The sequence below is a fragment of the Microcoleus sp. AR_TQ3_B6 genome, from assembly GCF_036702785.1.
In the GTDB taxonomy this organism is placed as follows: domain Bacteria; phylum Cyanobacteriota; class Cyanobacteriia; order Cyanobacteriales; family Microcoleaceae; genus Microcoleus.
Window position 1 is genome coordinate 1 of sequence record NZ_JAUBVJ010000064.1, and the last position, 46,309, is coordinate 46,309.

General features: G+C 46.0%; 38 protein-coding genes and 2 pseudogenes. 23 read left to right on the forward strand and 17 right to left on the reverse strand.

Features of this window, described 5'->3' with window-relative positions; translation table 11 throughout:
• The first annotated feature begins 66 nt into the window (after window positions 1-66).
• Together QUB56_RS25420 and QUB56_RS25425 are read left to right on the forward strand one after the other, a co-directional pair.
• On the forward strand, window positions 67-423 hold the full coding sequence (locus QUB56_RS25420; protein WP_332958975.1) for a hypothetical protein: 357 nt from the start codon (window positions 67-69) through the stop codon (window positions 421-423).
• The gene (locus QUB56_RS25425; protein WP_332958977.1) at window positions 396-1,154 is read left to right on the forward strand and encodes a hypothetical protein; all 759 of its coding nucleotides are present in this window, start codon (window positions 396-398) and stop codon (window positions 1,152-1,154) included. The genes QUB56_RS25420 and QUB56_RS25425 overlap by 28 nt, the downstream gene beginning before the upstream one ends.
• 194 nt (window positions 1,155-1,348) lie before the next feature.
• Here the strand turns inward: QUB56_RS25425 and QUB56_RS25430 are convergent, their stop codons facing one another.
• Window positions 1,349-1,537 carry a hypothetical protein gene (locus tag QUB56_RS25430; protein WP_332958978.1) on the reverse strand — a complete coding sequence of 63 codons (189 nt, stop codon included), beginning with the start codon at window positions 1,535-1,537 and terminating at the stop codon, window positions 1,349-1,351.
• Window positions 1,538-1,599: 62 nt separating this feature from the next.
• Here QUB56_RS25430 and QUB56_RS25435 point away from each other — a divergent pair, with 62 nt between their 5' ends.
• From QUB56_RS25435 to QUB56_RS25445, 3 genes are all read left to right on the forward strand, one after another.
• A complete protein-coding gene (locus QUB56_RS25435; protein WP_332958979.1) occupies window positions 1,600-1,824 on the forward strand; it encodes a hypothetical protein in 225 nt (74 codons plus the stop codon).
• 423 nt (window positions 1,825-2,247) lie between these two features.
• Window positions 2,248-5,373: a phosphoenolpyruvate carboxylase gene (gene ppc / locus QUB56_RS25440; RefSeq protein WP_332958980.1), complete on the forward strand. Its 3,126-nt coding sequence runs from the start codon at window positions 2,248-2,250 to the stop codon at window positions 5,371-5,373.
• 255 nt (window positions 5,374-5,628) lie between these two features.
• Window positions 5,629-6,828 (forward strand): phosphodiester glycosidase family protein, encoded by a 1,200-nt coding sequence (locus tag QUB56_RS25445; RefSeq protein ID WP_332958981.1) that lies wholly within the window; start codon window positions 5,629-5,631, stop codon window positions 6,826-6,828.
• A 144-nt stretch (window positions 6,829-6,972) separates the two neighbouring features.
• Here the strand turns inward: QUB56_RS25445 and QUB56_RS25450 are convergent, their stop codons facing one another.
• Both QUB56_RS25450 and QUB56_RS25455 read right to left on the reverse strand, forming a co-directional pair.
• Entirely contained in the window at window positions 6,973-7,530 is a 558-nt protein-coding gene (locus QUB56_RS25450) for an HPP family protein (RefSeq protein ID WP_332958983.1), read from the reverse strand.
• A gap of 432 nt (window positions 7,531-7,962) precedes the next feature.
• Window positions 7,963-8,118: pseudogene (locus tag QUB56_RS25455) on the reverse strand (IS1 family transposase); the annotation flags it as partial.
• 294 nt (window positions 8,119-8,412) lie between these two features.
• On the opposite strand from QUB56_RS25455, the gene QUB56_RS25460 reads away from it, so the two are divergent.
• Together QUB56_RS25460 and QUB56_RS25465 are read left to right on the forward strand one after the other, a co-directional pair.
• On the forward strand, window positions 8,413-8,607 hold the full coding sequence (locus QUB56_RS25460) for a hypothetical protein (protein ID WP_332958984.1): 195 nt from the start codon (window positions 8,413-8,415) through the stop codon (window positions 8,605-8,607).
• 264 nt (window positions 8,608-8,871) lie between these two features.
• Window positions 8,872-9,222 (forward strand): hypothetical protein, encoded by a 351-nt coding sequence (locus QUB56_RS25465; RefSeq protein WP_332958986.1) that lies wholly within the window; start codon window positions 8,872-8,874, stop codon window positions 9,220-9,222.
• A gap of 76 nt (window positions 9,223-9,298) precedes the next feature.
• Here QUB56_RS25465 and QUB56_RS25470 read toward each other — a convergent pair whose 3' ends face one another.
• The 6 genes from QUB56_RS25470 to QUB56_RS25495 all read right to left on the reverse strand — a co-directional run bounded on the left by QUB56_RS25470 (window position 9,299) and on the right by QUB56_RS25495 (window position 15,648).
• Complete coding sequence (locus tag QUB56_RS25470; RefSeq protein WP_332958988.1) at window positions 9,299-9,865, reverse strand: diheme cytochrome C; 567 nt, start codon at window positions 9,863-9,865, stop codon at window positions 9,299-9,301.
• 74 nt (window positions 9,866-9,939) lie between these two features.
• Complete coding sequence (locus QUB56_RS25475; RefSeq protein WP_332958989.1) at window positions 9,940-10,848, reverse strand: MBL fold metallo-hydrolase; 909 nt, start codon at window positions 10,846-10,848, stop codon at window positions 9,940-9,942.
• A 519-nt stretch (window positions 10,849-11,367) separates the two neighbouring features.
• A complete protein-coding gene (locus QUB56_RS25480) occupies window positions 11,368-11,880 on the reverse strand; it encodes an inorganic diphosphatase (RefSeq protein WP_332958990.1) in 513 nt (170 codons plus the stop codon).
• A gap of 252 nt (window positions 11,881-12,132) precedes the next feature.
• Complete coding sequence (locus QUB56_RS25485; protein ID WP_332958991.1) at window positions 12,133-13,533, reverse strand: serine/threonine-protein kinase; 1,401 nt, start codon at window positions 13,531-13,533, stop codon at window positions 12,133-12,135.
• Window positions 13,534-13,640: 107 nt separating this feature from the next.
• The gene (locus QUB56_RS25490) at window positions 13,641-14,939 is read right to left on the reverse strand and encodes a serine/threonine-protein kinase (protein ID WP_332958992.1); all 1,299 of its coding nucleotides are present in this window, start codon (window positions 14,937-14,939) and stop codon (window positions 13,641-13,643) included.
• A 160-nt stretch (window positions 14,940-15,099) separates the two neighbouring features.
• Complete coding sequence (locus QUB56_RS25495) at window positions 15,100-15,648, reverse strand: inorganic pyrophosphatase (protein ID WP_332958993.1); 549 nt, start codon at window positions 15,646-15,648, stop codon at window positions 15,100-15,102.
• A 306-nt stretch (window positions 15,649-15,954) separates the two neighbouring features.
• Between QUB56_RS25495 and QUB56_RS25500 the strand changes: the two genes are divergently transcribed.
• Entirely contained in the window at window positions 15,955-16,116 is a 162-nt protein-coding gene (locus tag QUB56_RS25500) for a hypothetical protein (RefSeq protein ID WP_332958995.1), read from the forward strand.
• On the opposite strand, the gene QUB56_RS25505 is transcribed toward QUB56_RS25500, so the two are convergent.
• The 3 genes from QUB56_RS25505 to recN form a co-directional block, all read right to left on the reverse strand.
• On the reverse strand, window positions 16,103-19,279 hold the full coding sequence (locus QUB56_RS25505) for a GAF domain-containing protein (protein ID WP_332958996.1): 3,177 nt from the start codon (window positions 19,277-19,279) through the stop codon (window positions 16,103-16,105). The genes QUB56_RS25500 and QUB56_RS25505 overlap by 14 nt on opposite strands.
• Window positions 19,280-19,767: 488 nt before the next feature.
• A complete protein-coding gene (locus QUB56_RS25510; RefSeq protein WP_332958998.1) occupies window positions 19,768-19,956 on the reverse strand; it encodes a hypothetical protein in 189 nt (62 codons plus the stop codon).
• Between the two features lie 128 nt (window positions 19,957-20,084).
• Entirely contained in the window at window positions 20,085-21,839 is a 1,755-nt protein-coding gene (gene recN, locus QUB56_RS25515) for a DNA repair protein RecN (RefSeq protein ID WP_332958999.1), read from the reverse strand.
• A 288-nt stretch (window positions 21,840-22,127) separates the two neighbouring features.
• Here recN and QUB56_RS25520 point away from each other — a divergent pair, with 288 nt between their 5' ends.
• Window positions 22,128-23,459 (forward strand): TAXI family TRAP transporter solute-binding subunit, encoded by a 1,332-nt coding sequence (locus tag QUB56_RS25520; protein WP_332959000.1) that lies wholly within the window; start codon window positions 22,128-22,130, stop codon window positions 23,457-23,459.
• Between the two features lie 345 nt (window positions 23,460-23,804).
• Here QUB56_RS25520 and ruvB read toward each other — a convergent pair whose 3' ends face one another.
• Entirely contained in the window at window positions 23,805-24,893 is a 1,089-nt protein-coding gene (gene ruvB, locus QUB56_RS25525) for a Holliday junction branch migration DNA helicase RuvB (RefSeq protein ID WP_332959001.1), read from the reverse strand.
• Between the two features lie 71 nt (window positions 24,894-24,964).
• On the opposite strand from ruvB, the gene QUB56_RS25530 reads away from it, so the two are divergent.
• From QUB56_RS25530 to QUB56_RS25565, 8 genes are all read left to right on the forward strand, one after another.
• Window positions 24,965-25,504, forward strand: coding sequence for a hypothetical protein (locus QUB56_RS25530; RefSeq protein WP_332959002.1), 540 nt, complete (start codon window positions 24,965-24,967; stop codon window positions 25,502-25,504).
• Window positions 25,505-25,651: 147 nt separating this feature from the next.
• Window positions 25,652-26,500, forward strand: coding sequence for an ABC transporter permease (locus QUB56_RS25535; protein WP_332959004.1), 849 nt, complete (start codon window positions 25,652-25,654; stop codon window positions 26,498-26,500).
• A 179-nt stretch (window positions 26,501-26,679) separates the two neighbouring features.
• On the forward strand, window positions 26,680-28,092 hold the full coding sequence (locus QUB56_RS25540; protein WP_332959006.1) for an ABC transporter ATP-binding protein: 1,413 nt from the start codon (window positions 26,680-26,682) through the stop codon (window positions 28,090-28,092).
• 15 nt (window positions 28,093-28,107) lie between these two features.
• A complete protein-coding gene (locus tag QUB56_RS25545) occupies window positions 28,108-29,628 on the forward strand; it encodes a methyltransferase (RefSeq protein WP_332959007.1) in 1,521 nt (506 codons plus the stop codon).
• A 46-nt stretch (window positions 29,629-29,674) separates the two neighbouring features.
• Window positions 29,675-35,035: a glycosyltransferase gene (locus QUB56_RS25550; protein ID WP_332959008.1), complete on the forward strand. Its 5,361-nt coding sequence runs from the start codon at window positions 29,675-29,677 to the stop codon at window positions 35,033-35,035.
• The gene (locus tag QUB56_RS25555; protein ID WP_332959009.1) at window positions 34,992-36,128 is read left to right on the forward strand and encodes a class I SAM-dependent methyltransferase; all 1,137 of its coding nucleotides are present in this window, start codon (window positions 34,992-34,994) and stop codon (window positions 36,126-36,128) included. The genes QUB56_RS25550 and QUB56_RS25555 overlap by 44 nt, the downstream gene beginning before the upstream one ends.
• 27 nt (window positions 36,129-36,155) lie before the next feature.
• On the forward strand, window positions 36,156-37,808 hold the full coding sequence (locus tag QUB56_RS25560; protein WP_332959010.1) for a class I SAM-dependent methyltransferase: 1,653 nt from the start codon (window positions 36,156-36,158) through the stop codon (window positions 37,806-37,808).
• Window positions 37,809-37,903: 95 nt separating this feature from the next.
• A complete protein-coding gene (locus tag QUB56_RS25565; RefSeq protein ID WP_332959011.1) occupies window positions 37,904-39,184 on the forward strand; it encodes a glycosyltransferase family 4 protein in 1,281 nt (426 codons plus the stop codon).
• Window positions 39,185-39,387: 203 nt separating this feature from the next.
• Here QUB56_RS25565 and QUB56_RS25570 read toward each other — a convergent pair whose 3' ends face one another.
• From QUB56_RS25570 to rppA, 3 genes are all read right to left on the reverse strand, one after another.
• Complete coding sequence (locus QUB56_RS25570; RefSeq protein ID WP_332959012.1) at window positions 39,388-39,942, reverse strand: DUF3124 domain-containing protein; 555 nt, start codon at window positions 39,940-39,942, stop codon at window positions 39,388-39,390.
• 144 nt (window positions 39,943-40,086) lie between these two features.
• Complete coding sequence (locus tag QUB56_RS25575; RefSeq protein WP_332959013.1) at window positions 40,087-41,367, reverse strand: HAMP domain-containing sensor histidine kinase; 1,281 nt, start codon at window positions 41,365-41,367, stop codon at window positions 40,087-40,089.
• An 18-nt stretch (window positions 41,368-41,385) separates the two neighbouring features.
• On the reverse strand, window positions 41,386-42,063 hold the full coding sequence (gene rppA, locus QUB56_RS25580) for a two-component system response regulator RppA (RefSeq protein WP_332959014.1): 678 nt from the start codon (window positions 42,061-42,063) through the stop codon (window positions 41,386-41,388).
• 72 nt (window positions 42,064-42,135) lie between these two features.
• Here rppA and QUB56_RS25585 point away from each other — a divergent pair.
• Window positions 42,136-42,459 (forward strand): annotated as a pseudogene (locus tag QUB56_RS25585) (YnfA family protein).
• 164 nt (window positions 42,460-42,623) lie between these two features.
• Window positions 42,624-43,010 (forward strand): hypothetical protein, encoded by a 387-nt coding sequence (locus QUB56_RS25590; RefSeq protein WP_332959015.1) that lies wholly within the window; start codon window positions 42,624-42,626, stop codon window positions 43,008-43,010.
• Between the two features lie 256 nt (window positions 43,011-43,266).
• Here QUB56_RS25590 and QUB56_RS25595 read toward each other — a convergent pair whose 3' ends face one another.
• Window positions 43,267-43,671: a BON domain-containing protein gene (locus tag QUB56_RS25595; protein WP_332959016.1), complete on the reverse strand. Its 405-nt coding sequence runs from the start codon at window positions 43,669-43,671 to the stop codon at window positions 43,267-43,269.
• 725 nt (window positions 43,672-44,396) lie between these two features.
• Between QUB56_RS25595 and QUB56_RS25600 the strand changes: the two genes are divergently transcribed.
• The 4 genes from QUB56_RS25600 to QUB56_RS25615 all read left to right on the forward strand — a co-directional run bounded on the left by QUB56_RS25600 (window position 44,397) and on the right by QUB56_RS25615 (window position 46,285).
• Window positions 44,397-44,993 carry a cation transporting ATPase C-terminal domain-containing protein gene (locus tag QUB56_RS25600; RefSeq protein WP_332959018.1) on the forward strand — a complete coding sequence of 199 codons (597 nt, stop codon included), beginning with the start codon at window positions 44,397-44,399 and terminating at the stop codon, window positions 44,991-44,993.
• An 81-nt stretch (window positions 44,994-45,074) separates the two neighbouring features.
• Entirely contained in the window at window positions 45,075-45,602 is a 528-nt protein-coding gene (locus QUB56_RS25605; RefSeq protein ID WP_332959020.1) for a hypothetical protein, read from the forward strand.
• 219 nt (window positions 45,603-45,821) lie between these two features.
• Window positions 45,822-45,959 (forward strand): hypothetical protein, encoded by a 138-nt coding sequence (locus tag QUB56_RS25610; RefSeq protein WP_332959022.1) that lies wholly within the window; start codon window positions 45,822-45,824, stop codon window positions 45,957-45,959.
• Window positions 45,956-46,285 carry a hypothetical protein gene (locus tag QUB56_RS25615; RefSeq protein ID WP_332959023.1) on the forward strand — a complete coding sequence of 110 codons (330 nt, stop codon included), beginning with the start codon at window positions 45,956-45,958 and terminating at the stop codon, window positions 46,283-46,285. The genes QUB56_RS25610 and QUB56_RS25615 overlap by 4 nt, the downstream gene beginning before the upstream one ends.
• The last annotated feature ends 24 nt before the right edge of the window (window positions 46,286-46,309 follow it).

Genomic DNA, 46,309 nt, shown 5'->3' on the forward strand with positions numbered 1-46,309 from the left:
TTCTTGATAGTTGACCTTCATAAAATATCCCTTATTTTTCTGGCATTGTAGCACTTATTTGGCAAAATGGTATTACCTAACGACCCACGTACTCAGGTGGTGACTTTCAAAGAAGTTAATCCAAACGTTATCGAGGTGTCAGATATATTTGCACGCGATTTTCCCCGTCGTATGGGTGGTAATATGATTGCAGATGCCTTACGAACTCAGGGAATAAATAGACCATCAACCATCAAATTGACGAATGTAACTCACGCTCCCACCAAAGAAGCTATTGAGCAGGGCATTTCTGGTGAAAATACGATATTGGGTGACACTTTGAAAGATGCAGCCAGAGAATTGGGTTCTACACCTACGAGTTGGAAAACAGGTAGAGATGTTAAAACAGATCAGGTATGGATAGAAGTAAAATTGTCTTACTAGAGCAACTAAAGCAAGCTTGTTCGCAACGAATCGATAAGAGCTGGCACCTGCTAGCAACTGCTGCGGGAAATGAGGAAGGTATTCGTGTGACGTTGCGCGGTCTGGATATTAATGAGTTACGCCTTGACACAATCATTGCTGTGCCCACCCACTTAGTTGAATTTAGGGTTCTAGCTCTTTCTGTTTCCCGACCCGAGCTTTTACGTAATTTGTTAAATCAGTGGGAAATGGAACCACGCACTGGCAATCCCGATGTGGATGCTGGGTGTTTAGAAACAGCTCTTACAACAGGTCGCAGATGTTTCACAGTTGTGGAAATAGATCCAGAAGCAGAACCCTGGTCGTGGGAGGAGGAATTAAAAAACGAACCTTTAAAAATTATGTACAGCTCCGAGTATATTCGCTTGTTAGGTAGTCGTCCTTTGAAGGACAAAGTGCTAACACAAAAAAACATAGAAAACGGCATTAACTCGGGAATGTCTGTGCTCAAAACATTACGCACACAACAGGTACAAATAGATGAATCTGTATTTGCTCACTATGCAGATTTAATCATTTCCACAGGTGCCTACCCTACCGCTATGCTGATTGAGTTATCGAGACGAACTAATTTCGATTCCCGGATTTGGTTTGAACGGATTCTGGAGATATTTCCTACTATTTCCGATCCACTAGAGGTGGCTCTATCAGCCTATACTTTACTCAATGACCAATGGGTTGTGCCTTGGTGATTCGATCGCAACTTCCTTTTGTGCGAGGGACGGGGTTCGCCAGCAATGAAGTGCGATCGAATTATTATCGATTGTTTCACAAGGAAGGGCGAGCATACTTCGCTACAGTTTCCTGTGGGGCTATTAACTTTCCCTGGCGAGTAGTTTTGTGCGCTCTCTCTGATTGTCGATAGTTTTACCTGACTCGGGCTCTCTCAGGAGTGCGGGTAAAATTTCCTTTGAGGCTCTCGACGGGGCGGGCGAGCAGTTTTGTGCGATCGCACACCGGGTACAATTTCCTTTGAGTCGATCGGCTTGACAATCGGGCGATCGATTCTGCTGGCGATCGATTCTACGGGTTCATCAAGACTCCCTGCCGCAGCTCGCCCCAATCTAGGATACAACGAGGCAAGAAAACCCGCCCTAGCCTGTAAACTAGGGATAATAGAATACGCAGGAAGGATTTATGCCGTCGGAAAACCAAGACTTGCCAAAAACTGCTGCACCCAAGAGTCCAAATTTGCCAATTCCCTCAGACATTTTATTGAGCTTGGTCGCTTTACCTATGCTGGGCGGGTTGGTGGCGGCGAAAGCTGCTGCTGAGTTTGTTGCGTCGATCGGCGTTGAAAGCGAAGAAGTCTTTCGGGGTTCCCGCCTGCCCGTGCTCAACTTTCCTCAATCACAGGACTAGCAACCCTATGGAAGGATGCTGCAGCTAGAAGTTAATTTTTTTGACCCCGCCTACAAACGGATACCAACCCCCGACTTTTGTCGTGGAAAGATCAAAATTTTCGACTCTTGTTCAAGCTTCCAGATTCATCTTGGGAGTAAATCTAAAATCCTTCGACGATCGCGCGACTCGACGCGAAGTCTCGCCGAACGTCTGACGCCGATCGTCTAAAATTTCAAATCGCCAGTCAACTGATATGAAAGCTTGACAATAGGTACAATCTGTGGTTTGAGAATTAATCTTTCCTTATACTTTGTACATAAGTGCCTTTTACTTTCTACCTTGTAATAAGTTGTCTCAAATTTGACTGCAAACAAAAGTGTTTTAGGCGAAACTAAACAATACAATTTTCACAGACACCCGCAGCTATAGAGGAACAGCCCGATGAGTTCAGTCCTCCAGTCTTCAGAACAGGCTATAGAAGCAACATCTATTTCCCATTTTCCCGCTTACTCAAAATCAGACCTGTTTCTGCGCAATCGCCTCAAAGTAGTAGAGGACTTGTGGGAATCGGTGCTGCGACAGGAGTGCGGGCAGGAATTGGTGGATTTGCTCCAACAAATGCGATCGGTCAATTCCGCCGAGGGACAGGCCACTGGGTTTCGCGAATCGAATGTGGTACAGCTAATCGAAAAGCTCGACCTCAACGCCGCAATCCGCGCGGCTCGGGCTTTTGCACTGTATTTCCAGTTGATCAACATTGTCGAACAGCACTACGAACAGCGAGACCAACAGCTAGCTTACGCTAGCAGCAACGACGCTGGTGGGCGGATGTTTTCTAAGCTGCCCGGACAAGCAATGGATGCCCCCGATCGCCCGCGCCACAGGGAAGGCCCAAGCCCCGCCCAAACGGCTCTGAGCAAGGCAGACAGCACCGAGACGATCGCCCGAGATGCGGGAACTTTCCACCAACTGTTCCCGATGCTGCAGCGCTTGAACGTGCCAAGCCAGCAAATCCAGCGCTTGATCGATCAGTTGGACATCCGCTTGGTATTCACCGCTCACCCGACGGAAATTGTCCGCCACACGATCCGCACCAAGCAGCGGCGAATGGCGAAGATTCTCCAACAGCTAGACCAAGTTGACGAGAAATTTCAGGCGATCGGGACAGACTCTCAAAGCCCCTACCCGGTGTCTTGCTGGGAAGCGGCCGCTCTCCAAGAGCAACTGATGGAAGAAATTCGCCTCTGGTGGCGCACTGACGAACTGCACCAATTCAAGCCGACTGTGCTTGACGAGGTGGAATACACTCTCCACTACTTCGAGGAAGTTCTGTTTGATGCTATTCCCGAACTCTACCACCGCTTAAAGCAAGCGCTCCACGCTTCTTATCCTTATCTGAAACCGCCGAGTTACAATTTTTGCAAGTTCGGTTCTTGGGTGGGCTCGGACAGGGATGGCAACCCTTCTGTGACTCCGAAAGTTACTTGGCAAACTGCTTGCTATCAGCGCCACTTGGTGCTAGAAAAGTACATCGCCGCGGTGAAGCGGCTGAACGAACTTTTGAGTTTGTCGCTGCACTGGAGCGACGTGCTGCCGGAATTGCTCGAATCTCTCGATCGCGACAAATCGGAATTTCCGGATGTTTACGAGCAGTGGGCGATCCGCTACCGCCAAGAACCTTATCGGTTGAAGCTGGCATACGTGCAGCAGCGACTGGAAAATACGCGCGATCGCAATTGGCGGCTCTACAAAGGAGACGAGTTGCAGCGGGAACGCGAAGCTTTGTCACAAAATCCCGGAATGACCGGCCTTTATCGATCGGGCGCTGAGTTTTTGACTGAGCTGCAGCTCATCGAGCGCAATTTAGTCGAAACAGGTTTGAGCTGTCGGGACTTGGAAAATCTGCTCTGCCAAGTAGAAATTTACGGATTTAATTTGGCTTACCTAGATATCCGCCAAGAGTCAACAGTACACTCCGACGCTTTGAGCGAAATTGCTGAATACTTGCAAATTTTGCCCAAGTCGTACCATCAAATGTCGGAATGCGATCGAATTATTTGGCTCGCAACTGAACTGCAAACTCGCCGCCCTTTAATTCCCGCAGAATTGCCCTTTTCGCCCAAAACTTGCGAGACGATTAATACCTTCCGAATATTGCGGCAAATGCAGCAGGAGTTTGGTCCGGAAATTTGCCAAACTTACATCATCAGCATGAGCCACGATGTCAGCGATTTACTGGCGGTTTTGCTGTTAGCAAAAGAAGCAGGACTTTACGACCCGGCTACAGGAATTAGCAGCATTCAAGTAGTTCCCCTGTTTGAAACGGTGGAAGATTTGAAGAAAGCGCCGGAAGTAATGGAGAAAATATTTGATTTGCCACTTTATCGAGCTTTGCTAACAGGAGGATACGCGCAGGAATTAACGGAAAAAAGCGAAGAGAATCTCACAAACCCAATCGCAACTCTCAAATTGCAAGAGGTGATGCTGGGCTATTCGGACAGCAATAAAGATTCGGGTTTCCTCAGCAGCAATTGGGAAATCCACAAAGCTCAAAAGGCTTTGCAAAGGGTTGCGGAAAAATACCATGTAGAGTTGCGGATTTTTCACGGCCGAGGCGGTTCTGTAGGGCGCGGCGGCGGGCCTGCTTACAAGGCAATTTTGGCTCAGCCTGGAAAGAGTATTAGCGGGCGAATTAAGATTACCGAACAAGGTGAGGTTTTGGCTTCTAAATATTCTTTGCCGGAGTTGGCGCTTTACAATTTGGAAACTGTGGCGGCGGCGGTAATTCAAGCTAGTTTGCTGCACACTGGTTTTGATGGCATCGACCCTTGGAATGAGATTATGGAGGAGTTGTCGGCTCGATCGCGATCGCACTACCGCCATTTAATCTACGAACAGCCGGATTTAGTCGATTTCTTCCACCAAGTTACCCCGATTCAAGAAATCAGCCAGTTGCAGATTAGTTCTCGCCCCGCCCGTCGCGGTGGCAAAAAAGACATCAGCGGTTTGCGAGCAATTCCGTGGGTGTTTAGCTGGACTCAAAGCCGCTTTTTACTTCCTTCTTGGTACGGTGTCGGCACGGCTTTGCAAGAGTTTTTGCTGGAGGAACCGGAAGAACACATGAAACTTTTGCAGTATTTCTACTTGAAATGGCCGTTTTTTAGAATGGTAATTTCTAAGGTGGAAATGACTTTATCTAAGGTGGATTTGCAGATTGCAGAACACTACGTGCAGGAGTTAGCTTTGCCCGCTGACAAGGAGCGTTTTAAGGCTTTATTCGATCAAATTGCTGCCGAATTTCACTTGATTCGGGATTTGGTTTTAACTATTACCGGACACCAACGTTTGTTGGACGAAGATCCGGAATTGCAGCGTTCGGTGCAGTTGCGAAATGCGACGATTGTGCCTTTGGGTTTGTTGCAGGTTTCGCTGCTAAAACGCTTGCGGCAGCACGGTAGTAGCGGGATTCCGGGGGTGATTCACTCGCGTTACAGCAAGGGTGAATTGTTGCGGGGAGCTCTGCTGACGATTAATGGTATTGCTGCAGGGATGCGGAATACCGGCTAGGGAAATAGTTGTGAGTTTGGAATGAGTGGTAAGGTGCGCCGCAGCGCACCCTGCTACTGGTAGTTTCAGAATTCACGCGATCGCCCATTATATAGCCTTTCTCAGATAGATGAGGTACAAGTTTAGATTTTAGATTTTATATTTTAGATTGGGGGATTGGGGGATTGTTAATTAATTGGTAAATACCTCGTCTTTCCGAGAACCGCTATAGTCAAAGCCATAGAAAACTGTTCGCTATCCTAGCTGAGATTTTTTATGTCTAAACGCAAACAGTCTGAAGGTTGTCGCCCGATGCTGCGGCGCACTTTTTTGTTTTTAACGGGCATCGCTTTGGCGCGGGTTGCGGCTGACTATTTTGCGATCGCCCAAAACCGAGATAGTTTCTTGACTCTCGCTGGTCAACTGTGGCAAAAGTCCCTCGCTTTTTTATCAAGCATACAATCAAATCCAACTCCTCAACCTCTCCCTAACAATCCCATTGTAAAATCTGCAAAAACCAATCAACCTCTGCGGAGTAATCCAATTGTAAAATCGCCAGAAAGTTCTCCTGCCGCGCAGCCGTCTCAACCTCAAATTATCAGACGTTCCCCTAAACAAGCAAAACCCGTACAACCCGCGCAGCCGTCTCAACCTCAAATTATCAGACGTTCGGCTAAGCAAGCAAAACCCCTACAACTGGGCCGCCAAAATGTAGCTGGCGCAAGTTTTTATCTCACAACTATTGACCTCGCAGACCCCGAAATTTATATCACAATTGGGTTAGCTAATAATGCAGCTTTTGCAAATAATTATAAAGTCACGCGGGGTGATGAACCTTTTGAAAATATGGTGGCGCGTTACCGGGCTGCTGTTGTTGCTAACGGGACTTTTTTTGGTAAAGATGAGCAGAAATCAGTGCTGGGAAATATGGTGGCGGCGGGTAAGTTTTTGAAATACAGCCGATGGGAAAATTACGGCACGACTTTGGGAATTAAAGCGGGAAATCAATTGGAAATGGTGACGGCTAGAATCGAAGGTAAGCCGGATTGGAGTCAACATTGGTTTTCTCTGACTTGCGGGCCGAGATTGGTTAAAGGGGGGAAAGTTTGGCTGTCTCCTTTGTCGGAAGGTTTTAAAGATTCTCATGTTTTGGGCGTGGGTTCGAGAACGGCGATCGGCTTTCCGGCTTCCAGAGATAAGTTATTTTTGGTGACTTTTCTTGATAGTTTGTCTTTGGCAGCAGAAGCTAAGGTTATGCAGGCGATCGGCTGTTTTGAAGCGATGAATTTGGACGGGGGCGCTTCGGTGGCTTTGGCTCATCAAGGGGAGATTTTATTGCCTGCGGGACGGAATTTGACGAATGTGCTGGTGGTTTACGATCGCGAATATCCAGCGCCGGCTCAGTTAAAGCAGTCTTGGGAACGCTTTCAAAAGGGCTCTCGACCTTCCCCCGATCCGTCCGTTTTTTTTGATTGATCTAGCCGAAGGAAGTTCGGCTTCCGTTACACGCGATCGGGATGTAACGGATGGCAGAAAGAAGTCCGATGTCCGTCGGAATCGAGGGAGCATCCCGATTTGGGTACTGCTCCCGAGGGAAGGGTGAGAGAATTAGAGATAATGCTATAACCAGTGCTTGGGATAGGTCCTTTCTTCCGCTAAATTGTTAAAGATGACGGCGCACAAGACCAAAATTATTGAACCCTCAAAAGCAGGTGTTAGCAAAAATTTCCAGTCTGGTTTGGTCATCATGACGACTAAAGCAACTGCTCCCGAAGGCGGATGTAGAGTTCTGGTAGCCTGCATAATTCCGATCGCACTAGAAACAGCCATTCCCATCGCCCAGGGAGAAGAACCGAGAAAATGCAGGATCATTAAACTGGTGAGAGCAGCTAAGAAATTGCCCCCAATGACATTCCGGGGTTGAGCCAAAGGGCTGTCAGGGACACCAAAGATGAGAACGCTTGTAGCGCCAAACGGAGCCATTAGTAAAGGAGAATTAGTTTTTACAGCAAGATAGGACGTTGCAGTAATTGCCAAAAAACTGCCAATCCAACTCCAAAAAATATGCCGAGGATGAGGTCTGTCGATTGGGCAGGTCAATGGACACGATCGCCATCTCCCAAAGGTTTTAAACCAATAACTTTCCCATTTCAGTTGAATTTTTTTACTGTCAATCATAAATCAGGTTACTTGATAACCAGGTTTCTTAAATTGTCTGAACTAGCCTCCGCTAAAGTTAAGATATCATAACATTTGCTCAAAAAGTAGTTAAAGGCACAGATTTTTTACTTCTATGCCCCTCAAGCAGCTAACCACTCGGTGGGAACGGAGTAGCAAGTTTGGTCGGTTATTTGTAAGGTGCGAGGCCCCGCAAGCATGAATTGAAAGATCGCACCCACACTTTGGATAAGTCTCTGGTTCAGAGTGCGATCGCCGTTTTCTGGTTGGTGCGTTGGCGTAGCCCGCCGCAGGCATCGGTTCCAAGCTTTGGATAAGCCTCTGGTTTAGCGGTGCGACGCGCGATATATGCACGAGGGTGTGTCCCGAATTCACCGCGATTTCCTCAGAAAGCCCTTAGATTTCGGGTAGCGGTAAAGAGGAAAGGACTGTTTAACTGGCTTGCGTAGCGTTGTAGTGATGGATGAACGTCCAAATTGCACCGATGTGGTTCTCTAACTTCTGGGAAAATGACAAGGTTTTTCTGAGGAGTCGCCACAGGCGTTGTCGCAAAGTGCAGTTGAACCGTTCAATGTAGCTGGTTTTTCCATCTGCATCCTCAGACGGCGTTTCGGCTTTGGGTGCACTGGCACTTTTTTCTCCACCTGCTGGTATTTGGCGTTGACCTACTGTTGCAGCTAGTGTTCCGAAATCTGCAAGGACGGGAGGCATATATTTACCGGAATCCTGCACCGGGAGGCGATCGATCTGAGATAGTTGTTGCAGATAATGCTGCGATCGGAATGCTAGCTTTTTCTGAGATTGAAATTAGTTTTTCAGAACTGTTTTTGCCTGTTTAGTTTTGGTTTGAGCTTTAACCGCAGATGGAGTCGATAAACGCAGATGGACGCAGATAAAGAGTTAGAACCAAGAAGAAGTTGGTATTCGGCGGCGGCGACAGCTTACAATCGAGTCAGACCTCGGTATCCGGCGGATTTGATTCAACGCGCGATCGAATTAGCTCAGCTTCCGCCCAAAGCAAAGATTCTAGAAATAGGATGCGGCCCGGGAATTGCTACCGTAGAATTTGCTAGGTGAGCCTTTTCAATGGTTTGTGTTGAACCGAGTTTAGAAATGTGTCAATTCGCGCAGCAAAATTGCGCTGAGTATACAAATGTTGAAATTCAAAATACTAGCTTTGAATAATGGGATTTACAAACTGACAGTTTTGATGCAGTTTTAGCAGCAACTTCATTTCACTGGATACCGCCAGAGATTGCTTGCCCAAAAGCGGCTGATGCTTTGCGATACAATTGCCCTTTAATTTTGTTGGGGAATGTAGTGCCGTCGCCGAGATATGAGGTGTTTCAAGTATTAAAGGAAGTGTATCAAAATTTTGTTCCATCTTTGGCAAAATATGAACGTATAGAACAGGATAAATTAATTTTACAAGCAATCAACCAAACAGTCATTGATTCGGGTCGTTTTCAGAAATTAATTTCCGATGAATTTGTGTATAATATAAATTACAATACTGATGATTATCTAATGCTTTTGAGTACGCTTTCTCCTTATATAGCGCTGGAGCCGGAAGCGAGAAATGCTTTATTTGCATGGTTGAGAGCAAAGATAGAGCAGGAGTTGGGAGGAGCGCTCGCTCTAGAACATTTGTGTACTTTTGAGATTATTGAAAAGACGGTTGAGGACGAATGAGTTAAGGAGTTTTGGTGTTCCTGAGCTTTAGTGCTGGAGTTATTGAGCAAGGTATTGTGGATAATTCCTGCATTCCCTAGGGGGAGTTTTCCCACTCGGCGGTAAGCTTGCGGAAATTGTATTTAGATGCACCGGGGTGACAACTCACGCAACTGCTAATATTTGCAGGTTGCGGCAGCTTGACTTTGGGGTGCAGAGCTTTGAAATAGCGAGAACTGGCCGCTCGATAGGGGACTTCTTCGTCTTTGGCTTGGGGACGGGAAAAAGTTTGCAGGTAGTTCCAAACTAGCAGACGGGACGGGTCTACTAGCAGTTTGATGGTTTGCCCGTAGTGTTGGGGATCTTGCAGCAATCTGCGCCAGGTTTCTGTTGGCAATACTTGCGGCGGTAAACCGATGTGACAGGTGGCGCAGTTTTCTAGGTACAGTTGCTGTCCGAGTTGGTAGCGATCGGGAATTCGATCGACTGTGCCATTATCTTCAATTGCAGACACTTGAGCAAGTCGCGCCGGAGTGTGGTCGGCGGCTGTCTGGGCTGCCAGCCATCCGCCTCCGGTACCGCAGAAAATTATCAACACCAGCAAACTTGAGTAAAGCCCCCGCCAGCCACGAGAGCGACGCTTGGGGGGGTTTTTGTGGTTCATGGTGTTTCTGCCTTCTCGCTGCTAATATCTGCCTTCTCGCGGCGGTTTTTTTGAGGCTGCATCGATATTGTTGCCTAAATCACTGGTATGCTCATGCCTTCGCGGGCCAAGCAGCCATTGGCGAAGGCTGCCTGCACCTCTGCTTCTACGCCATCGAGAAAATTGTCGTCGTGACTCGGATCGTGGTGAAACATCACGATCTTTTTGACTCCTGCAGCTTTCGCTATTTCTATTCCTGCTTGCCAAGTCGAGTGTCCCCAGCCGACTTTGGGGTTTTTGAAGCTGTAATACTCTTCGTCGGTGTAGTTGGCGTCGTAAATCAGCACGTCGGCGTTGCGAGCTAGGTGTACCACATTGTCGTCCACCCGATCGGGAAAATGTTCTGTATCGGTGCAGTAGACCGCCGTGTGTCCCCCCCAGGTGACTCGATATCCGATCGCGGTGTTGGGATGGTTGAGCAGTGCTGTTTCTATTTTCACATCGTCGAGTTCGAGAATATCGCCCGGAGTCAAATCGTTGAATTTGAGGTCTGACTGCATCACTTGAATGGGCACGGGAAAATTGGGGTGCAGCATTTGGTCGGCAAGACGCTGTTTGATTGTAGTGCCGTTGGGGGCGATCGCTCCGTAAATGTGAAAGCAGTTCCCCGGGATAAAGGCAGGAGTAAAAAACGGAAACCCTTGAATGTGATCCCAGTGAGTGTGGCTGAAAAACATATGGGCTTCCACGGGCATTTGCCGCAGCAGGTTGAGGCCTAGAACTCGCAAACCTGTGCCACCGTCAAAAATCAGGCGTTTTTTGCCCAAGCGCATTTCTACGCAAGAGGTGTTCCCTCCGTAGCGAATTGTTTTGGTGCCGGGGGTGGCGATGCTGCCCCGCACGCCCCAAAACTGAACGACAAACTCGGTCAAAGGACTATTTTCCATAGTGGCTTTGTGATCGGAAGGCTGTGGATTGGGTTGAGAGGGTGCGGAATCTGGCATTTTTTTTAGCTTTGGGGGCAGGAACTTGGGAGTTGAAATCTTAGCTTTTAGTTTTTAGTTTTTAGTTTTTAGCAATCCGTACTATAAAGCGCTTTATCCCGAAAGCATCCGAGTGCCGAACACTTGGGGTATTAGAAGTTTAAACCGTACCGGTTGGTCTAGGAGATGTCACGCTTGAGAGATTATTTTTTGCACCCTGCAGGCTGCCCGGCGTGTTCTGTGTTCTGAGATTAAGATAGCGCCTTTCCAAGAGTGTTCGGGTAAAATTTTCTATAACATAGAACTCATTCCCCGGGGGTAGAATTTGCGCTTCATCTTACTCTATGAGGAGTATTTTTTTCAAGATAGGGGCCCGGGTGGCGTTTTGAGGAATGCCGTTCCGGTGACTCGGCATTCACGACTGATTTGACATTCTAGCCACCCGTTCCTCGACTGCATCCCTAGACCTGCAGCGGTCGCCTTCAGTTGGGCCTCCTGAGTTGTTAGTCGGGTTGCAGTCGAGGAGTGCGGGTTAGGGGCTTATTTGCGATCGGCTGCGATGCATTTTTCCACTAACGGCATTACTCGATCCACATCTTGCCAACCCAGAATTTCCGTGACTTTTTTCTCCAAATTTTTGTAGGTTCTAAAAAATTCGGCTATTTCGTCCAAGCGGTGGGGGGCTACGTCTTTGAGGGACTTATAGTGAGCGTAGCGCGGGTCTTTGTCGGGAACGCACAACAGTTTCTCGTCCCTGTCGCCTCCATCGATCATTTCTAGCATTCCGATCGGGCGAGCCGCGATAATGCACCCTGGAAATGTGGGCTCATCCATCATCACCATGCCGTCGAGGGGGTCGCCATCATCGGCTAAGGTATTGGGTATGAAGCCGTAGTCGCACGGATATTGGACTGAGGAAGAAAGCACCCGATCGAGTGCAAAGGCTTGCATCTCTTTATCAAACTCGTATTTGTTTTTGCTACCGGCGGTTATTTCGATCAGGACGTTGAGCAGTCCTGGTTTCGGCTGTGCCGGAATTAGCGATAAGTCCACAACAATATCTCCAAGTTAACAGATGATTGGGATGAGTGCTACTTGTTGCCAAATCCCTTTGATAGCATTTTACGGGCGATCGCGCCCGACGGCTGCAGGAGATTGACCGAAAGCGGGCGAGTGCGATCGGCGTCACAATTTGAGGATGATTCTTGTAAAGTGTCCCGCCTGCTTTGAAAATACACCGGAGGGGTCCGACGCCCATCCCGCAGTTTGAGGGGGCAAGGCTTTGTTTTGGCGAGGGAAATATTTTCACATCGATATCTTCTTTTTACCGTCTCTCAAAGTTCTTTTAATTTTCAATCCCAACCACTGGCTTAGTTCTGTTGCTAACCACTCGATTTCTGATTCCTTTAGTCTCTGCTTCACTCCTAGTTGATATTTTTGGTTGCCCGCTTGAATAATTATCTGAGAAACTCTAGATAATTTCTGTTTCGTGCCGCGCCTAGTATATTCAATTTCTTCAATTTCCAACTTGCCAATGTCTTGTCTGGGAGCTGGCGGGGAATTATTCCATCTCAACCCCACCATATCGCTGCTATAGGATATTTGCTGTCTATCGATTCTGAGACGTACTTCCACAAATAGTGCAGCGATCAACTTTAATACTCCTGCCACAGCTAAGAAACTTCCTAATATCAGAAAAAGTAGCGGATTTATATCCCCGTTATAACCACTGATATATAATGTGACATTCGCAGCAATCACACCCGAAAGCATGGCAATTAAACCAAAACCGACTCCCTGCGGCGGAATTATAACTTCTATAAATTCCGAATTTTTGGTCAATTTAATATCGCTGCCTTGCCGCTGCACTGCTATAGGAGTTTTCTCTGTCGGGCGGGGATTTTTTAGCGATAGCCATGCTTCCCCAGCCGAGGATAACCTTTTGTTTAAACTAGGTTCTGTCATCCACTCCAGCCAATCGACTAAATTAGAATTGAGATGCGTTACCCGATCGGCAAATTGAATTCTCAAATCCTGATGCGGCAGTTCCGTGGGATGCAAACCCGTTACCAAATAAATTAAAGTTGCCCCTAAACCGTAGAGGTCAGAAGCCGGAACGGATCGCCCGCCAAATTGTTCCGGCGCCATATATCCATAAGTTCCGACTACTGTAATTGTGCCGCCAAATTTTGCCACTTGGTTCTGCACCGAACCAAAATCAACTAAATAAACTTGTCCGACACTGTGGCCGGATCTGCTGTGCAGTAAGATATTGCTTGGTTTAATGTCGCGGTGAATAACAGGCGGATCTTGCTCCTCGTGCAAATAAATCAAAATTTCTAACAGCGATTTAGCTAATTGTTTCACCTCGCTTTCGCTAAAAGTACGTCCCGATCGCAAATGCTCTTCCAAAGTTTTCCCCTCTACATAAGTCTGTACCAGGGCAAATCCTTTAGTGTCTGGTTCGTCAATTTCCAGGTAGTCGAGGTAGCGGGGAATTGCTGGGTAAGAAAGCGATTTTAAAGTTTCCGCTTCCCGTTCAAATAGTTTGAGGTCTTGCCATTCAAAATCGCCACCGAGGAATAGCTGTTTGATGACAACTAATTCTTGAGTTTGCAAGTCACGAGCTAGCAGCGTTTGGCGACCTGTTTGTTTTCCCAGTTGTCGCTGCACTTCGTAGCGTTCTGCTAATATGTGGCCAGTCATGTTTTTCCATCTGAATTTTAACTTGACATTAAACGCTCTTCTTTTATATCCCCGACTTCTCCAAGAAGTCTGGATCTGGGTATCATGATATTATTCTCAATTTGAGATTACAGTCCGCTTGCTTTTTGATACCACCGGGCAATAGAGTTGGTATTTGCCCCCATTGACAGTCCTGCAATTAGGGACGGTGCAGATGTGAAGATAATATCATACCTGAGACCCAACAAAGGATTCATCCAAAAGAAGATGATGCTTGTCGAGGTACAGAGTACGATACTAATTGCACTTAAAACCTGTCGATGAAGTTTGGGATTAGTTAGGGGGAAAAACCACCAGCGGGTCACAATTCCTACGATTATTCCGTTCCACAGCCCCAGCAGCAAGCCGAGAGAAACGCCCACGATTCCTCCGATAATTGTCCCCATACCTGGATAAATAAAGGTGCTGTAAATTGCTATAGAAGCTCCTACAGCTAGAGCTCCTGTCCCAGTGCTGCGCCAGATCGCATTCTTGAACAAGCTAAAAGTGTTCACCGTTTTTCCCTGTCTCAATGGCAGGGAATATTTATTTATTTCCTGCGGTTTTTCTAGAACTTCTTTGGCAATCTGGGCCTCCGTGGGACGGCGATCTAAACTGGGATGCGTCATCCACTTCAGCCAATTGGTAAAAGCGGGACTTAGTTGGGTGAATTGCTCGAATTCGATCTGCAAATCTTTCTGCGGCAAGTCGGCTGGATGCTGCTTGGTAATTAAGGCGATTAATGTTGCTCCCAAGCCGTACAAGTCGGAAGCGGGAACCGCCCTCCCGCCAAATTGTTCTGGCGGCATATAGCCGTAGGTTCCGACAACGGTGACCGTTTTTCCCTGTTGCGTGGCTAGGGTTTGAACTGCACCAAAATCGACTAGGTAAACTTCGCCGACGCTGTTTCCCGATCGATTTTTGAGTAAAATATTGCTGGGTTTAATGTCGCGGTGAATCACCGGGGGCTGCCGCTGGTGCAGGTAGGCGAGGATGTCTAATAATGCTGTTGCTAATTGTTTGAGTTCGCTTTCGCTGAAGGTGCGCCCATCTGAGAGATATTCTTGTAGGGATTTGGCTTCGATGTAAGTCTGAACTAGGGCGAATCCTTTGCGGTTGGGCGTGTCGATTTCAAAGGAGTCGAGATATCGGGGAATTGCGGGATGGGATAGGGATTTTAAGGTTTCGACTTCTCGCTCGAACAGTTTTAAGTCTTCCCAGTTAAAGTCGCTGCTGAATGAGAGGAGTTTGACTACTACTTGCTGTTGGGTTTTTAAGTCGCGGGCGAGTAAAGTTTGCCGTCCCGCTTGCTTGCCGAGCCGCCGATCGCACTGATAGCGATCGGCTAATATTTCTCCTGACAAATCGCCGATGTTTTGTCCGCTCATGTTTTCCTGCCCTAGAACCGATTAAGCCTAGTTTAGTTGACAAAAATGCCATAATCTGAAATCTTCTGGCCACGCCAAAAAACTTTTTCTGTCAAAGAACAACCGCCTTTAAAAGCTAGCGATCGCGCACAATAAAGAACCACGTAATTTAAGCTTGAATTTAACGTTGAATTTGCTTGTAAATTGACTGCAATACATCTAGCAGGGTCAAGACTTGCTGCCATTCGGGAGCATCGGGTTTGTAGCTTTTTGCGCGCTGATTTTTTAAACTCTGGTGCAAAAGGTTCAGCAGCGCGTCTGGAGGCTGCAAGGAGCTCTCCTCTTCATCTGTTGGGCTGTCGGCTGCATTTTCTTCTATGGTTTCTTTGATGCTTTGTGCCTTATCTGCCAGACCCAAAGCTCTGCCTGCCAGGTTTTCCGGCATTTTTGGTCGTTCCGACAAAGACTCGCCGGTCAGTTCTTCTAGCAGTTGACGGACTTGATCCACCCATTCGAGATCGTTTGCCGAAAAGTAATCGGATTTAAACGCTTGTCCGTGTCGTCTTTGCTGAATGCTTTGTAATTTCTGGATCAGGGGAAGAGACTTTAGAGTGATGTTTTCAGGGATTCTGGGGATATCTGCCAGCGCACTGCGAGCAATCTCTAACAATAGTTGGTAAACCTGATCTACCGACTCAATATCTCCCGATTGCGAATTCCAATTATCCATAACTGATGCTAGTAGTTTTCTATATCTAAGACTAGAACGTTGACTATCTGATGAAAGCAAGCTGCTTTTAGGAGCCGCCAACGTTATTAGGACTTACGCGGGCGGGGTCAAAAATCCGGTTTTTGAGCGGATGTTTTGTCAGCTAGCCCCAAAATTTTTTTCAGAAACTGGGTAATGCTGGCGCAAGTCCTAACTATTTTTTAAGCTCTCCTAAGGGTAGAAGTGCTTTGTTTGTGGTCGCTCTTGCGGGGAAACGCGGGCATATGGCGAAAGCAAGTTAGCGAGTTCCAGTCGGGTTATCTAACAATGATACCTGTTGGAGCTTATTTAAAATTGCCCCAACAGGATATTGATGTTAATCGGTCGGATGTCCGGGCGGGGCGCACCCCCGATCGCGATCGCCCCCAGCCTGGAACCCGGAGGCCGTCGATCGCAAATGCTCTCGGGGTCACTGCTATTTTTCTGTGAGATTCCACACGCCGTCCCAGTTTAGTACATCTGAAGGTCTGTGCTGAAATAACTTACAGCGATCGACGTGCAATTTAGCTGCCTTGTTTTTGGGGTCAACTTCCAAAACGGCGTTAAATTCGCGTTCGGCGTCTCTAAAGGATTGCTTGGCTTTTGGTTCTAAGGCTTTCTTAAACTCGCTCAGCAGTTTTTTAACCCGATCTAGTCCCAGATTTTCAAATTCCTCATCTAACATTTCTGCAACTGTCTCGGAGGCCCGACTTTTTATTTTCACCTGCAATAGCTGCCTGATCTCTGAAGGTTTCAGCCTCTTGATTTTGGGATTTGATGGCTCTAAGATGTCTGCTTCCAACAGTTTTTTGACATCCCCTTCTTGCAAGGATTGAATCTCGTCTGCTGATAGCGGCTTGATTTTTGCTTGCAGCAGCATTTTGGCTTCGTCTTCCGAGAGGTTTTTGATGCCTTCCAATTTCAGAAGTTGGATTTCTGTCTGCAACAGCACAATGAGTTTATCTGCTTCTGACAGGTTTTTCGGGTCGTATTCTGACAGCTTTTTCAGTTGATATAACAGCTTCTTGAGTTCGTGTTCCAACTGTTGCTCTAAATTGTAGGACAGTTTCTTAATCTCTGCCTCTGGCATTTCGGCGACATGATTTAAGATGTTTTTCACCTCACTTTCTGAGAGTCTTTGAGTGACTGGAGTTTTGTAATGTTCGCGCCCGTGGGTGTAATGTTCTATAACTTGTTGCTGTGTTTCGGTTAGTGACTTGCCCACTGGCGAGTATCCCTCGCGGATGCCCACGAGTTCGTAAACGATTACCGGTTCGCTTTTGCCTTTGACCGTAATGAAGTCGAGTTCTCGCACGTAGAGCCGATCGGTATAATCTCTGTAAGTATTGTCGCTGATGATCAAGTCGGTGCCGTACTGCTTGCTGGCGCCTTCTAAGCGAGAGGCGAGATTGACGCCGTCTCCGATCGAAGTCAATTCCATGCGTTTGCTACTACCGATGTTACCGCTGACAACTTCATCGGAATGCACGCCCATACCGATGCTGATCGGCAATTCCCCATTCGCCATACGCTCTTGATTGAACACGGCCAGTTTTTCCCGCATTTTCACCGCCGTTTGCATGGCGCACCAAGCATGATCCTCTAGGGGCGCTGGAGAGCCAAAAACTGCCATCAGAGCGTCACCGATGTATTTGTCGAGAGTCCCTCCGTACTCGAATACGACATCTACCATCACTTCAAAATATTTATTCAGCATCACTACCACTTCTTCGGCTTGCAATTTTTCCGTTAGTGTGGTATAGCTGCGAATGTCTGAGAACAGCACCGAAACGTTTTTGCGCTTGCCGCCCAATCCAGTATCTCCTGAAGCTAAAAGCGCTTCGGCTACTTCTGGGGTCATGTAACGGTACATCAAGTTTTTGATTTGCTTGGTGTTGCTAATATCTTCCATCACGACTAACGCGCCGTTGACCTTGCTGGGGTCGGTAGCGTCGGTCATTGAATTAATCGAGAGATTGATACTCTGCGATTTTTCTCCACAGGATAGCAAAACTTGATCGGGGTAATACTGCTGGCGGTCGTTATCGTCTTTTGGAGACAAAGACGCATCGAACCACTTGGCAAAATCGCCTTTTTCTAACTTAATTAACTCGCGCAAAGATTTACCTTCGGCTAATTCGGTATTGCTGACACCCAGTAATTGTTTGGCACTGGGATTGGTCGCTACTATATTGCCTTTTTTATCTGTAGAAATCACGCCGTTAGTCAGGGCGTGCAGCATATCTTTTTGTCTTTGTTCTTGCTGTTTGACTTCAGCAAAAAGTTTGGCGTTTTGTAGGGCGACTCCTGCTTGGATATTAAACGCCTTCATAAATTCCATGTCGTTGCGATTGAAACTCGCTTTCCACTGTTCGGGGGCGTGCGGCCAATCTTCCGGGTTGTAGGGGGGGTATTTTCCTTGTCGTTTTTTATTAATTAACTGGGTGACCCCAATCAATTTCTTGTCTGCATTAAAAACTGGCATACACAGCATACTGCAAGTACGGTAGTCAGTTTGTTGGTCGGTTTTTTTGGAAGTTTCGGCGCGGGGGTCATCGTACACGTCAAAGGGAATCAACAGCGGTTCGCCGGATTCGGCGACGATGCCTGCAAAACCTGCTGTTCTGGGTATGCGAAGTTCTTTCACGCTGTCGGCTGTCGGGATTTTCGTCCAGAGTTCGTCTTTATCTTCATCGATCAGCCACAGGGTGCTGCGATCGGCATTCATCAGTTCTTTTGCCTGATCCATCACCCTTTTTAGGGTATCTTCTAAGTCTAAACCGCTCTGAGAAAGAGCGTTGACGGCGTTCATCAACGCTGTCGCGGCCCGCTGTCTTTGAGTTGCTGCGTAGAAAGATTTAGAAGACTCTAGAATTAGGCGAATCGAAGGGGCAAATTCTCGAAAAACTTGTTCGTCTTCTTGAGTAAATCCTGCCTTGTCAATCTGTTCGTCTAAAATACCGTAATGTTCGTGGTTGGGCTTGAGTTTATTAATCAGTTGAACGACTGCTACTAACTCTCCTGTTTCTTCGTTGATCAGGGGCATCGCCAGCATTGTATAAGTGCGATATCCTGTTGTTTCGTCAGTTTTTTTTGCGTTAGTCGAGCGGGGGTCGTTATAAAAATCATAAGGAATGTTCACCACTTTTTTTTCCGTGGCTACTTCTCCCGCAATGCCCACATTGGCGGGAAATCGGAGTTCTAGACTTTTGCCATTTTCGTCTTTAGCGACGATCGCCCACAGCTCATTCTTTTCTTCGTCTAATAAAAATATCGTGCTGCGATCGGCATTTAGCAATTCCCCGGTTTTCAGGGTAATCGACTGCAACATTTCGTTAAGGATGACGTCGAATCCCTGGCTGTCAAGGATATTGTCGAGCATTCCCAGGGTTTGATTGACAACCTTAAGTTTCTCTTCTACTTCCTTAACTACTACTGTGAAACTTTGCTTATTTAGCGGTGCCAGAACACTGGAGAAGTTTGGTTGGTTTTTGACAACCAGTTGACTACTGTTAGAGGGAGGGTGAGAATGCTGTTCCTGATGATTTTTACCTACAACAGGGACATCTATCACTTTGTCCGAAGAGTAATTGGTAGGAGATGCAGATTTCATAGACCTTTACAGAATCTTAAGCGTAAGGGTTAGTCTCTAAGCTAGGAGAGCGGGCAAGTTCATTAAGGAGTCACAGGTCGCACAAAACTCAAGTATGTGTGAAACTATTTCCCAGTGTACAGAACTCCGGCCACAGAGCAAGGCCAATTCAGTTGGGATTGCTAGTGAACTGCTGGTGCGACGGTAATGCTGCTGTGACATTGCTGCACTCTTGTTAGAGAATGCCAATCCTGTTTAAATGGTTTATTAACTGATTTTGACATTATGCGTGCCTGGTTTAAGTAGGTTCGGCAGGTCTAAGAGCCGATCGCCCGCAGAAGAATGCGTACTGCGGGGAGGACTGCTGAAAGACGGATGGCATTGTGGGACTAGCTGCAATTGTGACACCACCAGTTGCCAGTGATGTGTGTCCTTCTCTACACAATTGTGGTTTTTAACTAGAATTGTTGTCAATTTTGCTGCTATAAGCTGTCATCCCGTAAATAAACTCACGGGGCTTTCAGCTTTTTTTTGTAAAACTTACGGTTGCTATTTTTAGTGTAACCTCCGGCTCCCAAAAACTCCGCCTTTTTGCCCCCCCGATCGGCTTGAGGGCTGTGTAAGGGTATGAGGGACTGAGTTTGACGCTGTTCGACCGTCGGTTTCGGTTGCAGCTTTTTTTCCCGTCTGGGACGCATAAACCGGGTTTTTTAACTTCCATACTTTTTTCAACCCTCCATAAAAATTTAAGAAAACCGATTTGGGAGACTCAAACGGCCAGCGTGGACTATTTTCGACTGACGCTGCACGAACCATTGTTGTGCCTTCAGGGTTTGGCCCACTGAGTTTGGCGCAATCCGGCGGCTTGAACGAGTAGGGATTCGGCGAAAGCGATGGCTTCTGTTGCTGAGCGACCGCTGGCGAGTTGGGCGAGTTCTTCGCGCCGCTGCTCGCTGTTGAGGGCTGCAACTCTGACTACTGTGCGTTCCACTGGTTCAAAGGAGGCTGCGGGTTCGCCGATACTTGGTTCTGCTTCGATCGTCTGTTTGTTGACGCGAAAATGAAAATCAGCCATCGCGGCGATCAGCGGTTGGTGGGTGACGCAGAGAACTTGGTGTTTGTCAGAGAGTTGGTAGAGTTTTTTGGCGATGGCGCCGGCGACTCTCCCGGAGACTCCAGCGTCGATTTCGTCAAAAATCAGCGTACCGGCGCTTTCTATTTGGGAAAAACAGGCTTTGATAGCCAGCAGAAAGCGGCTCATTTCTCCCCCGGAGGCGATCGCGCCCAGGGGTTGCAGCGGCTCGCCCGGGTTGGGGCTGAAACAAAAGGCGATTTGGTCGGCACCGGTGGCGGTTGGGGGAGTTGGCGAGATTTCGACTTGAAATTGCACTTTTTCCATTGCTAAAGGCTTAAGTTCTTCTACGAGGTGAGTTTCTAGTTTGAGGGCTGCTTCGCGCCGCAGGGTGCTGAGGTGGCTACAAGTGTCTTTTAATTGCTCTAAAGCGGTCTGATATGCGAGTTCTAAGGCTTCCATTGACTCGCCTCCTTCTAAAAGTTCGTTCAGTTCGTTTTGGATGCTTTGGTAGTAGGCGATCGCTTCTTTGAGCGGTCCGTATTTTCGGCAAATTTGTTTGAGTTCGCGAATCCGCTCTTCTACTTCTTCGAGTCTTTCGGGATCTGCTTCTAATTGTTCGCCGTAGCTGCTAATTTGCCTGCTGGCTTCTGTGGCTTGAGCTAAAGCATCGCTGACCATTTCTAGGATTGGTTGCAACTGCACATCGTAAACTGCCATGTCGCTTAAAATTACTTCGGCTTTGCTCAACAAGTCGGCGGCTGATGGGCTGTCGCCGTCGTTTTGGTACAGGGCTTGGTGAACTTGGTAACTCTGCTGCTGCAATTCAACGACGTGGCCGAGGCGGATTGATTCTTGTTCTAGCTGTGCGAGTTCGTCGGCGTCTTCGATGTGGGCTTCGCCGAGTTCTCGGACTTGGTATTCTAACAAATCGAGTCTTTGCAGCCGCTGCTGTTCCGACTGACGCCTGCGCTTGAGGGCTGTTTTGGCGTTGCTGGCACATAGCCACGCGGAGGCGATTGTCGATCGCGCATCAGCAAGTTTTTTGCCGCCGTACAAATCGAGCCATTCTCGCTGGAGGGTTTCTTGTCCGAGGTGGACGGTTTGGCCTTGGGCGGTAATTTCGACGAGCCGATCGCGCAGTTGATCCATTAACTGGCGGTTGACGAGAATTCCGTTCAAGCGCGATCGGCTGCGCAGAGTACCGCTAGATGCGTTAATTTCCCGGCTGCAAACGGCTAAATTTCCGTCTATGGGTTCGATTTCTTGCTCGCCCAGCCACCTTGCGGAAGCAGAATCCAATTCAAAGGTAGCTTCCAATATTGCCCGCGCTGCTCCGGTGCGAATCGATCGGCGATCGACTTTCCCGCCCAACACTGCATCGATCGCATCTAGGATAATCGATTTACCTGCGCCGGTTTCCCCTGTAAATACGTTCAAGCTCGGGCCAAACTCTAGATCCAGGCAGTCAATTAGAGCAAAGTTTTCAATTCTGAGGGATAGTAACATGGGGAATTGGGAATTGGGAATTGGGAATTGGGAATTGGGAATTGGGCATGGAGCCTAAAAGCATCGGACAATTTTAGATTTTAGATTGTAGATTTTAGATTGAGTGGTAATCTTAATCTAAAACCCCCTATGGGAAATCCCCCATCGGATGGGGCCTAAAAGCATCGGCCAAACATGGAATTGGCTGGCTCCTCCACTATCGGGCGCGTCCAATTTCCCGAGTTCTATTTTCATTTTCCTCGAGAATACTTTTGATTTTGCCATTCTCACGATCGAGTCTCAACCTCAATGCAAAATAAATTTCTGGTTCCCGTTGCTCTATTAAGCGTTGTCCTGATTGGAGCTTTTGGGTCGAAGCTGCACCAAGACAAGCAGGGAGTCTATGAATTAACCCTAGCCACGGGAAACAAGACAGGCAATTATTATCCTTTCGGACAAGCAATTGCTGAGGTAGTTATGCAACAAAATCCGCGCCTGCGGATTAAAGTTGTTGAGACTCAAGGCGCTGACGAAAATATGCGCCGGCTTCAGGCAAATGAGGCTCAGTTAGCTATTGTCCAGAACGATACGGTGGCAGTGCCCCAAGGGCGGGTAATTGCTTCTTTGTTTAAGGAAGTTTTTCATTTAATTGTTTCGGAACAGTCTGGAATTCAAAGCGTTTCTGATTTAAAAGGAAAACATATTGCGCTGATGGCTCAAGGCAGCGGTTCTTACAGTTCTTTTTGGTTGGTCAGCCAACATTACGGTTTGAAAGCAAGTGATTTTAAGTCTACTCCTGGCTCTTGGACTGAGGGTACTAAGTTGTTTGCTAGCGGCGAGGCGGATGCTATTTTTTGGGTGCTACCTCCGGGGAGCGATTTGGTTAGCCAGTTGCTGCAAAATACGCGGGCAAACTTGGTGCCCATCGACCAAGGAGCGGCGATGAAAATTAAGTTGCCTTATCTCGAAGCTAACTTGATTCCTAAGGGTACTTACAAGGCCGCTCCAGCAGTACCAGATACGGATTTGCCTACCGTTGGGGTGGAGGCTACTCTGTTGGTTCGTCAGGATGTCGCTCCGGAAATAGTTAAGGAAATTACGCGGATTTTGTTCGAGCACCGCCGCACTTTGGTGGCTGCTAATCGTTTGGCGACCATGATTAGTGAGCCGTCCGGAAGCGGTAGTTTTGCTCTACCAATACATGAGGGCGCTCAGGCTTATTACGATCGCGAAAAGCCGGATTTTTTAGCAGAAAATTCCGATGTTATCGGTTTGTGTTTTTCGTTTGTTACTCTTTTTGTTTCTTGGCTTTGGCAGTTGCGAGCGCGCTTTTTGCAGAAACAAAAAAAACGAGCTGACAAGTTTAATTTGATTATTCTAAATTTGATTCAAAGAATCCGCCAAGCCGGAAGTTTTGACGAAATAGATCGGTTGCAAGAAGAGTTATTTGATATTTTTAAGCAAGTTATTGGGGATTTGGATCGAGATAGAATTGATTCGGATTCTTTTCATTCTTTTACTTTTACTTGGGAAACAGCTCTAAAGATTGCGGCTGAGCGAGAAAAAGCATTGCGGAATTTGTCGCTGGTTTCCCACGATTTAAAAGCTGATTTGACTGCTGTAAAAAAGATGGAAAACTAATTTATAGCCTTTCTCTGTAACATGAGGTACCCGACGTGCATAGGGCATCGGGCATCGGGCATAGGGCATAGGGCATAGGGCATCGGGCATCGGGCATCGGGCATCGGGCATCGGGCATACCTCACGACGATTGAGAACCGCTATATTAGCAATTATTAGTTATTGGTTATTGGTTATTAGTTCATTCCTGAACCCAAAAAGTTGTTTCACACTACTTATAGCGGTAAGGTGCGCAGTGGGCACCCTACTTAATTTATAAGAGGAGTTATCAGTCATTAGTCATTAGTCATTAGTCATTAGTCAACAGCCAACAGCCAACAGTCAACAGTCAACAATCCCCATTTTTTATTCCCTAAAATTCAAGTGTTTTCTAGCAGCAACCGTTACCATTCTCCCGCGATTTGTCCGCTGCAAAAATCCGATTTGCATTAAATAAGGTTCGTAGACATCCTCAATGGTTTGAGTGTCTTCTCCTGTAGAAGCTGCGAGGGTTTCTAAGCCCACTGGACCGCCGTTGAAGTTCTCAATCATTGCTGTCAAAATCCGCCGATCAGTCCAATCTAAACCTAGCGGATCTACGTTGAATAATTCCAGGGCGAGTGAGGCAACTTCGGCATCAATTGGCTTTAAATTTTTGACTTCGCTGTAGTCTCTAACTCGCCGCAGCAAGCGGTTAGCGATGCGGGGGGTGCCGCGAGCTCGGCGGGCAATTTCTGTGGCTCCTTCTGGGGTGATTTGAGTGTCGAGAACTTGGGCGGTTCTTTGGACAATTAGACTGAGTTCGTCTATTTCGTAGTAGCGTAATCTTTGGATCAAGCCGAAGCGATCGCGCAATGGAGATGTCAGCGACCCAACTTTTGTGGTTGCTCCTACTAAGGTAAAGGGTTTCAGGGGAATACTGCGGATTTTGGCGCTTTTGCCTTGACCGATGGTAATATCTAAGCGGCAGTCTTCCATCGCCGGATAGAGGATTTCTTCTGTAACCTTAGATAAACGGTGAATTTCGTCGATAAACAGCACGTCGCCTGCTTTGAGGTTGATCAGCAATCCGACAATATCTCGCGGTTTTTCTAAAGCCGGGGCTGTGGTGATTTTGCATTCAACTTCCATTTCTGCTGCTAAAATTAGCGACATTGTGGTTTTTCCCAACCCTGGCGGCCCGTAGAGTAACAAATGATCCATCGGTTCGCCGCGAGATTTGGCCGCTGCAATTGCGATCGCCAAAACTTCTCTCAAGTCTTTTTGCCCGATGTATTCAGCTAACCGCTGGGGCCGGATTTTGTCGTCTTGTTTGCTGTTGATTTCCTCGGGTAGTTCTTGCGATTCTAGCAAAGATTCCGCCTGGGGTTTGGCGGCTTTTTTGCGACGGGCTGGGGCTAGGTCTGGCGGTAGGTTTGGGTCAGGGGGCTGTTGTTTGGAGGAGATTATAGCCATATTTATCTGCGATCGGGCAGCGGGAATTGTTTACAATTGTTAGCAGAATCTTTACAATTATTGAGTTTGTGATGAGTATTCCATCTTCTTTATTAGCATCGGAAAGCATAACTTTTGAGGGGGCGATCGAGCTGACTCAATCTTTACTGTCGTTGATTGAGGCCGATCAAGTTTCAGAGACCGACATCGAGCAAGCTGTTAGATCTCTGGTGAAAACACAGAACGGTGCTAGGGGTTTTTTTGTCACCTATCTAACGGACGATCTACCGGAGGCAGATCGCCCGTCACCCGGAGTAGTCGAGGCGCTGCGATCGGCTCCTGAGATCGTAGCAGAACTGCTGGTGAAAAATTTGGCAATGTCGGCGGCAATGGTCGTGTATCATTCGCGCCATCAAAGCGAGGAAAAGGCGGCCGGTTCTGCTAGAGTGCAGAAGCGATCGCGCAATTTAATTCAAATCCTGCAAATGCCCGCCTGTCAAACTCTAGCGTCGCAAATGCTAGAAAGTTTGCAGAATGCCAAGGGCGAGTACGAGGAATTTTTCCAGCGGTGGGGCTACGACAACGAGCAAAAACTAGCGATCGGTTCGGCAGTGCGATCGGCGATCGGCTAAAATAACATACTTCGCCAGGGTTGCATATGCTTGATCAAAGCGACGGGGCTGTGGAATAATTGCGGTTTAGCAAAAGCTGCACAATTGTAGCTTGAGTTGATTTAGGTGTGAAGCTAGTGAACGAGGGCGAAAAAATTGCAGAGAACGGTGAAAGGAGTTGCCCAAAAGGCCCGAAGGGTGGGTGGCAGGCTGCCCGCAATTCGCCAGCGGTGGGCGAAGCTGAATCTGCTGGCAACATTGGTGCGCCGGGACTTGGAAGCTCAATACAAAGGCTCGATTCTAGGCAACTTGTGGCCGCTGCTGAATCAGCTATCGCAATTAGTGATTTACACTTATGTATTTTCGATCGTCCTCAAGGTAAAGCTCAGCCTTGCAGGCTTCCCGGAAAACAGCGACATTACCTTTGGAGTCTGGCTGTTTGCAGGTTTGCTGCCTTGGAGTGCCTTCACAAGCGGTTTGATCAAGTCGGGAGTATCGGTGGTGGGGCAGCCGAATTTAGTGAAAAAAGTGGTATTTCCCCTCGGTTTGCTGCCGCTAGTGCCGATTTTTACAGCTTTTATTGAAAGTTCTCTGGGTTTAGCAGCTTTGATTGTCATAGTAGCAGTGTCCTCGCAAAAGCTCAACGCTACTTTATGCTTGCTGCCACTGGTTTGGGTTCCTCAGTTGCTGCTGACAGCCGGTTTGGGATATTTGACAGCGGGCTTGACGGTGTTTTTGCGAGACATTCCTCAGACATTAGGTGTTATTCTAAATTTTTGGTTTTATTTGACGCCGATCGTCTACCCAGCATCAGTAATCCCCCAAGAGTGGCGAGCGTGGATATTTTGGCTGAATCCAATGGCCGCCATCTCGGAGGTTTATCGAGACCTCATACTGCTTGGAGAAGTTAAGCACTGGGGCGAATGGGGTGTCGCCACACTGATTTCTGCTGCTATATTTTGTGGAGGCTTGGCGGTTTACCGGCGTTTGCGTCCCGCTTTTGCTGACGTGCTGTAAATTTGTTTGAGAGCGAAAATCCATCTAAAATCTCAAATCGAGCGTCCTGTAAATTTGTTTTATATCTACAGTCCATCTAAAATCTCAAATCTCAAATCGATTGTGCTGTAAATATGTTTGAGATTTCAAGTCAATCTAAAATCTAAAATCTCAAATCTAAAATCGATTGACTGCCGCCCATGACAGAAAATGTAATTTCACTCAAAAATGTTTCCAAATGCTTTAAGCGGTACGATCGTCCAGGAGACCGCTTAAAGGAAATTCTTTACCCCAGCAAAAAACTCGCTGACGAATTTTGGGCCCTGCACGATATCAATCTGGAAATTCCTCAAGGACAAACTCTGGGAATCGTCGGTCGCAACGGTTCAGGAAAAAGCACTCTCCTGCAAATAATTGTGGGGACACTCACACCTACCGCAGGAAGCGTGCATGTTAAAGGGCGAGTCTCCGCTTTGTTAGAACTCGGAAGCGGGTTTAACCCTGAATTTACCGGGCGGCAAAATGTGTTTTTTAACGCTCAGTTACTGGGATTCAATCAAAAAGAAACTGAAGAAAAGTTTGACGATATAGCTGCTTTTGCTGATATTGGAGATTTCATCGAACAGCCAGTCAAGACTTATTCTAGCGGTATGTTTGTCAGGCTAGCTTTTGCCGTTGCCACTAGCGTCGAGCCGGATATTTTAGTGGTTGACGAAGCCCTTTCCGTGGGCGACGAAGCTTTTCAACGGAAGTGTTTTGCCCGCTTGCAAAGCATTCAGGAAGGTGGCGGAACGATTTTATTTGTTTCTCACGCTGCTACTTCTGTGGTGCAGCTTTGTACGTCGGCGATTTTAATGGATAGCGGTGAATTGCTGCTTGCTCACACCCCAAAGGTGGTAATTTCTAAGTATCAAAAGCTGATTTATGCCGAGCCGGATAAGGTTCTGGGGTTGAAGTCAGATATTCGAGCTCTGAACCAACTGACAAAACAGGAAAGTCAAAACCTCCTTCAGGATGCTAATTTAGAAACCACAAAGACCGAAGTTAAACCCGAGCAACATCTCTCCAAACCCAAGGAATATTACGACGAATTTTACGATCCGGGGATGATGCCGTCGAATACGGTAAGGTATCCCTCTCGCGGAGCGGAAATTATTAACCCCCACATCGAGACTCTGAGCGGAAATGTGGTAAACCACTTGATCGGTCGTCAAGATTATATTTACACTTACTCTGTCACTTTCTCGCGGTCAACTTCCAAAGTTAGGTTTGGAATGTTGATTAAAACCATTAGCGGTTTTGAGTTGGCGGGTGCTTCTTTGAAGGCTTCTACTCAGTCAGTTAGGTATGTGGAAGCAGGAACGACAATTGTAGTGAAGTTTCAGTTTAAATGTTTGCTGAATCCCGGGGTGTATTTTCTTAATGCCGGGGTTGTGGGGGCGGTAGATGGAGATTTAACTTATCTGGATCGCTGCGTTGATGTGGCGATGTTTAGAGTTCAGTCTTGTACTGAGTCATGCGGTAACGGCATCGTTGACTTGCTGATACAACCGTGTTTAACTGTTGTTAATCCTGATTCTATGGTGAAAGAGCCCTCAACCGAGGTTATCTAAAATTCTGTGAGAACAATGAGCGTTATCAATTTAGATTTACTCGAAAATCCGGTAATCAAAGCATTTATTCGAGAGCAAGCTAAGTTTCCCGCAGATTTTAAGCTGAATATCTGCGAAGACGATGAAATGTATTTGTTTGCCCTCAGCAACGTCAAAGACGATCGCGAGCGGGCTTTGGTGCGCTATTATGCGATCGGGCGCCGCATCCTGGATACCGTTAAACAAGTTGTAACCTGGCATTTTGGCAGTTTTGAAAATGTACCGTCTTTTCTAGATTTTGCCTGCGGTTACGGTCGATTTACGCGGTTTTTGATTCAGGAAATGCCGCCGGAACGAATTTGGGTGTCTGATATTTATGCTAACGCGGTCAAATTTCAAACTGAATACTTGGGCGTCAACGGTATTGTTTCGACGGGAAAACCAGAAAATTATTTAATTGACCGAAAGTTTGACTGCATCCTGGCTAATTCTTTTTTCAGCCATATGCCGGAAAGAACTTTTACGAGTTGGCTGCAAAACTTGTACAATTTGTTGACTCCTAACGGCATTTTGATGTTCAGCGTTCACGACGAGTGTTTGCGGGCTCCTAATGTAGAAATGCCGGCCAAGGGTATTTTGTTTAGTCCCCACAGCGAAAGTCAGTCTTTAGATCGGGAGGAATACGGCACAACCTATGTAAATGAGAAGTTTGTGAGAGAAATTCTCCAGGAAATTAGCGGAGGCAAAGCTTTTGTTCACCGCATCAAAAAAGGGATCTGCAGGTTTCAGGATTTGTATGTTGTCACACAGGAGCTAGTTAGAGATTTTTCTCAGTTGAAATTCACTCATCACCCGGAAGGATATATTGATGTTGCTGCTTTCACGAATAAGGAGAATTTGTATCTGGAAGGATGGGTGGCTGATGTGAATTTAGACGGTCGAATTGAGGAGCTGCAAGTGCTGGTAAACGGCGAGCTTGTGCAGAGGTGCGAGCCTTTTTACGATCGCCCGGATGTGGCTGGACATTTTCAAAATGATGGGGCTTTGCAGTCGGGTTGGAACTGTTATTTACCGAAAAATACTGTGGAACCGCAGGATGTGTTAACAGTCAAAGCAATCAATAACTACGGTGGGGAATGGACTATTGAAACTTGCACTGTTGAAGCGCTGGTGAGCCAAAGGAAATCGCGGTCTTTGTTGGGAGAGACTAAGACAAAACTAAAATTCATCGAGACTCAGTTAGCTTCGGCTAAGATAGAATTGGAGCAAAGCCAAAGTAAGTTAATGATTACTCAAACGAAGTTGGAAGAATCTCAAACGAAGTTGGAAGAATCTCAAGCTCAATTAGTTTTAGCTCAAACGCAGTTGGATCAAACTCAAAATCAGTTAGTATCTGTCCAAACGCAGGCGGATCAAACTCAAAATCAGCTAATTAATGTCAAAAAAGAACTAGAGCAAGCGCAGAATCGAGTTTTGGCAATGAAAACCAGCAAGTTCTGGAAGCTCAGAAGCGCGTGGTTTCAAGTCAGGCGGTCCCTCGGCTTAGCCGGAGACTAGCGATCGAGTAAAATTGGTGTGGGAATTAGGGCGAGGGAGAGAAATAGTGATTACAAATGACACCAAACCGTCGGTTTTTATTGTTACCGGAATGCACCGTTCCGGTACGTCTTTAACAGCATCTTTGTTTCAGGAAGCCGGTGTTGATATTGGCAAAAAGTTGGTAGGCCCCGCCGACGGAAATGTGAAAGGTCATTTCGAGAATGTTGATTTTGTGGAGTTTCACAAAAGTGTTTTGCGATCGCAGGGTATTGATGAACTCGGCTGTACCTTTGAAAAAACGATTCCGGTAGCAGCAGAATACGTAGAAATAGCCAAAAAATTAATTGCCGAAAATCAACAAACAAACAAATACTGGGGTTGGAAAGACCCGCGAACAGCCCTTTTTTGGGATTTTTGGCTGAGTTTGCTCCCAGAAGCTAATTTTATCTGTGTTTATAGATCGCCCTGGGAAGTAGTCGATTCCCTTTACCGCCGGGGAACAGATGTCACCTTGCTGCAAAATCCCGAAATGGCAGTAAAAATGTGGATTCACTACAATCAAAAAGTTTTAGAACTTTACGAACGTTTTCCCGATCGCTGTCTCCTATCAAACGTTTACCCGATCGGCAACACTCCTGAACTTTTTATCGAGCGAGTCAACCAAAAATTTAATGTTAACTTAGGTGCAATACCGAGCGACAATTTTGAAAAATCTCTATTAGTCAATGATATCGAAAAAAGTCACAGACCCAGCCTGATCGAACAATATTTTCCCCAAGCTTTAGAAATTTATCAAATTTTGGAAACCCAAGCCCGTGATTTGAGCAGCGACATGAGTTTATCCCAAGATAAAATCATTAGTTTGCCTACATCTTCTGTTGGGCAATTTCAAGACTGGCTAACAATTCGGCTGCTGGAAAAACAGCAGAAAACTAGCAAATCTGAAGTCAAACAGTGGCAAGAACAATTTCAACAAGCTCAGACAAAAGTTTTGGGATTAGAAACAGAATTAGGGCAAACTCAGGTACAGTTGTCAGGCAAAGAATCGCAATTTCAGGAAGCTTTGGCAAAACTCTTGGCATTAGAAACAGAGTTAGGGCAAACTCAAGTACAGTTTGTCGGCAAAGAATCGCAATTTCAAGAAGCTTTAGCAAAAGTGTTGGCATTAGAAGCGGAGTTAGGGCAAACTCAAGTACAGTTAGCCGGCAAAGAATCGCAATTTCAAGAAGCTTTGGCAAAACTCCTAGAGTTGGAAGCTCAATTAGGAGAAACTCAGGTACAGTTGGCTGGCAAAGAGTCTAACTTTAAAATAGCTTTAGAAAAAGTGTTAAATTTGGAATTACAATTAGGAGAAAAAGAATTAGAATTAAAGAAAAAATCGGCGAAGTACCTACTACTAGAAACAGAAAAAAAACAAGTCAACGAAAACTTAAGAAAAACCGCCATAAATTTAGAGCAATCGCGCCAGGAAAATGAAAATCTCCGCGCAGAAATAACCAAAGTAAAATCTTCTGCATTGTGGAGAATTAGTCAAAGTATTTTAGATTTAAAACGCCGACTGCGCGAATTACTCCCGAGATTTATTTTTTCCATCGACGGTCCCAACAACCTGCATATCTACGATTCTGATTTAGTAATTACTGGCTGGGCTTTTCACAGTCAATTCAGTATTAAATCTGTGCGAGCTCAAATTGAAGGCAAAAAATTTATAGGTGTTTGTGGGATAGAAAGAAGCGATGTAGCCCAAGCTCACTCTAATATTGTGGCTGCTAAAAATTCTGGTTTTAAGATTGAATTAACAGCGCCACCGGGACGGCACGAAGTGCTGCTTGAAGTGCAAGATACTAAGGGTAAATGGCATCTTTTGGCAGTTTATCCGCTGTTAGTTTCAACAATTCAAGCATCCTTCGATACGCCGACAGTTTGGGAACAGCGGCCTGGTCAGGCTTTGTTTGGTGGTTGGTGCTGTCACCACGATCGCAAAATTGCTAAATTAACCTTTGTGTGTGGCGATATTTCTGTAGAATGCGCCTACGGTTTGCGACGAAAAGATGTCGGTGAAGTGTTTCCCGATTGGGTTAACAGTTCCGAAAGCGGATTTGAAGCCCTTGTCGATTTGCAAGTGGGAGAATGGCAGGTTTCTCTAGAAGCGGAGTTAGAAACGGGGGAAATTTTATCGTTTCAAGCCCCCACAATATTGACCGTTCAACCTTATGATATCTGGCGGCGAAGTGCGGATAAATTTGAAGAGTTATCGAGTTTTATACAGGCAATTCGGCAGCGCGCGAGGGAAAGAAAACAGCGTCTCGGTAGAATTGTACCGATGCCTTGGGAAATAGTTCCAGTGGTTCGTCAGTTGGCGAAGATTTACCGCCAACAAAAACAGTTTATTGCCCCTGGAGAATTGCTACCACCGCCGGGTTTTGTTGTGCCGCAGCCCCTTGATAGGTATGAGGCTTGGCTTCTGGTGAATCAGTGGAACGAGCGAGCGCGCAATTACTTGATTTTTCGTTTAGCATCTTGTCAGGAACCACTACCAAAAATTTCGGTCGTGATGCCAGTTTACAACCCGCAAGTAGAGTTTTTGTCAAGTGCGATCGAGAGCGTAATCAATCAAGTTTATCCCAACTGGGAACTCTGCATTGCCGACGATTGCAGCACCGATTTCACTATTGCTGAAACTTTGAAAAACTGGGCTCAAAAGGACGATCGCATCCGCATCACATTTCGTACAGAAAACGGCAACATCAGCGCAGCAACTAACAGCGCCGCCGCCCTCGCAACAGGTGACATCATCCTGTTTTTAGACAACGACGACGAACTAACTCCCGATGCCCTAGGGGAAGTCGCCCTATATTTTGCAGGGCATCCAGCCACCGATTTTGTCTACTCAGACGACGACAAAATCGACACCAAAGGTCGCCGCTTCGCCCCGCAATTCAAACCACAATGGTCGCCGGAACTGCTGCTTTCCTATATGTATCTAGGTCATTTGTGCGCCGTTAGAAGACACATTTTTGAACAAATAGGCGGTTTGCGAATCGGTTTGGAAGGCTCCCAAGATTACGATTTTGCCTTGAGAGCAACCGAAATTTCTCGCCACGTCGCCCACCTGCCGCTAGTGCTGTATCACTGGCGAACAGCACCCGGTTCTACAGCCGTATCTGGGGCTGCGAAACCCGCTAGTTTTGCCGCAGGTCAAAAAGCCATTCAAGACGCACTAAACCGCCGAAAAATTAACGGCAATGTCGCTCAGCACGCATGGGCGATTAAAGAAAATTTGGGCATATTTGCCCAAGATTTTTCGGATAATGGCCCCTCAGTAACGCTAATTATTCCTACTAAAAACCAGCTTAAATTGCTGAAAGCCTGTTTAGATTCTCTAGAAACTACAACCTACAAAAATTATCAAGTTGCCATCATCGACAACGAAAGCGACGACCCAAAAACTCTGGAATATTTAAACCAATTAAAGTGCCAAGTTTTGCGGATAAAAAATCCGGGAGCCAAGTTTAGTTTTGCAGCAATTAACAACCGCGCTGCGGAACAAGTTGACAGCGAATATGTGTTGTTTTTGAACAACGATACTGAAGTAATTAACCCCCGCTGGCTGAGTCAAATGGTGGGATACGTTCAAATTCCCGCTGTGGGTGCAGTCGGCGCCAGGCTTTTATATCCCGACGGGCGAATTCAGCACGCGGGCGTAATTCACGGGCTGCATCACGGTTTGGCGGGTCACGCTTTTAAGCTGATGAACGGCGAAAATCGAGGCTATCTTTCTCAGGCGATGGTCACGCGAAATTACTCTGCGGTAACAGCGGCTTGCATGATTACTCCGCGTCAATTGTTCTTAGAATTAGGCGGTTTTGATGAGGAGAATTTTGCCGTTGCTTACAATGATGCAGATTACGGATACCGGCTGTTAGAACGGGGTTATCGGTGCGTATATTGTCCCGATGCGGAATTGTTGCACAAAGAGGGAACTTCTAGGGGTTTTACCGACAATCCTCTAGAAGTGGCGGCTTTTAGGCGCAAGTATGCGGGGAAAAATGACAGTTTTTACAGTCCTCACTTGTCTTTAGAAGATGAGTATTTTCATATTCAACCTCGACGGGTTTTCATGAAGGAAGAAGGAACTCCGGCAACGAGCAATGTACGGGATGTAACGGATGTAACAGATAGATGGAAGAAGGTAGAAGGAATAGGGGAGAAGCAAGAACTAAAAATTGGTGATTTTGACTCTTTGATATCAGCAAATAATTTGGTAAATCCTATCAAAGTTTTGATGTGCAGCAATTCACTGGATTTTACGGGGGCACCACTGCATCAGTACGAAATCGCGGTGAAATTGGCGGCTGAAGGTGTGATTGAGCCGATCGTACTTTGCGTCTCCGATGGGCCCCTGCGTCAAACTTACGAGCAGCAGGGAATTGAGGTAATTATTCACGACAACCCTCTCGAACATATCTACCAGCGCGATGCTTATGATGAAGCTATCGATAGTTTTAGTAAGAAAATTGAAAGTTTAAAAGTAGATGCAATTTATGCCAATACTTTAGAAAACTTTTTTGTAGTTGATGCGGCGTGGAAAATCGGAATCCCGGCGGTGTGGAACGTGCACGAAAGCGAACCTTGGCAAACTTATTTTAACAGGTTTGGTTCGGAGATTGCGGCGAGAGCTTTAGAGTGTTTTCGCTTTCCTTACAAAGTGATTTTTGTGGCGGATGCAACGCGGGATAGGTACTTGCCTCTCAACAGCCACTACAATTTTACAGTGATTCACAACGGATTAGATTTGAGCAAACTGGAAAATTCGGAGAATTCTGAATTGGCTAGAAAAAGTTTAGGTGTTGCAGCGGAAGACGTGGTAATTTTGCTGCTGGGAACGGTATGCGAACGCAAAGGCCAGCAGGATTTAGTTAAAGCACTTTCGCTTTTGCCTGAAAAATGGCACAATAAAATTAGGTGTTTTATTGTGGGCGATCGCCCCAGTATTTACAGCAATAAATTAGCCGATTTGGTGGGGCAGTTGCCGCAAAATTTGCGGCAAAGGGTGACAGTAGTTCCGGAAACTGGGGAGACGGTAAAATATTACAAAGCGGCTGATATTTTTGTTTGTACTTCTCGCGTAGAAAGTTTTCCGAGAGTGATTTTGGAGGCGATGGCTTGCGATTTGCCAATTGTTACATCGCCGGTTTTTGGGATTAAAGAACAAGTGAGACCGGGAATTAATGGTTTATTTTACACACCCGGTCGCCCGGAGGAATTAGTTGCAGCTTTGATTAGTTTATTGGAGGATAAATACTTGCGGCAGCAGTTAGCAGAAAATGCTAAATATGTGTTAGATTCATTGAATACTTTTGCAGAAATGACTCAAGCTTATGGTCAAATTTTTAGAGAAGCTTATTTTACTACTAAAAAGTAATCCTTCAAGATTCAATGGTAAAAAAGTATGGCGTAAAATTTCGAGGATCGGGGAAGAGAACACCTCAAATGAATTAACAGCTAAAAATTACTGGGAGACTAACCCAACAGCCGCCATTGGGAAGCAGGGTTACTGGTTGTCTAATCCAATTATCGAAAAAGCTATAAACCATCGGCTGTCAGGTGGTAACACTCAAGGTTACTGGCTAACCTGGTTAGTAAATCAATTTTTCAAAAAGCGACGGTTCGATAATCTTTTGTCTATTGGTTGCGGAGTCGGAAATCACGAGATTCTGATGGCTAAATTAGGATTAGCTAATCAAATTGATGCCTTTGACTTTTCCGAAAGTTCTTTAGAAATTGCTAGAAAAGATGCGGCAGCAGCGGGAGTAGAGATTAACTTTTATCAAGATGATTTTAATTTGTTTACGATTGATGAGAATAAAAAATACGATCTAGTTTTTTGCTCGGGTTCGCTGCATCACGTCAGAGAACTAGAACGATGTTTATCAAGGGTTCAGAAATGTTTAAAACCCGATGGATATTTTATTGTAAATGAATACATAGGAGATTGCTACAATATATACAATCAAAATCAAGTGGATTTGATTAATCGCATTTACAAATGTTTTCACTCCACGCTAAGATCGGGAACAACTGAAATATTTGCTAGTCCAAGTATTGAGAAAGTATTGGCGAGAGACCCTTCAGAAGCAGTCCGGTCAAAGCTGATACTTCCGTTTTTAGAATTCTACTTTGATGTGGAAGTCTTGAATCTAGCCGGTGGGGGGTTACTTCACGAACTTTACCCTTATTTAGCTCACGATCAACTTTCAGACGGAGAACCAAAGAGTGAAACGATAGTCAAGTTATTGCTGGAGATTGAACAAATCTTAATGGCTGTGCCGGGAGGACTATCAAGCGATTTTTGTTTGTGTATTCTCAGACATAAAAAACCAAAAACCGAGGATAAATCTTTGCGCCAGCGGTTAGCTAAAAATGCTAAAAATGTGTTAAATTCATTGAATACTTTTGCAGAAATGACTCAAACTTACGGTCAATTTTTTAGAGGCGCTTATATTATTAAAAAGTAAGCGTTCAAGATTCAAGGGTGAAAAAGTATGGATTCAAATTATGAGCGTATGGAAGATAACATCTCCGAGCAATTTACAGCTAAAAATTATTGGGAGACTAACCCAACAGCCGCAATTGGGAAGCAAGGTTACTGGTTGTCTAATCCAATTATTGAAGCAGCTATAAACGAGCGGCTGTCAGGTGGTAAGGGGAATGGTTATTGGTTAAGCTGGTTAGTAAATAAATTCTTCAAAAAGCGACGGTTCGATCGTCTTTTGTCTATTGGTTGCGGAGTCGGAAATCACGAGATTCTGATGGCTAAATTAGGATTAGCTAATCAAATTGATGCCTTTGACTTTTCCGAAAGTTCTTTAGAAATTGCTAGAAAAGATGCGGCAGCAGCGGGAGTAGAGATTAATTTTTATCAAGATGATTTTAATTTGTTTACGATTGATGAGAACAAAAAATACGATCTAGTTTTTTGCTCGGGTTCGCTGCATCACGTCAGAGAACTAGAACGATGTTTATCAAGGGTTCGGAAATGTTTAAAACCCGATGGATATTTTATTGTCAATGAATATATTGGAGATTGCTACAATATATACAATCAAAATCAAGTGGATTTGATTAATCGCATTTACAAATGTTTTCACTACACGCTAAGATCGGGAACAACTGAAATATTTGCTAGTCCAAGTATTGAGAAAGTATTCGCGAAAGACCCTTCAGAAGCAGTCCGGTCAAAGCTGATACTTCCGTTTTTAGAATTCTATTTTGATGTGGAAGTCTTGAATCCAGCCGGTGGAGGTTTGTTGCACGAAATCTACCCTTTGTTAGATCACTATCAACTTTCAGACGGAGAACCAAAGAGTGAAACGATAGTCAAGTTATTGCTGGAGATTGAACAAATCTTAATGGCTGTGCCGGGAGGACTATCAAGCGATTTTTGTTTGTGTATTCTGAGACATAAAAAACCAAAAACAATGGAAATAATACAGCCTAAAATAGACTATGAAGAAGCTTGGGATAGCTACGCCCAAGAATGGAAAGCCAATAATCCTGAACTCGCTTATTTGGGCGATGAATGGATAGGGAAAGGTGCTGGTGCGGCTAACTCGCTATCAGAATATGAATCCTTGATAGAACAGGAATTTATTGCACCCTACATCAAAAAAGAACATACGGTTTTAGAAATTGGTATCGGTGGCGGAAAAACAGGTTCGCTGTTGCTGAAATATTGCGATCGACTAATTTGTGCCGACATTTCCAGTCAAATGCTGCAAGCCACCCGATCGCGCTTGGGGAGCGATCGCGTTTCTTACGTCAAACTTGACGGTTTAAAATTAAACGGCATCACCCCGTCCTCAGCGGATGCGTGCTTTTGTTACGATACAATGGTACACGTAGAGCCGGTAGACATATTCAACTACCTAACTCAAATTCCCAAACTGCTGCGGGGCGATCGAATTTGCGTCTTTCACCACGGGAATATTCTCAGCGAATTAGGTTGGCAAAAATTCACTAGCGAGTGGGACAAAAACCTGCTGGGACGCAGAGACGGCACTGCATTTTCAGTTATGACTGATACACTTATGGAAAAATTTCTCACTCATTTAAACTATGAAATTATCCTGAAAAATACATCTTCAGTACCGCGAGATTGCGTCTGGATATGCAAAGCACCAACCCCTGATGAATAAAACCAAAGCTTTTTAGCCGCCTCTAAATATTTGATTCCCACTAACAACAGTCAACAGTCAACAGACAACAGTCAACAGACAACAGACAACAGTCAATGAAAGCATTATTTCTTCATCCCAACTTCCCCGCCCAATACCGCCACATTATCACGGCTTTAGGCGCAGATCCCAAAAATCAAATTGTTTTTGGCACTAAAAACGAGCGTCCCGAATGGAACATTCCCGGCGTTCGCAAAGCAGCATTTACACCCAGCCGCGAACCCCACCCGCAGACTCACCAATACGTCCGCCCTTTAGAAAGTGCCGTCATCTACGGACAAGCGGTATTTAGAATGGCTGAACAACTCAAAGCAGATGGTTTTGTACCCGATATTATCTGCGGACATTCTGGTTGGGGGCCGACATTGTTTGTCAAAGAAGCCTTTCCAAATACGCCGCTTTTGTGTTATTTCGAGTGGTTTTATCACTCGATAGGTTCCGACGCAGATTTTGACCCAGCGGAACCTTTAACAGTGGACGATATGGCGAGAATTAGAATTAAAAATGCGCCGATTCTGATCGATTTATATTCTTGCGATTGGGGTGTGTCACCCACTTATTGGCAACGCTCGCAATTTCCGCTAGAATTACAGCAAAAATTATCTACGCTCCACGACGGCGTAGATACCGATTACTTCAAACCACACCCCGGTGCTAAACTGGTTTTGCCTAACTTAGACTTGTCTGGCGTTGATGAAATTGTCACCTACGTATCGCGGGGAATGGAACCTTACCGGGGTTTTCCAGAGTTTATTGAGTCGATCGCCTATGTGCAAGAACGCCGCCCCAACTGTCACGTGGTAATCGTTGGTTCAGACAGAGTTTGTTATGGGCGTTCTTTACCCAATGGCGAATCTTACAAAGATCATATGCTCAAAAAAGTGCCGTTAGATTTGTCGCGAGTTCACTTTGTCGGGCCACTACCTTACGGACTGTATTTAAAAGTCATTCAAGCATCGGACGTACACGTTTATTTAACCAGACCTTTTGTGTTATCTTGGTCGATGATTGAATCTTTATCGACAGGATGTTTAGTAATCGGTTCCGACACAGGGCCCGTGAGAGAAGTTATCCGCGATGGAGAAAACGGTTTGCTAGTGGATTACTTTTCGCCGAAACAAGTAGCCGATCGCATTGATGAAGTTTTAGACCATCCTACCCGCATGGCAGAAATTCGCGTCAAGGCCCGTCAAACAGCATTAGAACGATATAGTTTAGCTAAAATGTTGCCGCAACATTTACAACTGATCGAGCAAGTAGCAAATCGTTCGATGCCGCCTACAGTTGGTATGCAACCAGAAAGGGAATTAGCAGCATCTTTTGCAGTGAGAATTTAACAATCAAGTTGGCCAGGGCTCAAGCCTCTGTCACAAGCCTTCCTGTGCGACTGCACCGCACAGGAAAACCCACCAACTAGACTATAAACATCGGAACATCTCGACGTTTTAGTTGCCAAATGAAATATTTTGACAGCAGTCCGTCCATCCCTTCTAGGCTAGTCGCCAGCTAGCTTCTAGACAAATAATTTAATTCTCTAAAATCACTTCTGCATCCTGTGTTGCTTGAGAATTTTAGCGGGACTGACAAATGAAATGCCCTGAGAAGAAGAGGTACTAATCATGACAGCTTCAATGACAGGCTCATAAACCGTTTTTTCTGCAACCCACTCCACAATAAAGTTTGCACCTGAGCCTCCACTTGTATCATCTGCTGCAATAAAAAAGTCTGTGGAAGCAAGCGGCTTGAGTTCTACTGGACTCTTAATGTCCTGCCTAATCAATTTCCCATCGCTATCGTAGTAACGCACCGAAGTAATAATAATCGAATTTGTCAGATCCGTATTGCGGATACTGAGGGTGGCTGACAAATTCATGACTTGATCCTGGCTATTGTAGTGATAAATATGCGAGTAAATAGGGACATATACGGTTTGTCCCATCACAACTTTTGTTTTATCTAACGGGACTGCTTTCAGTGAGGTTTCACGTTTTGTATCGGGTTGTTGCCTCTGTGAGGTAGTTGGGTCCCAACAAGAGGTAATAATGACGATCGCGGCGATCGCCCAACCAACCCAGAAATCCTGTTTCAGGTTCATCGGCATTCATCCAAATACACCATATACATTGCCTTCATGACGCAACACTTAAAGGTTAGTCGCTGAATTAAGAATCCCCGCACCTTGAGGTCGGGGAGTGTCAAAGAACTACATACTACAAGCATTTCTCTTCCTTGAGGTGGCTTAGTGATAAGGTTTGAGCGGAAGTTCAACCTGGAACGTTGAGCCCAGGCCCACTGCACTCGTCACCTGTATTTGTCCGCTGTGCGCCTTGACAATTTGTTGGACGATCGCCAACCCCAGCCCAAAGCCTCCGCTGTCCTGCGCTCGCTCGGTGTCTACTCGATAGAAGCGATCGAAAATATAGGGTAAGTCGGCTTCTGGAATACCGATTCCCGTATCGATTATCTGAATGACTGCCAAATTGGAATGAAGAACTAGGCGTATCTTTACAGTTCCGCCAGCGGGAGTATATTTACAGGCGTTGTAAAGCAAGTTTTCGACTACTTGCCGCAGCAAATCAGGATCGGCCAATAATTCAATCGGTTGTTCCGGTAATTCGCAGGTGAGTTTGATATTTTGGGTTTCTGCAAGTGCCAGAAACTGGGTTGCTAAATTGCTGAGGAGCTCGTTGAGATTGATTAACCTGAGCGATTCCGCCGCAAGTCGCCCCTGATGACGAGCTAACAGCAGTAAATTATTCACGAGCGCTCCCATTGATTTTGCGCTATCTACAATGTTTTGTAAGGGAGGATGGTAACGCGGATCGTCACCCGCGATGAGCAACCCAAGCTGGGCATTAGTGAGAATGGCAGACAGGGGCGATCGCAACTCGTGAGAGGCATCGGCTGTAAAGCGCTGAAGCTGCTGATAGGCTTGCCGAATCGGTTGCATGGCCAGCCCGCTGAGAAACCAACCTGTGAGGGCAATTAAGCCCAGTGTCAGCGGGACAGCGAGAGTGAGTACAATCTGAAGCTGAGTGAGCCTGTTTTGAGTTTCTGTCAGGGGAGTTGCAACCTGAAGATAACCGAGTACACCAGTTCTACCTTCAACGGGTAATGTCACCTGACGCAGCCAGATTCCTTTTCCCAAAAGTGGATCGGTCGATCGAACTGTGAGATAACCAAAGGGCGTATTTAACTGCTCGGGAGGATAATTCCCAAAAAAACGAACTAGCAGCCCTTGTGCGTTATACCAGCGCACGTAAATCAGATCTTCAGCAAGGGGATGCGAACCGCTACCTAACAAGGAAACATGACTCAGATCGACCTGGTTCTGGTTTTGGCGAACTTCATAATGCACGCTGGCAGCCATGATTCTGCTTTTGTCATAGAGAAGTCGATCGAGCGCCTCTAGTTTATCTTTCACCTCAATCTGATAGATCGCCCCAGCAAACAGCACGAGAATGCTTCCCATTGAGAGGGTGAACCAACGAGCCAGATTGCGACGACTTTGATTAAACATGACTTGGCTTGACGATCGTTACTTTTCAGGGGTAGTGAGGCGATAACCCATACCGTAAATGCTCTCAATCCAGTCTGCCGATCCTACAGCCTGCAAGCGTTGGCGGAGTTTGCGAACTAGAACGGTGATTGCATTGCTCTCTGGTTCGGTTCCCCATTCCCACACACCTTGTTCAATTTGACTGCGAGTCAAAACCTGTCGGGGATGGCGCATAAAATACTCCAACAACTGAAACTCCCGACTGGAGAGGGAAACGGTTGCACCTTGTCGCTCAACAGTAAGAGTATTGAGGTGGAGGTGCAGATCCTCAAGGCTGAGCGTATCTCCTTGCCAAAGGGGCGATCGCCGTCTTAATGCCCGGACTCGTGCCATGAATTCGACCAAATCGATCGGTTTCACCAGGTAATCATCTGCACCTGCGTCTAACCCGGTCACTTTTTCCGGCGTGGTGTCTCTTGCGGTGATCATCAAAATCGGCGCTGTTTTCCCTGCCGAGCGATATTGACGACAGAGATTTACCCCACTGATATGTGGCAACATCCAGTCCAAAATCAACAAATCATATTCTTTTTCTGATAACAGCCACTGCGCCGTCTCTCCATCTTTTACCCCATCCACGCTATGTCCTGCTTGAGACAGCACTGTTTGCAGCGGCATCAGTTGCTTTGGGTCGTCCTCCACAAGTAAGATTCTCATATTTTTCTTTAATTGGGCTTGTAAACATCGATCGGCTGATAAAATTTATCTATTTTAAGCATGAATCTAAAAATGCCAACACTTGCTTTTTTTCTATTTGCGGCTCTAGGAGAAATCTCTGGATGTTACGCTTTCTGGGCATGGGTGAGACTTGAAAAGAGTATTTTGTGGATTTTTCCAGGCCTTTTAGCTTTAATCAGTTTTGGGCTTTCTCTAACTCAAGTCAATGCTTCAAATGCTGGAAGAGTATATGCTGCCTAGGTCTGTATTTACATTCTTACATCTCTGGTTTGGTTGTGGCTCATTGAAGGAGTTAAGCCAGATAAGTGGGACTTGCTTGGTGTTACAATTTCCCTGATTGGGACCGCTGTAATTTTGTTGAACCCACATCGTTGAGCGCTGTTTTTATCGAACAGAAAAATTTGACGCATCTCCCTTGAGTAGGATTTCAGCAGAGCGATCGCTCCACTAAAGTGCAAATATAGCAATCCTAAATCATTTGTGAATTTCTTACTCCCTCCCCAAGGCATCGGGGAGGGTTGGGGTGGGGTAAAAAATGTATGTGGCAGGTTACTAAACGTTGGCTAAAAGCATCAGGCGCAGAGTTTTGGTTGCCATTGCCGTTTGTGGCGATCGCGTTTTGGGTTGGTTCCAGTTTCCTAATGGCTCAAGAATTACAACAACCCCAGATTGCAAAGAATAAACTTCAGGCAGATACCCAGCTTAAAGCAACGGTGTCTGTCAATATATTGCTGATCAACGCGGTGATCAACCGAAAACAAGGAACAACCCAGGTTGCGGTAGAAACAGCCGAACCCATTTTGAAGCGATTGGAATTAGAATTGCCAATGACTGACGCAATCCAGATAGAGGCAGCGATCGCGCAAGAACTCCAATTATCACGTCAAAATGTTCGCCAGTTAGTCCGTTACGAAATCGTTGAATAACTTTATTGTTTCAATATTGCGATCGCCTCCAGTAGACCTCTTGCAAAAATCCTTTTCATCAATTGATGGGACGGGCAAGATGCCCATCCCACAAGAGTTATTTTTTTTGTGGGACGTGCATCTTGCCCGTCCTATTTATTTTTGCAAGAGGTCTATTCAAATAAGGTTGTTAAATTTATAGGTTTCCTCACGGCGATCGCGCAATTTTTTAAGTGGCAAGAAGCGCCAAATACTCTTGCCACTTCACTGTTAGGAACTACTGAGTGACGATTTCGTTATTGATGGAAACATTCGGTGCAGCTTGCCGAGCAATTTGTTCTGCCAATGCTTTTTGTTCTGCCGTTTGAACGCGCCCTGTTAACACAATCGAATTATCGCGATCGTCTGCGTCCAAATCGAATTGCTTGAGGGTGCCATCGGAGTCTAAGGCCTCTTCTACGCGATCGGCAATATCGTCAATGTCTTGATTCTGAGGCGTCTGTGCGGTCGTGGTTGCAGGCGCAGAAACAGTTGGAGCAGTCGTATTTCCAGTGGCAGTTGTGGGAGCAGAAGTAGATGGAACCGTTGTCTGTGAAGTATTGGGGGGGTTGCAAGCACCTAAGCCCAAAATTGCAACTGTGCTGACGCTGATTCCTTTTGCAAATAGCATTGATAATTGCATATTCTTTGTTTGTTTTGTTTGTTTTGAAACGCAATTTTGCCGATAAACCTCAGCATGAAGTCTTTGAGCATTTCAACTTAACAAGTGAATGTACGATAGCTCATCTATCAAAAGGAATGCTTTTTATATCAATTCCGGCAGTCAGGCCGGAATCATATCAAATCCGCGCTTAATCGTCGGGCGTAAAGTCGAATCCCGAGGCCAACAAATAATTCGCGCAATTTTCATTTTTTTGACCCGCCCGTCATTAGTCATCAGTCAACAGTCATCAGTCAACAGTCAACAGTCAACAGTCAACAGTCAACAGTCAACTAAGGTTTGCAAGTCCATAAGCTATCTCAATCGGTTCTGTTCCTAAGTCTAGGGAGCAAATGTGATCCAAATGTGAGTAACAGAAATCAGTCGGTCACTTTTCCCTCACATTCATCAATGACGCTAGAAACAAGACGAAATAACAGAGAAGCATTTGGCTTGACAAGAAACGTTATGACTGCAACGAATGTAGAAAAATTAGTAGAACACTCTTGGCATCACCTCTCTGTCGAGAAAGTGGCTCGGCTTTTAGAGACTGACCTGGAAAACGGAAGGGGCGCTGGTTGCGACTCACAAAAGAAGCCGCAGATATGATTCTGACGGATGACAACTTTGCTTCGATCGAGAAAGCAGTTGAGGAAGGGCGCACGGTTTATAACAATCTGCTGCGGGCGTGAGCCTTCATCCTGCCCGTGAATGGTGGAGAGTCCACGACCATCTTGATTGCCGTACTTTTGGCAACCCCACTACCCATTTTGCCAGTACAAATTCTCTGGCTGAATATGGTCAGTTCAGTTGCGTTGAGCTTACCGTTGGCATTTGAGCCGCCCTCTCCCGATGTCATGCAACAGCCGCCTCGACTTGCCAATGAACCGCTTCTGTCTCGCAGGCTGACGGTTCGGATTCTAACAGTTTCGGTATTTAACTGGATTGCGATCTTTGGGATGTTTGAATGGATCCTCCAAACCACAGGCAATGAAGCTCTAGCCCGGACGATCGCAATTCCAGCATTGGTTGCGGCCCAAGCTTTTTACCTGTTAAGCATCAGTCGCTTCGTTCCGGCGATCGCCGCTAAACTGCGCGGTAAAGATGAATCAGTTGGCTACGCGGTGGCGATCGGCCTTGCGGCTATTTTCATTCTCCAATTCCTGTTTAGCCAATGGGGCATTATGAATCAGTTATTCGACACAGAAGCTTTGAACACAATCCAAGGCTTAATTTGTATCGGATTCGGACTGCCAATGATTGCTTTGTCAGCTTTGCTGAAGCGTTTTGCACCTCTGAACTAAGTGGTTTTTGTGATGCGGTCATTGCCAGCGGCTTTACACACTCCTTACCAATTTTGTAGCGTTGAATATTGAATATTTCTCATGAATTACCAAAATCTCAAACGTGCTAGCGGCCTATTTACTAATCATCGAAACGCAAAGCAGGCGCTAGTGGAGCTAAACAGCAGGGGCTTCCCCATGCACAAGATTTCAGTGATTGCTAAACCTTCTGACAATAATGATTTGGACTCTCTGGGCGTGCAGCAAATTTTAATCACAAGAGCAGCAGGCGCACAAGTAGGCGCGATATACGGCAGCATACGACTAGGTTCACTAGCCTTAATTGTTGGACTCAGCAGCCTGCTAATTCCCGGTATTGGTCCGGCAGTAGCGGTGGAAAGCATTTTAGCAACTTTCTTTGGAAGTGGGATTGCTGCAACTGCTGGCGGTCTGTATGGCGCACTTCAAGGATGGTTGGTGCCAGAAGAACAAGCAAGAGTTTACAATAACAGATTTAACCAGGGAGATTATTTGATCGTCATGGAGGCCAGAGAAAATGAGATCGTGATTGCTGAACCTGTCCTTAAACGTTGGGAGATTCTGACGTGGCGTGTCTGTGATGCTGCCTAAATTCAAGGTCAGAAAGGACGATTACCTTCGAGGAATTTAGTCCCGCGAATCAGAACGTCCAAAACCACTTAAAATTTTGACCGAACGCAGCCAGGATACAAGCCCCCGGATTCATCCGTCCAGAAATAAAAAACCTGTATCCGATGAAACTTTCCCCCCGAATTTATCCGTGGGGTCAATGCTTCAATCTAAAATCTCAAATCTAAAATCTAAAATCGATTGACTGTCGAGGGCTTTGGGCGATCGCTCTCCTACTCCTTAGATATGAGATATGGATCGACAACTTCCAATAGCCGCCTTACTGGCAACTGCGATCGGGTCGGCAATGCTTTTTCTTTGAGGAAAACGAATTTATGAGAGGAGTATCGGCCATCGAGTCGATTGTAGCGCAAGCACCTCCCTTGGGCAGCGATCCTGCTACAAATAGCCAAACGGCAGGAGCCATTCCTGAATTGGTCATCATCTCGATCGTTCTGCTGCTGATTGCAACTTTTGTTGCACTCGTAACCCAACGGTTGCGAATTCCCTATGTGACGGGCTTAGTGTTAGCAGGCTTGCCCATTACCGAGGTCTTGTCGCGTCGAATTGGTTTAGACCCATCTTTAGTATTAAATCTTTTTCTACCCATTCTTATACCAATTTTCAAAAATCATGCAACAGTAGCTAGGGCTGACAAAATGTAATCCCATCCAGTTATAGATGCTATT

What these genes read in the sequence shown, in the direction of transcription:
- QUB56_RS25420 (WP_332958975.1), top strand. Translation starts at nt 67, where the DNA reads ATGGTATTACCTAACGACCCACGTACTCAGGTGGTGACTTTCAAAGAA.
- QUB56_RS25425 (WP_332958977.1), top strand. Translation starts at nt 396, where the DNA reads ATGGATAGAAGTAAAATTGTCTTACTAGAGCAACTAAAGCAAGCTTGT.
- QUB56_RS25435 (WP_332958979.1), top strand. Translation starts at nt 1,600, where the DNA reads ATGCCGTCGGAAAACCAAGACTTGCCAAAAACTGCTGCACCCAAGAGT.
- ppc (WP_332958980.1), top strand. Translation starts at nt 2,248, where the DNA reads ATGAGTTCAGTCCTCCAGTCTTCAGAACAGGCTATAGAAGCAACATCT.
- QUB56_RS25445 (WP_332958981.1), top strand. Translation starts at nt 5,629, where the DNA reads ATGTCTAAACGCAAACAGTCTGAAGGTTGTCGCCCGATGCTGCGGCGC.
- QUB56_RS25450 (WP_332958983.1), bottom strand. Translation starts at nt 7,530, where the DNA reads ATGATTGACAGTAAAAAAATTCAACTGAAATGGGAAAGTTATTGGTTT.
- QUB56_RS25460 (WP_332958984.1), top strand. Translation starts at nt 8,413, where the DNA reads ATGGACGCAGATAAAGAGTTAGAACCAAGAAGAAGTTGGTATTCGGCG.
- QUB56_RS25470 (WP_332958988.1), bottom strand. Translation starts at nt 9,865, where the DNA reads ATGAACCACAAAAACCCCCCCAAGCGTCGCTCTCGTGGCTGGCGGGGG.
- QUB56_RS25475 (WP_332958989.1), bottom strand. Translation starts at nt 10,848, where the DNA reads ATGCCAGATTCCGCACCCTCTCAACCCAATCCACAGCCTTCCGATCAC.
- QUB56_RS25485 (WP_332958991.1), bottom strand. Translation starts at nt 13,533, where the DNA reads ATGACTGGCCACATATTAGCAGAACGCTACGAAGTGCAGCGACAACTG.
- QUB56_RS25490 (WP_332958992.1), bottom strand. Translation starts at nt 14,939, where the DNA reads ATGAGCGGACAAAACATCGGCGATTTGTCAGGAGAAATATTAGCCGAT.
- QUB56_RS25495 (WP_332958993.1), bottom strand. Translation starts at nt 15,648, where the DNA reads ATGGATAATTGGAATTCGCAATCGGGAGATATTGAGTCGGTAGATCAG.
- QUB56_RS25500 (WP_332958995.1), top strand. Translation starts at nt 15,955, where the DNA reads ATGATACCTGTTGGAGCTTATTTAAAATTGCCCCAACAGGATATTGAT.
- QUB56_RS25505 (WP_332958996.1), bottom strand. Translation starts at nt 19,279, where the DNA reads ATGAAATCTGCATCTCCTACCAATTACTCTTCGGACAAAGTGATAGAT.
- QUB56_RS25510 (WP_332958998.1), bottom strand. Translation starts at nt 19,956, where the DNA reads ATGCGTCCCAGACGGGAAAAAAAGCTGCAACCGAAACCGACGGTCGAA.
- recN (WP_332958999.1), bottom strand. Translation starts at nt 21,839, where the DNA reads ATGTTACTATCCCTCAGAATTGAAAACTTTGCTCTAATTGACTGCCTG.
- QUB56_RS25520 (WP_332959000.1), top strand. Translation starts at nt 22,128, where the DNA reads ATGCAAAATAAATTTCTGGTTCCCGTTGCTCTATTAAGCGTTGTCCTG.
- ruvB (WP_332959001.1), bottom strand. Translation starts at nt 24,893, where the DNA reads ATGGCTATAATCTCCTCCAAACAACAGCCCCCTGACCCAAACCTACCG.
- QUB56_RS25530 (WP_332959002.1), top strand. Translation starts at nt 24,965, where the DNA reads ATGAGTATTCCATCTTCTTTATTAGCATCGGAAAGCATAACTTTTGAG.
- QUB56_RS25540 (WP_332959006.1), top strand. Translation starts at nt 26,680, where the DNA reads ATGACAGAAAATGTAATTTCACTCAAAAATGTTTCCAAATGCTTTAAG.
- QUB56_RS25545 (WP_332959007.1), top strand. Translation starts at nt 28,108, where the DNA reads ATGAGCGTTATCAATTTAGATTTACTCGAAAATCCGGTAATCAAAGCA.
- QUB56_RS25555 (WP_332959009.1), top strand. Translation starts at nt 34,992, where the DNA reads ATGGTCAAATTTTTAGAGAAGCTTATTTTACTACTAAAAAGTAATCCT.
- QUB56_RS25560 (WP_332959010.1), top strand. Translation starts at nt 36,156, where the DNA reads ATGGATTCAAATTATGAGCGTATGGAAGATAACATCTCCGAGCAATTT.
- QUB56_RS25565 (WP_332959011.1), top strand. Translation starts at nt 37,904, where the DNA reads ATGAAAGCATTATTTCTTCATCCCAACTTCCCCGCCCAATACCGCCAC.
- QUB56_RS25570 (WP_332959012.1), bottom strand. Translation starts at nt 39,942, where the DNA reads ATGAACCTGAAACAGGATTTCTGGGTTGGTTGGGCGATCGCCGCGATC.
- QUB56_RS25575 (WP_332959013.1), bottom strand. Translation starts at nt 41,367, where the DNA reads ATGTTTAATCAAAGTCGTCGCAATCTGGCTCGTTGGTTCACCCTCTCA.
- rppA (WP_332959014.1), bottom strand. Translation starts at nt 42,063, where the DNA reads ATGAGAATCTTACTTGTGGAGGACGACCCAAAGCAACTGATGCCGCTG.
- QUB56_RS25590 (WP_332959015.1), top strand. Translation starts at nt 42,624, where the DNA reads ATGTGGCAGGTTACTAAACGTTGGCTAAAAGCATCAGGCGCAGAGTTT.
- QUB56_RS25595 (WP_332959016.1), bottom strand. Translation starts at nt 43,671, where the DNA reads ATGCAATTATCAATGCTATTTGCAAAAGGAATCAGCGTCAGCACAGTT.
- QUB56_RS25605 (WP_332959020.1), top strand. Translation starts at nt 45,075, where the DNA reads ATGAATTACCAAAATCTCAAACGTGCTAGCGGCCTATTTACTAATCAT.
- QUB56_RS25615 (WP_332959023.1), top strand. Translation starts at nt 45,956, where the DNA reads ATGAGAGGAGTATCGGCCATCGAGTCGATTGTAGCGCAAGCACCTCCC.